The organism is Candidatus Enterovibrio escicola, assembly GCF_002464935.1.
In the GTDB taxonomy this organism is placed as follows: domain Bacteria; phylum Pseudomonadota; class Gammaproteobacteria; order Enterobacterales; family Vibrionaceae; genus Enterovibrio; species Enterovibrio escicola.
On the sequence record NZ_NBYY01000013.1, the window covers coordinates 1 to 57671 of the forward strand.

The 57671-nt window shown below is 38.2% G+C and carries 38 protein-coding genes and 18 pseudogenes (1 of these 56 running past the window's edge); 22 read left to right on the plus strand and 34 right to left on the minus strand.

Annotated features, from left to right (window positions below; all coding sequences use genetic code 11):
• The 3 genes and pseudogenes from BTN49_RS20500 to BTN49_RS20505 all read left to right on the plus strand — a co-directional run.
• On the plus strand, positions 1-158 hold a 158-nt coding region (locus BTN49_RS20500; RefSeq protein ID WP_146678983.1), incomplete at its 5' end, for a zinc ribbon domain-containing protein.
• 1516 nt (positions 159-1674) lie between these two features.
• A pseudogene (locus BTN49_RS22050) lies at positions 1675-2062 on the plus strand (IS982 family transposase); the annotation flags it as partial.
• Between the two features lie 805 nt (positions 2063-2867).
• Entirely contained in the window at positions 2868-2948 is an 81-nt protein-coding gene (locus BTN49_RS20505; protein ID WP_146679198.1) for a hypothetical protein, read from the plus strand.
• Positions 2949-3363: 415 nt separating this feature from the next.
• On the opposite strand, the gene BTN49_RS05360 is transcribed toward BTN49_RS20505, so the two are convergent.
• From BTN49_RS05360 to BTN49_RS15350, 9 genes and pseudogenes are all read right to left on the minus strand, one after another.
• Positions 3364-4290, minus strand: a complete 927-nt coding sequence (locus BTN49_RS05360; RefSeq protein ID WP_097356325.1) for a glycosyltransferase — start codon at positions 4288-4290, stop codon at positions 3364-3366.
• A 2-nt stretch (positions 4291-4292) separates the two neighbouring features.
• Complete coding sequence (locus BTN49_RS05365) at positions 4293-6074, minus strand: ABC transporter ATP-binding protein (RefSeq protein ID WP_097356326.1); 1782 nt, start codon at positions 6072-6074, stop codon at positions 4293-4295.
• Positions 6067-7446: a glycosyltransferase family protein gene (locus BTN49_RS05370; protein ID WP_097356327.1), complete on the minus strand. Its 1380-nt coding sequence runs from the start codon at positions 7444-7446 to the stop codon at positions 6067-6069. The genes BTN49_RS05365 and BTN49_RS05370 overlap by 8 nt, the downstream gene beginning before the upstream one ends.
• A 14-nt stretch (positions 7447-7460) precedes the next feature.
• Entirely contained in the window at positions 7461-8564 is a 1104-nt protein-coding gene (locus tag BTN49_RS05375; RefSeq protein ID WP_097356328.1) for a DegT/DnrJ/EryC1/StrS family aminotransferase, read from the minus strand.
• A gap of 440 nt (positions 8565-9004) precedes the next feature.
• Positions 9005-9920 (minus strand): annotated as a pseudogene (locus BTN49_RS05385) (IS5 family transposase).
• A gap of 139 nt (positions 9921-10059) precedes the next feature.
• Positions 10060-10479, minus strand: coding sequence for a sugar 3,4-ketoisomerase (locus tag BTN49_RS05390; protein ID WP_097356330.1), 420 nt, complete (start codon positions 10477-10479; stop codon positions 10060-10062).
• Positions 10466-11347 (minus strand): glucose-1-phosphate thymidylyltransferase RfbA, encoded by an 882-nt coding sequence (gene rfbA, locus BTN49_RS05395; protein ID WP_097356331.1) that lies wholly within the window; start codon positions 11345-11347, stop codon positions 10466-10468. The genes BTN49_RS05390 and rfbA overlap by 14 nt, the downstream gene beginning before the upstream one ends.
• Before the next feature lie 25 nt (positions 11348-11372).
• Positions 11373-12416, minus strand: coding sequence for a dTDP-glucose 4,6-dehydratase (rfbB, locus tag BTN49_RS05400; RefSeq protein WP_097356332.1), 1044 nt, complete (start codon positions 12414-12416; stop codon positions 11373-11375).
• A gap of 188 nt (positions 12417-12604) precedes the next feature.
• Positions 12605-13532: pseudogene (locus BTN49_RS15350) on the minus strand (IS5 family transposase).
• A 399-nt stretch (positions 13533-13931) separates the two neighbouring features.
• Here BTN49_RS15350 and BTN49_RS22055 point away from each other — a divergent pair.
• Together BTN49_RS22055 and BTN49_RS20510 are read left to right on the plus strand one after the other, a co-directional pair.
• Positions 13932-14757: pseudogene (locus tag BTN49_RS22055) on the plus strand (IS982 family transposase).
• 531 nt (positions 14758-15288) lie between these two features.
• Positions 15289-15441 carry a transposase gene (locus BTN49_RS20510; protein ID WP_097356441.1) on the plus strand — a complete coding sequence of 51 codons (153 nt, stop codon included), beginning with the start codon at positions 15289-15291 and terminating at the stop codon, positions 15439-15441.
• Between the two features lie 30 nt (positions 15442-15471).
• On the opposite strand, the gene BTN49_RS05420 is transcribed toward BTN49_RS20510, so the two are convergent.
• Positions 15472-16536, minus strand: coding sequence for a response regulator (locus tag BTN49_RS05420; RefSeq protein WP_097356334.1), 1065 nt, complete (start codon positions 16534-16536; stop codon positions 15472-15474).
• 741 nt (positions 16537-17277) lie between these two features.
• Between BTN49_RS05420 and BTN49_RS05425 the strand changes: the two genes are divergently transcribed.
• The gene (locus BTN49_RS05425) at positions 17278-18195 is read left to right on the plus strand and encodes an NAD-dependent epimerase/dehydratase family protein (protein WP_097356335.1); all 918 of its coding nucleotides are present in this window, start codon (positions 17278-17280) and stop codon (positions 18193-18195) included.
• Positions 18196-18416: 221 nt separating this feature from the next.
• Here the strand turns inward: BTN49_RS05425 and BTN49_RS22060 are convergent.
• A pseudogene (locus tag BTN49_RS22060) lies at positions 18417-18834 on the minus strand (transposase); the annotation flags it as partial.
• Between the two features lie 45 nt (positions 18835-18879).
• On the opposite strand from BTN49_RS22060, the pseudogene BTN49_RS05435 reads away from it, so the two are divergent.
• The 4 genes and pseudogenes from BTN49_RS05435 to BTN49_RS22065 all read left to right on the plus strand — a co-directional run bounded on the left by BTN49_RS05435 (position 18880) and on the right by BTN49_RS22065 (position 24624).
• A pseudogene (locus tag BTN49_RS05435) lies at positions 18880-20140 on the plus strand (IS256 family transposase).
• A 1154-nt stretch (positions 20141-21294) separates the two neighbouring features.
• On the plus strand, positions 21295-23151 hold the full coding sequence (sppA, locus tag BTN49_RS05440; RefSeq protein WP_097356337.1) for a signal peptide peptidase SppA: 1857 nt from the start codon (positions 21295-21297) through the stop codon (positions 23149-23151).
• An 84-nt stretch (positions 23152-23235) separates the two neighbouring features.
• A pseudogene (gene ansA, locus BTN49_RS19025) lies at positions 23236-23393 on the plus strand (asparaginase); the annotation flags it as partial.
• Between the two features lie 345 nt (positions 23394-23738).
• Positions 23739-24624 (plus strand): annotated as a pseudogene (locus BTN49_RS22065) (IS982 family transposase).
• A gap of 5 nt (positions 24625-24629) precedes the next feature.
• Here BTN49_RS22065 and BTN49_RS17545 read toward each other — a convergent pair.
• Positions 24630-25424: pseudogene (locus BTN49_RS17545) on the minus strand (IS5 family transposase); the annotation flags it as partial.
• A gap of 434 nt (positions 25425-25858) precedes the next feature.
• Positions 25859-27298, minus strand: coding sequence for an exodeoxyribonuclease I (gene sbcB, locus BTN49_RS05465; protein WP_097356339.1), 1440 nt, complete (start codon positions 27296-27298; stop codon positions 25859-25861).
• 182 nt (positions 27299-27480) lie between these two features.
• On the opposite strand from sbcB, the gene BTN49_RS17550 reads away from it, so the two are divergent.
• The 3 genes and pseudogenes from BTN49_RS17550 (at position 27481) to BTN49_RS05480 (ending at position 29531) form a co-directional block, all read left to right on the plus strand.
• On the plus strand, positions 27481-27873 hold the full coding sequence (locus tag BTN49_RS17550; RefSeq protein ID WP_097356340.1) for an Arm DNA-binding domain-containing protein: 393 nt from the start codon (positions 27481-27483) through the stop codon (positions 27871-27873).
• Positions 27874-28337: 464 nt separating this feature from the next.
• Positions 28338-29241 (plus strand): annotated as a pseudogene (locus BTN49_RS05475) (IS5 family transposase).
• An 80-nt stretch (positions 29242-29321) separates the two neighbouring features.
• Positions 29322-29531 carry a hypothetical protein gene (locus tag BTN49_RS05480; protein ID WP_146679150.1) on the plus strand — a complete coding sequence of 70 codons (210 nt, stop codon included), beginning with the start codon at positions 29322-29324 and terminating at the stop codon, positions 29529-29531.
• Positions 29532-29742: 211 nt separating this feature from the next.
• On the opposite strand, the gene BTN49_RS19035 is transcribed toward BTN49_RS05480, so the two are convergent.
• Positions 29743-29889 (minus strand): transposase, encoded by a 147-nt coding sequence (locus BTN49_RS19035; protein ID WP_274538468.1) that lies wholly within the window; start codon positions 29887-29889, stop codon positions 29743-29745.
• Between the two features lie 704 nt (positions 29890-30593).
• On the opposite strand from BTN49_RS19035, the gene BTN49_RS05490 reads away from it, so the two are divergent.
• A complete protein-coding gene (locus tag BTN49_RS05490) occupies positions 30594-31049 on the plus strand; it encodes a transposase (RefSeq protein WP_097356342.1) in 456 nt (151 codons plus the stop codon).
• Positions 31050-31158: 109 nt separating this feature from the next.
• On the opposite strand, the pseudogene tnpA reads toward BTN49_RS05490, so the two are convergent.
• Positions 31159-31434: pseudogene (tnpA, locus tag BTN49_RS05495) on the minus strand (IS200/IS605 family transposase); the annotation flags it as partial.
• Between the two features lie 580 nt (positions 31435-32014).
• Here tnpA and BTN49_RS05505 point away from each other — a divergent pair.
• A pseudogene (locus BTN49_RS05505) lies at positions 32015-32696 on the plus strand (IS1 family transposase).
• 2 nt (positions 32697-32698) lie between these two features.
• Here BTN49_RS05505 and BTN49_RS22070 read toward each other — a convergent pair.
• Positions 32699-33583: pseudogene (locus BTN49_RS22070) on the minus strand (IS982 family transposase).
• Positions 33584-33957: 374 nt separating this feature from the next.
• A complete protein-coding gene (locus tag BTN49_RS05515) occupies positions 33958-34218 on the minus strand; it encodes a hypothetical protein (RefSeq protein WP_146679152.1) in 261 nt (86 codons plus the stop codon).
• 1855 nt (positions 34219-36073) lie between these two features.
• On the opposite strand from BTN49_RS05515, the gene nhaB reads away from it, so the two are divergent.
• From nhaB to BTN49_RS22075, 3 genes and pseudogenes are all read left to right on the plus strand, one after another.
• Positions 36074-37645: a Na(+)/H(+) antiporter NhaB gene (gene nhaB / locus BTN49_RS05525; protein ID WP_097356345.1), complete on the plus strand. Its 1572-nt coding sequence runs from the start codon at positions 36074-36076 to the stop codon at positions 37643-37645.
• 85 nt (positions 37646-37730) lie between these two features.
• The gene (gene dsbB, locus BTN49_RS05530) at positions 37731-38273 is read left to right on the plus strand and encodes a disulfide bond formation protein DsbB (RefSeq protein WP_097356346.1); all 543 of its coding nucleotides are present in this window, start codon (positions 37731-37733) and stop codon (positions 38271-38273) included.
• A 315-nt stretch (positions 38274-38588) separates the two neighbouring features.
• Positions 38589-38715, plus strand: a pseudogene (locus BTN49_RS22075) (IS982 family transposase); the annotation flags it as partial.
• A gap of 105 nt (positions 38716-38820) precedes the next feature.
• Here BTN49_RS22075 and BTN49_RS20520 read toward each other — a convergent pair.
• From BTN49_RS20520 to BTN49_RS05570, 8 genes and pseudogenes are all read right to left on the minus strand, one after another.
• Entirely contained in the window at positions 38821-39099 is a 279-nt protein-coding gene (locus tag BTN49_RS20520; RefSeq protein WP_199399411.1) for a transposase, read from the minus strand.
• Between the two features lie 495 nt (positions 39100-39594).
• A pseudogene (locus BTN49_RS22080) lies at positions 39595-39748 on the minus strand (IS982 family transposase); the annotation flags it as partial.
• 240 nt (positions 39749-39988) lie between these two features.
• Positions 39989-41575, minus strand: coding sequence for a SpoIIE family protein phosphatase (locus BTN49_RS05545; RefSeq protein ID WP_097356347.1), 1587 nt, complete (start codon positions 41573-41575; stop codon positions 39989-39991).
• A 2-nt stretch (positions 41576-41577) separates the two neighbouring features.
• On the minus strand, positions 41578-42285 hold the full coding sequence (locus tag BTN49_RS05550; protein WP_097356348.1) for a P-loop NTPase family protein: 708 nt from the start codon (positions 42283-42285) through the stop codon (positions 41578-41580).
• Entirely contained in the window at positions 42285-44387 is a 2103-nt protein-coding gene (locus BTN49_RS05555; RefSeq protein WP_097356349.1) for a polysaccharide biosynthesis/export family protein, read from the minus strand. Before BTN49_RS05555 ends, BTN49_RS05550 begins: the two co-directional genes overlap by 1 nt.
• Positions 44384-45196: an OmpA family protein gene (locus tag BTN49_RS05560; protein ID WP_097356350.1), complete on the minus strand. Its 813-nt coding sequence runs from the start codon at positions 45194-45196 to the stop codon at positions 44384-44386. The genes BTN49_RS05555 and BTN49_RS05560 overlap by 4 nt, the downstream gene beginning before the upstream one ends.
• A gap of 112 nt (positions 45197-45308) precedes the next feature.
• Entirely contained in the window at positions 45309-45635 is a 327-nt protein-coding gene (locus tag BTN49_RS05565; protein ID WP_097356351.1) for an STAS domain-containing protein, read from the minus strand.
• A gap of 604 nt (positions 45636-46239) precedes the next feature.
• Positions 46240-46512 carry a hypothetical protein gene (locus BTN49_RS05570; protein ID WP_097356352.1) on the minus strand — a complete coding sequence of 91 codons (273 nt, stop codon included), beginning with the start codon at positions 46510-46512 and terminating at the stop codon, positions 46240-46242.
• A 133-nt stretch (positions 46513-46645) separates the two neighbouring features.
• On the opposite strand from BTN49_RS05570, the gene BTN49_RS20525 reads away from it, so the two are divergent.
• Both BTN49_RS20525 and BTN49_RS20530 read left to right on the plus strand, forming a co-directional pair.
• Positions 46646-46804, plus strand: a complete 159-nt coding sequence (locus BTN49_RS20525; RefSeq protein ID WP_097356353.1) for a transposase — start codon at positions 46646-46648, stop codon at positions 46802-46804.
• A gap of 93 nt (positions 46805-46897) precedes the next feature.
• Positions 46898-47095: a transposase gene (locus tag BTN49_RS20530; protein WP_146679153.1), complete on the plus strand. Its 198-nt coding sequence runs from the start codon at positions 46898-46900 to the stop codon at positions 47093-47095.
• Positions 47096-47287: 192 nt separating this feature from the next.
• On the opposite strand, the pseudogene BTN49_RS22085 reads toward BTN49_RS20530, so the two are convergent.
• Positions 47288-48035 (minus strand): annotated as a pseudogene (locus BTN49_RS22085) (transposase).
• Positions 48036-48476: 441 nt separating this feature from the next.
• Between BTN49_RS22085 and BTN49_RS05585 the strand changes: the two are divergent.
• Positions 48477-49892 carry a DEAD/DEAH box helicase gene (locus BTN49_RS05585; RefSeq protein ID WP_097356354.1) on the plus strand — a complete coding sequence of 472 codons (1416 nt, stop codon included), beginning with the start codon at positions 48477-48479 and terminating at the stop codon, positions 49890-49892.
• 104 nt (positions 49893-49996) lie between these two features.
• Here the strand turns inward: BTN49_RS05585 and BTN49_RS20540 are convergent, their stop codons facing one another.
• The 8 genes and pseudogenes from BTN49_RS20540 to BTN49_RS05640 all read right to left on the minus strand — a co-directional run bounded on the left by BTN49_RS20540 (position 49997) and on the right by BTN49_RS05640 (position 55743).
• On the minus strand, positions 49997-50167 hold the full coding sequence (locus BTN49_RS20540; protein ID WP_097356355.1) for an IS1 family transposase: 171 nt from the start codon (positions 50165-50167) through the stop codon (positions 49997-49999).
• A gap of 91 nt (positions 50168-50258) precedes the next feature.
• Positions 50259-50486, minus strand: coding sequence for a tyrosine-type recombinase/integrase (locus tag BTN49_RS05595; protein ID WP_097356356.1), 228 nt, complete (start codon positions 50484-50486; stop codon positions 50259-50261).
• 797 nt (positions 50487-51283) lie between these two features.
• Positions 51284-51655, minus strand: a complete 372-nt coding sequence (locus BTN49_RS05605) for a helix-turn-helix domain-containing protein (RefSeq protein WP_097356358.1) — start codon at positions 51653-51655, stop codon at positions 51284-51286.
• Positions 51656-52893: 1238 nt separating this feature from the next.
• Positions 52894-53352, minus strand: a pseudogene (terL, locus tag BTN49_RS20545) (phage terminase large subunit).
• A 69-nt stretch (positions 53353-53421) separates the two neighbouring features.
• Entirely contained in the window at positions 53422-53928 is a 507-nt protein-coding gene (gene terL / locus BTN49_RS05620) for a phage terminase large subunit (protein WP_097356361.1), read from the minus strand.
• A gap of 294 nt (positions 53929-54222) precedes the next feature.
• Positions 54223-54633 (minus strand): portal protein, encoded by a 411-nt coding sequence (locus BTN49_RS05625; protein ID WP_097356362.1) that lies wholly within the window; start codon positions 54631-54633, stop codon positions 54223-54225.
• 180 nt (positions 54634-54813) lie between these two features.
• Complete coding sequence (locus BTN49_RS05635; protein WP_097356364.1) at positions 54814-55020, minus strand: hypothetical protein; 207 nt, start codon at positions 55018-55020, stop codon at positions 54814-54816.
• 447 nt (positions 55021-55467) lie between these two features.
• On the minus strand, positions 55468-55743 hold the full coding sequence (locus tag BTN49_RS05640; RefSeq protein WP_223823837.1) for a hypothetical protein: 276 nt from the start codon (positions 55741-55743) through the stop codon (positions 55468-55470).
• A 1408-nt stretch (positions 55744-57151) separates the two neighbouring features.
• Between BTN49_RS05640 and BTN49_RS05645 the strand changes: the two are divergent.
• A pseudogene (locus tag BTN49_RS05645) lies at positions 57152-57671 on the plus strand (IS5 family transposase); it runs 375 nt beyond the window's last position.

Consider the following 57671-nt stretch of genomic DNA (forward strand, 5'->3'; position numbering starts at 1 on the left):
ATTGGAAGTGCCCTAACTGTGGCATTCAACATGACCGAGATATTAATGCAGCCTTGAATATTCAGCATCAAGGAATAATTGAAATAAAAGCGGCGGGACACGTCGTTACTGCTTGTGGAAGCTTGCGTAAATCTCGTCACGAACGAGTTGCGGCCTAAGAAACAAGAAGCCTCGCCCGATTAGGGCGAGGAGTAGTCACATATAGTCCAATTGTCTCCAAGTTTTTACGAACTATCAGACATAATAAAACCTGAGCGAAAAAGGCCAATTTTTCGCCCGTCTCTGTTAGAGAGTTCAAGAAATCGCACGACGGAAATTTGAAAACTCAAACCTGATTAAATTGTAAAAACCGCGAAAAGTCCAAAAGATTGTTGGTCTCAAGTGGTTTTTACTTTAATCTTAGCTATGCAGGACTCCAAAAGTTTTACGGGTTGTGAAATTTCCGGTTTGGATTTCTAACCCATCTCTTGTATAGCGATAGCATAAAAAAAGCCTCGACACGTATGGGCTTTTTTTCCCAACATAACCTCCCGCTTAACTCTAGGATGATCTGATCGTAGGAATTGCGGTTAGTTCAGATATTTAGGAAACAATGCCAAAACCTATAGATAAGTGTCTATAATCTTTTAGAACACGCCGAACGTCGCTAAAAGCACGTGTTAGAATATTTTTTGTAGTTTTTTGCTTTTTATTTTTTCTTTACCCGTCATACGAATGATATCTTCAACAGTATGATCTGTATATTGTTCTAACCATGCTTCATGAAATAGATGCATGTCTGCATAGAAAATATTTAAACCGAATGGTAGATCAGTAAAAACAGATCAATTGAATTAGTTTCAAGATGCACTAAGTTATCCGCAGATGCTGTTACGTAGCTTTGTTGCGTTACTACCACATGATCACCTCTATGATTAGTGATCATACAATCAGCTTTAATAATAGCGGTTACTTTTCTTTTAATAAGCTTATAAACGTTCCACTTATAGAAGACAGGTGTAATGTAGTAATTTTGGATTGCTGCGTTCAATGGTGATTTCTTACTCCATTGATATATTTTGGAAGCCAGAAGTAAAATAGCTGTAAACGCAAATTTCAGTTTCTGTTTTAAAAGTTCATCTTTTACTTGTTACCTATGAAAGACCAATTACTCATCTACTTCGCAGATAAGCACCACTTCCTGTACCATCACTGGTGAAGGTATATTTATTATTGAGAGGCAAAGTCCTTTGCCCTATACGATCTACACCCCAAGATACTGGATAGTCTTGAGTTAATTATTCTAAAGATACTTGGTCTAAGCTAACAAGCCCCTCAACCGTAATATAATTAACTTCGGCTTTTTTATTTTATTCTTCAGCATCTTCTGGCGTTAAGGTGGCAATAAATATTTTAAGGCAGAGGAATAAACATGACCTCGTTTATTTTTAGTTCTTGAGGTAGTAGTGCGAGATGTTTGAGCAGTCACATCAGCAATCAATCTGTCTGATACTTTTTGAACTGATTTTCCAGCAGTAATACCAAGGCCTTTTCTTGTCTCTCCATTAGAAGAAAAAACTGACTTCTTGAGATCAACTATGTAACTAACTTTAGCTGCGCATAAGAAATGAACTAAATGCCCAAGTCGCGATTTGATCGTTTGAAATAACCTATTGACTGCACAAGGACTTGGGCATGAATGACTTAGACGTTGTTTTCGTCGATATCAACGCCTTCTGCCAGACTTTCCTCCCTTCATTGGAAAATACTTAATTTCTTCTAGTTTCAAACAAAGAAACAAGCCTTCTAGCCTATTAGTTATCGAAGTGATAACGATAGTGATAGCTTTCCATTAATTGGGGGGGTATCGAGACTTCAAAACCTATTACATCCACTTTGTATGCCGCTATCTCACCAACGAATTTCCTGAATTAGTTAGCTACACGAAAATGCTTAAGCTCATGCAAGGTGTTCTGGTTCAGCTTTGCTCTTACCTCACTCACCGCTAGGAATTGTCTTCGTTGATTTGTCCAAGCTACAGGTTTGTCATAACCTAGTCATTCTCAGACATCAGGTTTTTAAAAACACTCCCATAAATCAAGAAGTACTGTTGTATTTCGATGAGATAAAAATTAATTTGTGGATGTAAGTTTCCATGTTTTTAATGCTGAATATTTATACATTCTACGATCTTTTGGAATATCAATACTAAGAAAGCGCCCAAAATATCTTACTCTTTAGCAAGATAAATTTGACCAAGGTTGAATTTACTTAATTACTTCTCAATGAGTTTCACATTAACGATTTTTAGCAAATCTACAACAGGTTCATCCTTTAAAAATTCAGCACTATTTTTTATAAATTTCTCATTACATGAATAATATGTTAAATTAGAATTCAGTTTCTTCTGGCAGTGTTTACATTCATAAATAAAAGATTAGATTATCTTACCAGAATTGAGTATAGCTTCATCTTCTTCGAGAATTGTATTGTACACATGGTCAACAGCACTGTTACTTATATTAAATATTTGCTGCGTTTTATTTTCTAAAACTTAAAAAGTCACATCACTTAAGTAACCTGTACCAATATGTCTTCCTAGGTATGATATGTCATTTACAAATGTATTGCGATCTGTGGAACGATTGCACCAAAATAACAACTTAACTCAAGAACAATTAACTAAAAATATTGGTTTATATGATCGTAAAATTAGTAGTCTTGAAACTATGGTTTAATGAACCCAGCTTAGACACCTTGTGTCGTATTGCTAATGCTTTTGAACTACACCCTCGAAAACTTTACGATTAACTTTTCTTTGATACAAACAGATGAACCCTATTTTTCCTAGTATACGGGATATGGAGCACATCGAGAAATACTAAGGGATTAAAGATATTTTCCAAGATAATGGAGGAAAGCTATTACAAGTTCTATTAGTTACTGGACTTAAAGATTTACCGAGATGATAGGGTAATGATACCATCTATATTCATCGAAACAAATATGAATTAAAGTCTCTAAACAGCGATTTAGTAATCTGATTTATTACAAACCATCATATGAACTCTAAGGTCACTAATAAATATTAATAGGTAGATTGGATTTGCGCTTTTTATAAAAAAATTTAATTACAAGAAATTTGGCTGTTGAAACCTAAAAATTTAGAGTTATATTACGACAAATTGGCACGTTGATGGTGGAAAAGGATATAAATAACCAAAAAATCTCATCTAAATATGTTAGTAAACATGGAAAGCTAATTTACAAGCAGACAAGAAATGAGAATCTGGAATTATTAGATATATTGAGATATATCTAAATTCTTACTTGTCATTAATTTCATTAAATACTTCCCACCTTACTAGACGATGGATAATGTATTCAATAGGTTTCCATATTTGATACTATCATAATAATTTTAATTAATCTGAGAACCCATTTTCTGCTAGAGAAAAATGTTGGGAAGAGTTTGAGAAATTTCAGGAACGCATCTTTATATTTTTTTTCTTTCAAAGATTTAACTAAAAAATCATAATCAGCTGTTCTTGCAAATCTTATTGTTGCTTCTTTGAATCCATATTTTAGGTATATAAATTCAGATACGTCCCTTCTTTCATTCAGAAATAAAACTGTTTCCATTGTACTCGACTCATGTTTTCTATACTTAACTAGAGGTTCATTAATATAAATGACCTCTCCTAGCATAGCGGCCTCCACTACTAACAAGTAGTCATTCACATAAGGAAATTTTTCATTATATCTGAGTTTTTCTAGTACTTTTCGACGGAAACAAAGTGTTGGTGTAGGGACTAAGGCCTCCGATATGATTCGGTCTATTTTACAACTTGGTTTAAGTAATAAATTGAAATGATTTAATATCTTCTTGTTGCTATTATTGCTAAACCATTCCATATTTGAATAACAAAATACTGAATTAGGATTATTTAGTAAATGTTCCACTTGCTTAGATACTTTGTTATGTATCATCAAATCATCACCCGCAAATGGAATAATAAAATCTATATCAGAGTCCATCAGAACTCTCTGAATTAATTTATTAAAATTTCCTGCTATACCAATATTTTTTGTTTCTATAAAACTAAAAATATTTCTCTTACCTGAATATGATTCAAGGAAATCTAATAAAACATTTCTAGTTTCATCCTGAGAAAAATCATCTGATATATATATGTCGATATTTCTATAATCCTGTTTTAAAACTGAATTAAGACATTCAATAATAAAACAGTCATGATTATATGTAGCAATTGCAACTGCAACTTTAGGTCTTTGTTTATTATCAGTCATAACTAAAATTTTGACAACATAACCATCTTGGAAAAATTAACATCCTTTGAGCAAAGCTCTTCAAACGTTCCAGTTGAAACTATTGTGCCATTCTTGAAGAATAATAATCTATCTGAATATTTTAAGGTTGATAAACGATGAGCTACTATAATAATAGTTCTTGATCCTTTCAGAGACAAAATTACATTTGATATATCACTTTCGGTGGTTGCATCTAGTGAAGATGTTGCTTCATCAAGAATAATAATTCTACGATCAAAGTATAAAGCTCTTGCTATTGCTACACGTTGTTTTTGACCACCAGACAAGTTTTTTCCATTTTCTCCAAGTTGATAATCAAGCCCATGTTTATCTACCAGTTCATCTAGACCAGATTTCTTTACCGCCTTAATAACTCTTGATTTTATAATTTCATTATTAGAAACACCAAATGCAATATTATTAATCAGTGATGAATTAAGGATAAAGGGTGCTTGGCTTACATAACTTACACTATTCCTGATATTCATGAAATCCATTGACGTATATTCTTTATCATCTATATAAATGGTACCCTTATCTTTCATAATTAATCCAGAAAGAACATCCACAAAGGTTGTCTTTCCAGCACCTGATTTCCCTACAATACCTATAAATTCACCAGAGTTAATTTCAATATTAACATTGTTAATACCACCTTCCACTTTTTTTTTGTATTGAAACCCTACACATTCGAAGCGAATACTACGCTTAAATTCTAATGTTTTATAATGCTTATCGGTCATATTACCTACAAGTTCAAATTCACTAAGTATAGTTTCCACTGAGTTGGTTGAGGATTTTATCTGTGAATAACAATATAAAACGCGATTTATCATTGGAGAAATTCTAATGGCGATAGCAGCAAGCATTGCAATACTAGCAATACCATCTGCTGGGTTATTGGAGTTAATAATCACATAGGAAATAAACACAACAACCCCAAGCATAAGTATTGCTTCAGATAAATAAATTGGGATATATTGTACCAACATATTATTTTTATCTAACTCGCTAACATCCATATTTAATTTATTATATCGTTCTAAGAATATATTTTCTTTACCTAGAATTTTTGTATCTTTCACTCCAGAAATAGCCATAGTCAAAACTTTTAGGTTCTCTTGATTAACAGTTACATAACGAACATTTATAGCGTTTGTAATTTTTCGAATAACTTTCATTTGTACTACGATAAGAGAAATAACTAGGATTCCAGTAAAAATAGAAATTGTAGGAAATTTCAGCAATAAAACACTAATTAGAGCAAAACAAACAGCAGAGTTTGATATTAGCATAATTATCTGAATTAGATAAGAATTAACAGCTCGACTTACGACACTGGTAAGGTTATTAATTATTGATGTAGAATCTTTCTTAAGATGAAATGTCATAGGCGCACATATATAGTGACGCATGAGGTCGTGGCATATATTAGTTCGCCAATCACGAATTAAATTAAACTGGAAACTTTGCTGTATAAGCATGTATATATTTTTTAGAATAAATGAGAAGCCCACACAGGATGAAATGAACACAAGAAATGACTTCGTAGAGGTAAAACCTAGGAAGTTATAGACCTGTGACATAATACCTCCGGCCTTAACAATAGTAGGATCCATTGCTACAGTAATTAGTGGATATAATAACGCAACACCAATAACCTCTAATGAGGCTGCAATAATAGATGAGAGGAGAACCAATAAAATTCTAAATTTATATTTCTTGCCATGCTTTTCGATAAATTTAAAGAATAATTTAAACACTCTGTTTTTCCATCACTTTTTTAATTGTTTTATAGTCAATACTAATACCCATAGATAGAGCAATTTTATACATGATTGCATGCATTGATCTCGGAGTAATTCTTGCTGTTCCTATAATCATTTTAATATAGAAGGAATAGTAAGGTGAGAGAAAGTCATCACGTGTTAAATATATTTCATCTTTCTGTTCAGTGTTCTCACTATTAAGAAGTTTTATATTAGTGTATTGCTCAATCTCAGCAAATCTATGCTTCCATCTACCATTTTCATTAATACACCTCTGACAAGATAAAATAAGCTCATTACGATAAATCTTATCTTTAAGTAGTTTTCTTGCTAGTGTATGGGCCTCTCCACATGATTTATACATTGGTATATCTACATATTTTTTTAGAAAACACTTTAGACCCTTATTGTAATTGGATAATAAACATCCATTAGAGGCCATAATATCCATTACTCGCCATGGAAAAGCATTAACTGCTTGTGAATGAGAAACATTTAAGCATAGTCTACTACTATTATAAATATCTTGATTATGCTTCAAAGAATATTTCTGTTCTTGGATATAAGATAAAGCCAAACCAGGATAATATGCTGCAGTCCTAATCCAGCTATCAGTACCATACAGGTCTAATCCAAACTCTGTCATTAGATTTAATGTAGTAATACGGTTCTGACAACTGCTTATGGAAGCAATATCTTGCGTATTCAAAATATTTGATATTCTTTCTAGTCCTATTCCTTTTAAATATCCTCTTGGTTCAATATAGAAATTTTCAGATAAGAATTTAATTGCTTCTCTAGCCTTCCTAGAACCATTAGTCACCAATGTTTCATATAGTTTACTTGTTCCAATAAAGTTACTGCCTATAAAACTTATATTCGTTATTTTTGGTATTTTTTCAGCTATTACTGAAGTTCCTGATTTAATACAAAATATATTCTTTCTATTAACACCTATATTCACTAAATTTGGTGTATCATCTTCAGATAAACCAAAGTAAAGATATCTATTAGGATCTTTTATTAATCGATCCTTATCATTATAATATTCAAATGAATCAGCTTGCCATATTATTATGGGGCAATCGAATTCACTCTCTAGGAATGAAAGTTTAGAGTTATTGAAACTGATAATTAATTCTGGATTGAAAGATTTTATTCTTTGCTTAAGTCGAACAACATCAATGATTTTAGATTCAACATTATTCCCATTCCAAGGTTTACATAAAAACTCAGCTGTATTACAAACCAGAACCTCATTGCTATGTTTGTTTAGATCTGAAATCAATCCTTCATAATAACTTGTAAGTTTGAACTCATCCTCAATATATAGATGAGAGGAAAAACAAAGTAGTATTTTAGACATAAAAGCGAGTCCAATTAGATCGTGTAATTATTTATAGAACTTATGATAATATCTACTTCTTCATCATTTAAGCTTGGGTTGATTGGCAAACTTAAGACTTCCTGATGTATTTTATCTGTAATAGGAAGTCGTATATTTCTATATTCTTCATAAGCCTGTTGTTTGTGTGGTGGAATTGGGTAATGAATTAAAGATGAAATACCAGTATTTGTTAAATATTCCTGAAAATGTTGTCTATTCTTACATCTTACTACGAATAAGTGCCAAACATGGTTTTCATCTGAACATTTTTCAGGTAACCTCACAAGAGGGTTTTTAATCTTATCTAGATATTTTTTTGCTATTAGTTTTCTTATCGCGGTATCTTTATCAAGATAGTTCAACTTAACCCTGAGCATAGCAGCTTGAATTTCATCTAACCTACTATTAACCCCTTTATAAATATTTTCATATTTCTTATAAGAACCATAATTTCCAAGAGATCTGACAATATCAGCAAGCTGTTTATCATTCGTAGTCACAGCTCCAGCATCACCTAATGCACCTAAATTCTTACTAGGATAAAAGCTGAAACCAGAGGCATGACCAAAATTACCGGCCTTAACACCATTTATAGACGCACCATGAGATTGTGCACTATCTTCTAAAATTAATAAATTGTATTTCTTCGCCAAAAGTGTAATTTCATTCATGGGACTAATTCTCCCATATAAGTGTACAGGAAGGATCACCTTTGTTTTTGTCGTAATTGATTTTTCAATCGTTTGTATATCTAGATTATAAGTACTGTCATTGGGCTCTACTAAAACTGGGGTAAGATCATTGTCTGTGATAGCAAATACGGAAGCAATATAAGTATTTGCTGACAGAATCACTTCATCGCCTGCTTTTATTTTCCCCATTTCCTTCCATGCACGTAAGACGATACTCAAGGCATCAAGGCCATTTGCCACACCCACCGCATACTTAGTACCACAATAGGATGAAAATTCCACTTCAAAGCTATCTAGTTCACTACCTGCAATATATTGACCAGACTCTATGACTCTGTTGCAAGCCTCTTTCAGTTCTGTTTCGTACTGATTGTTGACCTTTTTTAAATCTAGAAAACTAATCATTATTCATTCTTAATATAATGTACAATTTTGTAGGACTACCAATAATAACCGCATAAGCTGGAACAGCTTTCGTTACTACAGTACCTGACCATATCATACAAGTTTTCCCTAAAACTATTCCAAGAAAAATGGTGGTATTCCACCTATTGATGCACCAAGATACACTTTCGTTATAGGATACCTATCAGGATAGACTGTAGATCTTGGATCTCTATCATTGGTGAATGTCACTGACGATCTAACAAATACATTGTCTTCTAGAAAAATATGATTCCAGATATAAACTCCTGATTTTATGGCGAGATTATTACTAATAATAGCATCCATTTTCATCAGAGTGTATGAACATATATTGCAGTGATCTCCTATTTTGTACCTTTCATAGGTGTTGTTGATTAAATCAGGCCTATAATCTACTGATCCAAATCTTTTTTACAGTCTTAATTTGTCCGCTGGCAAACAGGAATACCGAGTTTTATAACTTTGTTCATTGCTTTCATATTTGCCAGTGTTTTACCAACTTAAGCATTGTAATTACGAAGAGTGAGTTTAGGGCTGAGTGACTGTTTATAGCGAAACAATACTGTCTCTGCTAATGAGCGTTTATGATAATCCCTGTCTTTTTTCTACTCCGACAGGTGGTCTCCTTTTAAAGCCTTTATAGCTTAACTTCTAGGATGTTCTTCCTCCTAGTATCCCGTGTTGCTTAGAAGTGGAATAGTGGGTGTTATTCCTCAGTACGTGGTGACAGGCTCTTGTGTCATAGGCTCCATCAGCACTGATTTGCTGTATCTTTCGTCGTAATGAATTAAGCAATGTAGGTAAAACCTCCTTGTTCCCCACAAAAACTAGGCTAACTTCTGCAGGAATAACCTCATAAGTAGACATATCAATGGCAAGATGAAGTTTGCGCCAGATACGGCGCTTCGCCTTACCGCGTTTACGCGTTTTCTATCCATCTTAGACGTATACCTTTAGGCCTGTGATATCAATAATGACGTGGGCGATAGCTCCTCGACTAGGTAAACGGTACTTAACTTCTACGGTCTTCGAACGCTTACTAATGCAGGTGTATGTAGAGGATTTGAGCGGGATATTCATCAATATAAAAACCTAATTTAGAAAACCTTCTAATCCACGAAGTAGGAGCTTGAGAATACCTTTTACCATCACTGCCGTGTTAATCGCGGTATCCGAAACTATAAATCTACGGCCACGAGGGCTGTGATGTTTTAGACAAGGCAATGCCTTAGTGGTAGTGACGTCTATCTAGACAGTGATTGAGCCTCGGTTTGCTAATGCTTGATTATATTGTTTCCAGTTGCTGATCTTGTGCTTGGCCTTTCCCTTTTCCATCATCACCTCATGCTTAATTCGATGATGATCTGATCGTAGGAACTGTGATTAGTTTAGATATTGGGGGAACAACGCCTCTTTCATAATAACCGAAAATTACCAAACTATTGTGTTTTCGCTTATATCATTAGTTTTTACATCACTTAACGAATGAATCATTCAATTCTACCTCTTTCAAGAAAATCAAATAATCTCGGATATAATCATCTTCATCATAGTATTCACTCGCTAAAACGAGCAAGATACATTCATCTGAAAATTCATGTATTTCCCTCCACATCATGCTCTCAATAAATAGACCTTCCAATGGAGAGCATAACAGTACAGTATCTTTATGTTGACCATCATCAAGAATGAATTTACAACTTCCTTTTAAGCAAATCGCGATTTGTTTTAATTTTTTATGTGCATGGAACCCTCTAGATACACCTTTCTCTGTATTAAATAAGTAATATGCACGTTTTATATCGAATGGAATATTGTTATTACCTTCGATAGTGGCTAGATTTCCTCGTTCATCGCCTAAAGATTCAATTTTAATTATCTTAACTAGTGACATGCCCCCCCCGGAACAATTCTTCGAGATATTTTCCATAGCTGTTCTTTTTATATTTACTCGAAGCTTTTAATAGCAAATCATCACTCATCCAGCCATTATGCCAAGCAATCTCTTCTAAGCAGGCAATCTTAAATCCTTGCCGTCGCTCTATCGTTTCTACAAATGTAGATGCTTCAAGTAAGCTTCCATAAGTACCTGAATCCAACCAAGCGAATCCTCGGCCAAGAAGTTCAACATTAAGTTTCCCCTTTTGAAGATACATCTGATTTAAACAAGTGATTTCTAATTCACCCCTAACAGATGGTGTGACTCTCTTCGCATATTCAACAACATTATTATCGTAGAAGTACAGCCCAGTAACCGCAAAATTAGATTTTGGAGTAACTGGTTTTTCTTCAATTGACACAACTTTGTGATTTTTATCAAATTCTACCACGCCAAAACGCTCTGGATCTTTAACTTGATAACCAAATACAGTTGCACCAGATGGTCGATTAGCAGCACTAATTAATTTAGGTGAAAATCCCTGCCCCCAGAAAATATTGTCGCCTAATACCAAACAAACGCTGTCATCTCCAATGAATTCATCACCAATTAAGAATGCTTGTGCTAACCCATCTGGGTTTGGTTGTATTTTATACTGTAACTCAATTCCAAAATCCATTCCGTTACCCAGAAGTCGCTTAAAGCTTTCGATGTCCTCAGATGTTGTGATGATTAGTATTTCTTTAATACCAGCCAACATTAACGTAGAAATAGGATAGTAAATCATTGGCTTATCGTAGACAGGAAGCAACTGCTTGGATACACCGAGAGTAATTGGATAAAGACGAGAGCCAGATCCCCCTGCAAGAACAATACCTTTCATTATCTTTCTTCTCCTTCACCAAACACTAAAGGTTATAAGAACCATCTAATACGCGGCTCCACCAGATCTTATTGTCTAAATACCATGTGATGGTCTTACTAATACCAGACTCAAACGTTTCTTCCGGTTTCCATCCCAATTCAGAATATATTTTTGTTGCATTTATTGCATACCGAGCATCATGGCCGAGGCGATCTTTTACATAGGTAATGAGATCTATATAGCGTGTGACACCATCAGGCCTATTTGGTGCTAAATCTTCTAAGAGCGTACATATGTACCTTACAACTTCAATATTTGCTTTCTCGCTATATCCTCCGATATTGTACGTTTCACCCCTCCTACCTTCGGTTAGGACTTTATACAGCGCCCGAGCATGGTCTTCCACAAAGAGCCAATCACGAATTTGCAAACCATCACCATACACAGGTAGTGGTTTACCAGCCAAAGCATTCAGAATCATCAAAGGAATCAGTTTCTCTGGGAAATGATACGGACCATAGTTATTAGAGCAGTTTGTCACAATAATCGGTAATCCGTATGTACGTTGCCATGCTCGAACTAAGTGGTCGCTCGATGCCTTAGAGGCTGAATAAGGACTGGATGGTTTGTAAGAGGTCTCTTCATTAAATAAATCCTGAGTACCGTCCAAATCACCATAAACTTCATCTGTTGAGATATGATGAAATAGGAATGAACCTTTTAATTCATCATTTAACTTCATCCAATATGACCGTGTCGCTTCAAGCAATATATAGGTGCCAACAATATTAGTTTCGATAAAGGTAGTTGGTTCATCAATAGAGCGATCTACATGTGATTCAGCAGCTAGGTGCATGACTGCATCAGGTTTGTGCTTAGAGAAAACTCGATCCAGTTCAATACGATTACAAATATCTACTTTCTCAAACGTATATCTTAAGTTTTGAGCAACATCCTTAAGAGAGTCTAGATTCCCCGCATATGTCAATTTATCAACATTTACAACTTCATCATTAGTATTATTGATAATATTTCTAACAACAGCAGATCCAATGAAACCTGCTCCACCTGTAACTACTATTTTCATTGTATTGCCTGCTTGCTGCAAATAATAAGGGTAATATACTTGCCAGTAAAGACTTTCAAATGGTGTTATCCCACCTAATATATTTTGAATATGTATTCAATAAGTTGAATGATTCGTCAGTATGTTTTGAAACCTAATTGGGCGTTGTTGATTAAATCAGGCCTATAACTCACTGATCCCAATATTTATTACAGTCTTAATTTGTCTACTGGCAAACAGACATAATAGAGTCTTATAATTTTATTTAAGGCTTTCACATTTGCCAGAACTTTACCAACTTAAGCATTGTAATCACAAAGAGTGAGTTTAGGGTTGAGCAACTCTGTATAGCGAAATATAGCTATTTCTGCTAATGAGTGTTTGTGATAATCCCTGTCCTTTTTTCACTCCGCCTGTTTGTCATCTTTTAACGCCTTTATAACTTCATTTCTAGGATGGCCTTTCTCCCAGTCCCCTGCATTGCTTCGAGGTTGAATACTGGGCGTTATTCCTTTGTTTTTCAGTCCGTGGTGAGACGCTCTTATGTCATAGGATCCATCAGAAATGACTTGCTGTATCTTTCATCTTAATGGGTTAAGCAATATAGGTAAAACCTCATTATCACTCATAGAAAATAGGCTAACTTCTGCAGCAATAACCTCATGAGTAGATATATCAATGGCAAGATGGAGTTTGAGCCAGATACGCTGCTTCTCCTTACCGTTTTAACGTGTTTTCCATTCACCTTTCACCGTATACCTTTAGGCTTGTGGCATCAATAACGACGTAGGAGACAGCTCCTCGACTCGGTAAACGGTACCTAACTTTTACGGTCTTCGAACACTTACTAATGCAAGTGTATGTAGGGGATCTCGGTGGAACCTTCTTCAACGTAAAAACCGAATTGATAAAGCCTTTTAATCCACGAAGTGGGAGCTTAAAAATATTTTTCACCATCAGTACCATTTCAATCAAGGTATCCGAAGATAGAAATCTTCGGTTACGATGACCGTGATACTTTAGACAATGCCCTGCCTTAATGGCAGCTACGTCTATCCAAAAAGTGACTGAACCTTGGTTTATTAATGCTTGATTATATTGTTTCCAGTTGCTGATCTTGTACTTGGCCTTTGCCATTATCCCCTCCATTTTAACTCCATTATGATCTAATCGCAGGAATTGCGATGAGTTCAGATATTTGGGAAACAACGGCACCCAGTTGCCTACTACTACAAATATCATGTATCCTAACAGGATTTGTAATCCATAAAAGATTCATTTTCTAGACGGAAAGCAACTTATTGATATACGACCACTCCTTTTCTAGGAGTGAGCCCCAAAAAAAAGATTTTATCATCAATTATCTTTTATGTAACAATGGTCACGTTGAGTTGATTTGGTTAACGTAGATTACGTATGAGAAATGAACTAGATGCTAAAGTTGCGATCTAACTATTTAAAAAAGACTATTGACTGCATTAAGGACTTGGGCATGAAAATTCAGACGCTGTTTTCGTCGATGTCTACGACTTCTACCTGACTTTCCTCCCTGCATGGAAAAAACACCTCATTTCTTCAGGTATCAAACAAAGAAATAAGCCTTCTCTCCTCTCCGTTAGAGAAGTGATAACTTTCGATCAATCGGGGTATCGAGACTTCAAAACCTATTCCATCCACTTTGTTTGTCGCTACCTCACCAACGAATTTCCTGAATTAGTTAGCTACACGAAGATGCTCAAGTTCATGCAAGGTGTTCTGGTTCCTTTTTGCTCTTACCTCACTCACCGGCAGGCAAGGTCAATAGGAATTGCCTTTGTTGATTTATCCAAGCTATAGGTTGGTTATAACCACCGCATTCTCAGACATAAGGTTTTTAAAGGTACCGCGAAGCCAGGAAAAGGAACGATGTGGTGGTTCTACGGTTTCAAATTACACCTCATTATCAATGACCAAGGTGGTATTATCTCAGTCAAAGTGACGACGGTTAACGTGGATGATAAAAAACCTGTATTGGAAATGGTTGACGAGCTTTGGGGGTGTTTATACAGAGATAAAGGTTATATCTCTGGTTTATTGGAGCGGGGACTTGCAGACAAGGGAGTGACACTGATAACGGGTATGAAAAAAAATGAAACCCAAAGTGATGAAACTTTGGAAACACCTGATGCTCTGGAAACGATTTATTATTGAAACTGTTTTTAACCAACTAAGAAATATCTCCTAAATCGAGCATTTACGACACCGTAGTTGTATCAGCTTTATGGTCAACTTTCAGGCAGGGCTCATCGCGTTTTCATTCAAACCAAAGAAGCCGAGTATTAAGATGACTCGGCTTGATAAGCAAGCGCTTAGGTTAATTTAGATTTTGGCCAGCAAGTTCTGGTTTACTAAAGAAGAACACGAATGAACGTTTGAACAGACAAGCATTCATCTTGATGTTGGAATGCGGATCCAATTTCATTAGATTAATAAGATAGAGCTTTATATTACCAGAAATAAACCGCTACAAAAATTGATGAGAATATTTTACTTAAGGATGTAGAGGAGTTTTTTGATGATTACCAGTGGGAGCGAGCAAACACCTTAATGTCACTCAATCTGCGATTCACTATGCATTGAAGTGCTTCAGTATTACCTTTAAAAGGTTTGGTTTTACCCTAAAGCTTGTAAAGAAAAACGCCAAGACTTCAGCGAAAAAATAGATAAACATCAAGAAAAAGGTAAACTCATTATTTACTTATATGAAACTTGGTTTGCCAAGAGCATGCCTCAAACGCATGGTTACTCTGAAAAAGGAAGTCAATGCTATGGAGTTGATGATGGGCACTCGACAGGAAGAGTTAACACCATGGTGCTATCATCAATTATACATTTCTAATGCTTAGCTTAAGTAATTAGAAGCGTTAATGCAGAGGTATTTCACGCATGGATCGAACAAGATTTACTTCCAAAAGTTCCAGAGCAAACTATGATTGTGATGGATAATGCAAGTTTTCATAAGCGTAGAGACACACTGGAAGCAATTGAAGCGTGTGTTGTACTTTAGTCTGGCTGGCTCTTCGCTAGATTGTACCTTTCACCTGACGGAGGGCACTAGCCTTTGAATATTCAAGCTAAAATTCGTAAAACCAACCTCACTGAGTGATATTCGAACACGGCCAGCTGAAAGATCTATGTTTTGAAAACAGATACTCGAAGCATTGATACCAAGTAAATAATCATTTCTTACAATGATGGTGTTGCCTAAACCATCTAAAATAGCATTTAGACCCGCTGACAAAACATCAAGCTTGCTATCTGTGGCATTGAGAATGCCAAATAAGGCGCAGATGGGGCTAGCATAGCTGGACTTTTTAATCGCATCTTCAATTTTATGAACAAGTTGAATAAGCCCTCTTCCACTTGGATCTTGAGAGCGGATATATTCATTAAAGAAAGCGCGGATCATCAAAATTGTGGCAGTCCCATTCTTTCCAGCTGATCCACTATCAAGCATGTAAAAAACCATTGGACCCTCCATGAACCATGTATAATCCAGTACAATAGGATCTGAATCTACTGATTGTAATGCGTGGTAGGAAAGTCGCCAATCCCCTTGTTGTGAATTAGTCTTTGGCATCAATCCCATAAGGAGATCTCGAGCACTCCTCTGGTTGTCTAAGAGGTCGTCTAAATGCCACCTAAGTTCATCCGTAAGCGGTTGTTCAACACGTTGAGACACTTTAAACCACTGTTGGGAGAAGTCAGTATCATTATGTAAACAATTATCTGATACTTCTAGTACTGAAAGGATGGCAGACTTCACCTCTAAGATATCATCAATAGGTTTGATTAGAAAATCTTTTACTCCGTATCGTATAGTTTGTGCGATATCTGACATACACGCTGTTCCAGAAATAACAATAACTGGAAGCATCGGATATTTTAGGCTAACTTCTTCAACAAATTCCAAACCTGTTATCACTGGCATAGATAAATCGCTGAGCAGTAAATCTGGCATTCTTTCTTCCAAGGACTTCAGTCCATCTAGACCAGTTTTCGCATCTCTAACAATACACCCCTCAAGACGAAGAAAACCTGCAATAATCTGGCTAAATATGGGATCACTTTCAACAATGAGAACCTTTTTACCTTCTAACATAGTTTTGTTCTCCTAGGTATAATGATTGAGTTCTCATACTTTTCGTTATTGCCCATTTCGCGGATATTTCATCGTAAATTCATCTCAAAAGCGAGATTCTTTACGCTGAATCCTGCCGGAGTTCATTGGGAACTACATTAATGTATCTCAATACAAAGACTTTAAGACTCTAGCCTTGAATTTATTCTTATATGATGCATATCATCGCTTACTATCCGTAAATCTATCCATTTCTAGGCAAATTTCCATAACAACATGCGAAATTATAATTCGAACTACTTTCCATTAGGAATAAATATGGGCAAGATACACATCTGCACTTAGTACTTCTGCAAGTTCTTTATATAAACTAAACGATATAGCATACCATTATTGAAATCTTGGCTGATCGTGGAGTGAGTACAACCAAGTGTTCTAATGATTTAGTTAAATGAATCACCCTCATCCAATCGGTTTTGTAGTCAATAAGTTGAATGGTTCATCGGTATTACCTGTAACCCAGTTTTGGAGAGAGTATTACTGGTAAGCTTTACTTCAGTGATCAAATGATGAACACTCATGTGGATACCCTAGACCAGACCCGTCAATACAATGGATGGTCTAGCACCAAATGAATCAGAAAGATTATTTTGGAAGAACTCTAAAACTGTGTCCAATGTTACTCGAGCGCATACAGAGTATCTATGGAAAAAAACGGGTAAACTTTGAGGATAACTAGTGTTCCATGGATTTTGATAAATTATGAAAATTTTAGTAACAGGAGCTAATGGTTTCATCGGTCGACAAGTAGTGAATCAAAGCAATGAACTGATCCCTGCGCTACGTACTAAACATAAAGGACTCTTTGCAGATGCAGTCTACTATGATGAACTTGGAACCCTGACCGATTGGTCTCATCTTCTTACTGGAATTGATGTTATAATTCATTTAGCTGGAGTTACTCATAATTCTCCTATCACCTTTGAAGAACTACAGAAAGTTAATATCAGAGCCACTATACATTTAGCCAAGGAAGCAGCTATTGCAGGAGTAAGGCGTTTTGTTTTTGTGAGTTCTATTGGTGTGAATGGAAATTCCAGCCTAGATATATCATTTACGCCAGATAGCATACCAAAGCCACATAACATATACTCTGAATTAAAATTAGCAACAGAAAAGGAATTAAGTGATACGTGTGTGGCTCTTGCGTTAGAGCTAGTAATTGTTAGACCTCCCCTTGTTTATGGTCCAAAGGCTCTAGGAAATTTTGCTTTATTGACTAAGTGGATTAAATATGTTGGTGTGCTCCCGTTTGGAAATGTGCATAATAAAAAAGATTTTATTTCAGTATTTAATTTAGCTGATTTTCTTCTTGTATGTGCACGTAGCTCACTTGCTTCAGGAAAAGTATTCCTACCTAGTGATTGTGATACTGTATCTATACGTGAATTTTCCAATGAAATTGCTTATGCTATGAGAAAAAGAATCATTAATTTTTCGTTAAATCCTCGTTTACTTTCTTGTCTTTTAATCGCGGTGGGGAAGAAAAGCTTGTCTGATCAACTTTTACAGAGTTTGTCGTTAGATCATCCACATGTATTAAGTGGTTTGGATTGGATTCCGCCATATACGTTACGAGTTTCATTAAGAATGACGTTTGATACCCCTACCTTTACATAACATAATAACTTCTCGAGCTAGGTTATGTATTCAATAGGTTTATTGTGAGGAGTTGTTGATTAAAGCAGGCCAGTGACGCACTGATCCCAAGATTTTTTACAGTCTTAATTTGTCTGCTGGCGAATAAATATATCGAGTTTTATAACTTTGTTAATTGCCTCCACATTTACAGTTCTTCACCAACTTGAGCATTGTAATTAACCTTAGATCTGCATAAGCGCTTACTTATCAAGATAAGTCATCTTGATGCTCGGTTTCTTTAGTTGACATGAAGACGTGATAATCCCCACCAGCAAATTAACCATAAAGCTGATACAGCTACGGTACTGAGAATGCTCAATTTGGGAGATATTTTTAGTTGGTTAAAAACGGTTTCAATAATAAACCGTTTCCGGAGCATCAGGCGGTCCTAAAGTTTCATTACTTAGGGTTTCATATTTTTTTGACACCAGTTATCAGTGTCACTCCCTTGTCTGCTAGTTCCCACTCCAATGGACCAGAGATATAATCTTTGTCTCCATATAAACACCCCCAAAGTTCGTTAGCCGTTTTCGGCACAGGCTTCTTATCATCCACGTTAGCCGTCGTCACTTTGACTGAGATAATGCCACCTTGGTCATTGATAATGAGGTGTAACCTGTTGATTGATCTCGTTAGATCAACAACCCACAAGGAATACACCACATGGATAATAATCATAACGTTATCGAGCTTCATAAACTAGAAAACTTGCTTAATGAACTGCTGAAACAAGGCGCGCCGCAGTTGTTGACTTAAGTTATAGAATCCGAGGTTCAATCCTTGCTCGATAATTTTACATGACTTCAAGCTAATGGAAGGCAGGGAGTGGTTCGTAATGGCCATTTGCCTTAGCGGCACCTACAAACTGGATTCGGCGACATTACCGTCAAAGTCTCAAAGGTTTGAGATAGAACAGGGAGCGGAATCAAGTTCAATAGCACATTAGTTACGCTCTATCTCAAGCGAACCAAAAACAGAGAAGAGCTTATCCCTCGGCTCTATCTGAGGGGGATCTCTACGGGCGATATACAGCCGCCTTGAAATCACTCTTAGGTAATCAAACCAAGGAGTTGTCCGCAAGCAGTGTTTCTCGACTCACGCAGCAGTGGGAAGCAGAATACGACCAGCTGTGTAAGCGAGACTTAAATAAACGGCGGTATGTCTACATTTTGGCCGATGTTATTTACTGCAAAGTCTGGATGGATGATAAGCTTTGCCCGCTTGTTGTCATCGGCGTGGATGACGTCAGCTGCAAGGAAATGCTAGTCGTTGTCGATGGGTACAGGGAATCAGAGGTCAGTTGGCTTGAAGTTCTGGCATCGCTAACGTACCAAGGTATCAGTTTTGCTTCTGAACTCGCCGTTAATGATGGTGCTTTCGGTTTTTGGAATGCAGTAACAAAGCATCGGCCAACGACGCGTCATCAGTGCTGCTGGGTACATAAAATGGGCAATGTATTAAATAAAGTCCCAAAGTATGTTCAACCAAGAATGAAAAAAAGGCTTCACGCTATCTAGATAGCGGAGACACAACAAAAGGCACAAAAAGCCTTCGGCCAGTTCTAAACACGATATGGTGCTAAATATCTCAAAGCAGCGGAGTGCCTGACCAAAGATAAACTAGGTATGCTGGTATTTTACGATTTCCACGCCGAGTATTGGATACATATTCGAACGACAAACTCTATTGAATCAATGTTTGCAACGGTGAGGCTAGGAACAAACAAAACCAAGAATTGTGGAAGCCGAAAAACGACATTGGCAATGGCCTGCAAACTGATGCGAACCGATGAGGTTAACTGGCGGAGTCTGTGAGGTTTTAAATTACTTGCGGATCTCATCAAAGTGTGAAATTCAGAGATGGCATTCGTGAAATAAACGTAAATCATCAGGATACTAATCTGGAAGCTGTACACCTGATTTGACCATAGCTCTGAAGCAGAAGGGTTGTATGTTTGATTCTATATTGTTAGAGCTGGTAGTATTGGTAGGCTTTACCTCAGTGATAAAATAATGAAAATACATGGGGATGCCCTACAAATAAAAATAATTTACACCGTGCAGTTTCTAACACATTTCAAGAGATTATTTATCTTCTAAATCAAACGCATGTTTTCCTTAAAAAAGGAGATGTGAGATCCTAGAAGATTACATCATGTATGCTAACCACTTCCTAGATAGGACAGAGCTCAAAACCATCGGAGGAGTGATGAATTACCGATTAACAAAAGACGGACAAAAATTTATTCAGTCGAGATATCAAATTAGTTTTACAGACTAGATTTAAGGCGCTAGGTAAAAATCAAGCACATCATGTTTTCATGATGACCTTTGTACTACCTTTATTTTACAGATAGCAGGAATCAGGAGTCGTTTTTTTTTGAGTAAAACTGAGTTTAGATTAGGCTAAAGTTTACCTGCTTATGGATTTGTTGTTCATAGGAACTATGTTCTGTTAAACTATGACAATACTGGTTTTCTTGCTCAATGTCCGTTCTTCCGATTTAAATTCGGCACTGTGCTGGTTTCAGTTTATTCATGATCCACTTCAAGTGGTTATTTTAGTGCTTAATGAAATGTGAACTTTCAGTAGTACAGATCATGGTACACCGTCTAGCATATAGAATATACCGTTCGACTTTTTGGGGTTCTTGTACACAGCAAGTGGTGATTGTGCGGTGTTACTTTCTAACAATCATTTCTGATCTCAGACTGAATGGGTGTATGTGATGATAAAATCAGGTACAGCATACCTGTAACGATCAAGCTAAGTCTTCCTTTTGTATACGTTTAACATAAAAAGCAACAAGCTTTTTAGACCCGTTGCTTCTTTTTATAATCTCGTGAACATGAATTTGACTCGTACACGGTTTCAGGTTGTGTAAAACTAAATCCTAGTTGTTGGAGTGAGTTTACGTTGTGTTCACATTACCCATCCATTTGCGATTTTTACTCTTGAATAAACCGAGAAGGTTAGATCTTTAAATATTGATTTGCATTATTACAACACAAATCAATGCTAGGTAATCCAAACAGGATTAGTTACGATTATGGTTAATAGCAGTCGCTGGAAATACTAATGAAAAAACTTTTTAAGATTCTAGGCAGCGTATTGAAGACGTGTTGGAAAATTTTGAGTTTCACTCGTCAGCTACTATTAAATTTGCTTTTTATCGGAGTTATCGTTGCTATTCACTTCGCTCTAACTGCGAAGGATACCCCCGTATCTGGATCAAAAGAACAACTAAAACGCGTACTTTTTATGGATCTATCAGGTTCTATTGTTGAAAAACGCCGTCATCTAGATCCCTTTGATCTAGTTACTAAAAACTTAATGAATCGTTCTGTTGGTATGGAAACCGTGTTATTTGATGTTGTTGAGAAAATCAGGGCAGCGGCTCAGGACGATAATATCAATGGTATGGTATTAAGCCTTTCTGATATGTCAGAAGTTAGTCTGACCAAATTGCGTTACATGGCAAAAGCCATTAATGAATTCAAGAAAACTAGCAAGCCTGTTATCGCGATCGGGGATCACTACAACCAAAGTCAGTACTATTTATCTAGCTACGCCGATGAAATATTCATGGCGCCAGACGGAGCTGTGTTGTTACGTGGTTACGGTACCTACAACCTTTATTTCAAAAAGTTACTTAAGAATTTGGATATCACCACCCACGTTTTTCGAGTAGGCATCTATAAGTCCTTTGTTGAACCTTATACTCGTACTGAAATGTCCCAAGAAGCCCGTGAAGCTAATGCTGTATGGTTAAACCAACTTTGGAGTGCGTTCGTTGGTGATGTTGCAAATAATCGTGGCATTGCCGCTGAAACACTCTCTCAGGATTCGGAAGTCCTACTAGATATGCTAAAAGTAGCGAAAGGGGATTTCGCCAAGTTATCGCAAAATCTCGGTCTTGTCGATGAATTATTAACTAGACAACAAATACGTACCAAGCTTGCTGACATGTTCGGCAGCGATGGTGAAGATAGTTTTAATTATGTCAGTATTTATGACTACAATATAACGGAGCTTAAACCACCTAAAGCAGATCAAATTGCAGTCGTTGTGGCCAGTGGTGTCATAATTAACGGTTATGAAACAGAAGGGACTGTTGGTGGTGACACTACGGCTGCTTTGTTACGCGAATCCCGTTTGGACGATGCTATTAAAACCGTTATACTTCGTGTTGATAGTACTGGCGGAAGTGCTTTCGCTTCAGAAGTTATCCGCAACGAAGTGGAAGCCCTAAAAGAAGCTGGTAAGCCAGTGGTGGTATCCATGTCTGGTGTTGCTGCATCAGGTGGCTATTGGATTGCCACTAGTGCGACCCAAATTTTGGCTCAACCCATCACTATTACGGGTTCTATTGGTATCTTTGGCATCCTTACTACCTTTGAAGATGCACTCGCAAAATATGGTGTTTATAGCGATGGTGTTGGTACAACGATGCTTTCAGGAGTTGGTGTGACCCGTGCACTTCCTGAGGAAGTCAGTAAAAGTATGCAAATGGGTATAGAAAATGGTTACCAACGCTTCATTGAGCTGGTGGCGCGCCAACGTAATTTGTCCATTGATAATATGGATCATGTCGCGCAAGGTCGTATATGGACAGGGTATGATGCGATGAAACTAGGTTTGGTTGATCAAATGGGTGATTTTGATGATGCGGTTGTGGTTGCGGCCAAACTTGCTAACATTGATGACTATTCACTGAACTGGATAGAAGAACCACTCCAACCAGCACAGCAGTTTATTTATGATATGATCAGTCAAGCAATTGTGACTATCGGCGTTAATATGAAGTTTGAAATTTTGTCAGTAGTCAAACAGTTTTTTGATTCAACCTTTGTCGAGATAAATAACTTTAATAACCTAAATGATCCTAATGGACGCTACACAATGTGTCCAAATTGCAGTTATTATGAAAACTAGAAACTTCTCAGAAATCTGTTGGTTTTTTATGGAAAGGATACGTATCCTACGACCTAAACTTTGGTATAAATTTAATTTGTGAAAATGGAAAGAAAACACATTATATCGCCTATACTGGAGGTGCAATTGGGATGTTGAGGTCAGAACAAAATTACATTTCTGTTTCTGGTTTTATGCAACGACACCTTAAACAAGGATTGGAATTCCATCGTCTAGAAATGCCAGAATTTACGATTAGTGAGGGTGTTGTTGATTAAAGCAATTCGTTATAGACCGTGATTTAATCAACAACACGGTTTTAAACCTCAAATAATATTTGGTTGGAAGAGTGAACAGGGCTGGGTATACCCCTAGCTATACCCTTTCATAAGCAAAGTGTATTAAATGGTTATGATCTGATGTTTAAAGCGACACTGCGTGCTAAGCGAAAAGCCACCGATGGATACTATTCATATTTTTATCCAGTAAAACATATGTGGTGAACTCTCTCATTAAGTTAACCTGAGCTGCGCATAAGAAATGAACTAAATGCCAAAGTCGTGATCTGAGCGTTTGAAAAAAAATATCGACTGTATAAGGACTTGGGTATGAATAACTTAGACGCTGTTTTCGTTGATGTCGCTGACTTCTGCCAGATTTTCCTCCTTGCATGGGAAAGACACCTCATTTATTCCGGTGTCACACAAAGAAACAAGCCTTGTCGCCTCTTAGTTAGCTAAGTGACGACGATAGTTAGAGCTTTCCCTCAATAGGGATGTGGACACTTCAAAACCTATTACATCCACTTTGTGTGCTGCTACCTCACCAATGAATTTCCTGAATTAGTCAGCTACACGCGACTGCTCAAGTTCATGTAAGGAGTTTTGGTTCCTCTTTGTTCTTACCTCACTCACCGTCAGGCAATGCCAACATGGATTGCCTTCGTTGATTCGTCTAAGCTACAGGTTTGTCACAACCTATACATTCTCAGATATCATATTTTTGAAGGTACCGCGAAGCGAGAAAAAGGAATGATGGGGTGGTTCTACGCTTTCAAATTATACCTTATTATCAATGACTAATGTGGTATTATCTCAGTAAAAGTGACGAGGGATAACGTGGCTGATAGAAATTTTGTATCGGAAAGGGTTGACGAGCTTTGGGGGTGTATATATGGAGATAAAGGTTATATCTCTGGTTCATTGGAGAGGGAACTCACAGACAAGGGAGTGACACTGATAACGGGTATGAAAAAGGACATGAAACTCAAAGTAATGAAACTTTAGAACCGCCTGATGCTCCGGAAACGATTTATTATTGAAACCGTTGTTGACCAACTAAAAAATATATCCCAAATCTAGAATTCTCGGCACAGTAGTTGTATCAGCTTTAATGGGAAATTTGCTGGCTGGGCTTATCGCGTATTCATTTCAACCAAAGAAGCCGAGCATCAAGATGACTAGGTTTGATAAGAAAGATCTTATGAAGATCTGAGGTTAATTATGAAGAGTAAGTTTAGTACTGAGCAACTGTTTATAGCGAAATATTGCTATATCTACTAATGAGCATTGTGAGACTCCTGTTCTTTTACTACTCCGCCAGTTTGTCTTCTTTTAACGCTTTTATAGCTTCATTTCTAGGATGCCATTCCTCCTAGTACCCCGCGTTGCTTCGAGGTGGAATACTGGGCGTTATTCCTTTGTTTTTTAGTACGTGCTGACATGCTCTTGTGTCATAGTCTCCATCAGCACCGATTTGCTATATCTTGCGTTGTAATGGGTTAATCAATGTAAGTAAAACCTCATTATCTCTCACAGAAACTAGGCTCACTTTTACAGCAATAACCTCATGAGTAGACAGATTAATGGCAAAATTAAGTTTGCGCCTAGAGACGCTACTTTTCTTTACCGTGTTTTCCGTTTACCTTAGCCGTATACCTTTAGGTCTGTGGCATCAATAACAACGTGGTCGACAGATCTTCGATTCTGACAACGGTACTTAACTTCTACGGTTTTAGAGTGCTTACTAATACAAGTGTATGTAGGGGATTTCAGTGGGACATTCATTAACGTAAGAACCGAATTGAGAAATCCTTCTAATCAACCAAGTGGAAGCTTGAAAATACCTTTCACCATCAGTGCCGTTTCAATCGCGGTATCCGAAAAGATAAACCCTCGGCCACGATGTCCGTGATGCTTTAGACAAGGCCATGCCTTAATGGCAGCGTCATCTATCTAAAAAGTGACTGAGCCACGGTTTACTAATGCTTGATTATATTGTTTCCAGTTGTTGATTTTGTGGTGGTTTTCCCTTTCCCATCATCACCTCCCGCTTAACTCTATGATGAACTAATCGTAGGAATAATGATTAGTTCAGATATTTGGGAAACAATACCATTAACAGATGAACGCAAATGTTTTGATCTGTTAATATCTTGTATTTGCTTGCTCGCTTACGATTATTCACCGATATTTCTTGAGAAGTAGCAGGGCAATAAGCCCCCTTATTAAGGTACCTTTTCAGTTCTCTGTAAAGTAATAAACGATAGTATTTGATTGTCTTTTGCAATATCTGAGATTGAAATTTCCCGTTCCAAAATGACTGTGATTTGGTATCTTCTGCCCATGGTCTGTTACTGATAATTCATAGTAGTATTCTCTATTTTTTTGAGAACATAGCATCCAACTAAGTTGGATTCCTCGTCTATGATAGACCGTAGATGTTGCAGTTATTCTCTAAATTTATGGGAAACAAGTGACTCTACGTATAGATAAACAGATTCTAAAATCTGGTTCTTCTTCCTATCGTTCCGATATAGGTATGTGAGTTCTTCAAGTTTCTTCCTATAACTAGGAAGATGAGTTTCAAAATAATACATACGATGAATTTGCCATTGTTTTTGTTCTGAATTTGTTAGAGTGGAGGGGAAATTACGTGCACGGTAGCGGAACAACAGGGGTTCGATTCGTTCGTCTGCTGCTTTAATATCCAATGCCGATAAACCTTCAGGTTTGGTTTGACGAATAATATCCATGGTTAAGCGATCTGACGGTGAGAAAAATCCTGAGTAGAGTGCGAAATCCACATCTCGTGAAGTTTTATACTCAGGTTTATCTATATAAAGTGCCGTACATTTTTCACTAATATTTACCTTTTCTTTCAATTTGTTAAGATTTTTTAGGCATTGTTGACGGTCGATACCAAGTCTTCCTGCATTTTCAGGATGGAGGTTTCTAGCTTCTGCTAATACTGGACATTTGTTGATATAAATAAGATTAAGAGGAATGGGCAACTCGTTAGGTGTGAGGTCAGTATGCCGAGTATATAAACGTTTTCTCAGCGATTTTATATCAAGTTCAAATAATGGCGAAAGATCTTGACCAAGATCAACGGCAATCACAGCATTTTTGTTTATAGGATGCCAAGCGACAGGCACAATCCAACTAGTATTTCCACGATCTGTGCCGAATATGCTAGAGACATGCACCAAGGGTTTCATTGATACCACGTCAATGAGTGGTATCAGTTTGTTTTTGTGACGATGCGTATAGAGGTAATTGAATAGACGTGGCTGTGCTTTCCTGAGTTTTTTTGCCAATTCAATTGTTGCGAACACATCAGCCATTGCATCATGGGCGTGGCTGTGTTCAATGTCGTTGGCAACGGAAAGGTGTTCTAGTTTAAAACTGATAAAGCCTTGGGCATTGTTAGGCCAGATAATTCCTTCGGGACGCAGCGCATAACATGCACGCATTGCATCTAGCAAATCCCACCGTGAATTACCGTTTTGCCAGCTCCACGTATAGGGATCAAAGAAATTACGATACAGAGTATAACGGGTCACTTCATCATCAAATTGGATATTATTATAACCTATAGCACAGGTGCGAGGAACTGACAATTGTTCATGGATCTTTGCGATGAATTCTGGTTCAGACAACCCTTTACTTACTGCGGTTTGCGGTGTGATGCCCGTGATCAGACAAGCTTCTGGTTGTGGTAAGTAATCATTCGGTGGCTGACAGTAAATCAACAACGGTTTACCAATTATGCTGAAGTATTGATCGGTTCTAACGCCCGCAAACTGGCAAGGTCTGTCTAAAGGAGGGCTAATACCGAAGGTTTCATAATCGAAAAAGTAGAATGTAGGTTGTTCGATGTTTTTCATGATTGTGGCTTAATGTCCAAGGATTGTTTTTTTAACCATTAAAATCAGTCGATTATAAGTTATTTTTGTGCTAGATTTTTAGTTATAGTTAACTGTTGTTAGACGTTTTATATGTTTACTTGCGTCTAAATATGTGTCCATTTTCAGCAAGTGCTGCGTCTTGGTTTTACAAGGAAGTTGAATTGAGCATAACAAATAAGCAACTAAAAGCCATCGTGAAGCAGACCAATTACGCTGGTCCAGCAGAGTTAAATTATGGAGATGGGCTGATTGCAAAGATATCCCAAAACACCAACATTACCTTTCAATATCGATGCCGTTTCAATGGTAAAAACAAACGAATACATATAGGCAAGTATCCGATAATAACTCTTAAGAAAGCAAGGCATATCCATAAAAAGATGCTTTTTTTGAAAAACAAAGTGCGGAACCCTAAAACAGCAAATGCTGCATTCTCCACAATCTATTCATGTTTAAATTTCTGTAAATCTAAATTCATTATCAATGGCTCTGAACTAGAAAAGATTAGACAGCAAGATATTGGTTTACCTTTTGTGTCGGGGATCTCGTATTAGCACTGCTTGAACTTGCCAACGTGTGAATAGCGATTGAACGAAGTGAAAGCCGATATGTCTACTAAACACCTTCATCATTATGACAATGATGTGGGGGTAATCTGTTGTCTGAATTCAGGCCCGCAAGGCGAGATCATTTTGATATGGCGAATGATATTCGAACTGTCCCTCTTGAGCTTAGCAAGAGGGGTAACATGATTTGCAGACCTATTTCCAAAAGCATAAAATCCAGACTTGAACGGTTAATGAATATTTATGATGATTATCTGTTTCCTAGTTTGTCACTTTAAAAGCCATTATCATTTCAGTTGTGAACCGATATATATGACGTTTACGAGATTCGATGACGCTTCATCACTGGCGAACACATGATTTTAGATGCAGCATAGGCGTTGTTTCCAAAATATCTAAATTAATCGCAATTTCTACGATCAGACCATCATGGAGTTAAGCGGGAGGTGATGATGGGAAAAGGCAAGCACAAAATCAGCAACTGGAAACAATATAATTAAGCATTAGTAAACCGTGGCTCAGTCACTTTTTAGATAGATGACGCTGCCATTAAGGCATGGCATTGTCTAAAGCATCACGGACATCGTGGCCGAGGGTTTATCTTTTCGGATACCGCGATTGAAACGGCATGATGGTAAAAGGTATTTTCAAGCTCCCACTTGGTGGATTAGAAGGATTTCTCAATTCGGTTCTTACGTTAATGAATGTCCCGCTGAAATCCCCTACATAGACTTGCATTAGTAAGCGCTCTAAAACCGTAGAAGTTAAGTACCATTGTCAGAATCGAAGAGCTGTCGACCACGTTGTTATTGATGCCACAGACCTAAAGGTATACGGCTAAGGTGAATGGAAAACGTGTAAACACGGTAAGGAGAAGCGGTGTCTCTGGCGCAAACTTCATCTCGCAGTTGATATGTTTACGCATGAGGTTATCGCCGCCGAAGTTAGCTTAGTGTCGGTGAGTGACAATGAGGTTTTACCTAAATTGCTTAACCCATTACGACGAAGGATAGAGCAAGTCAGTGTGACGGAGCTTATGACACAAGAGCATGTCACCACGTGCTAAAGAATAAAGGAATAAAACCCACTATTCCACCTCGAAGCAACGTGGGTTACTAGGAAGAAGGACATCCTAGAAATGAAGCGGTAAAGGCATTGACAGATGACAAACTGGCGGAGTGAAAAAAGGACAGGAGTTATCACAAAAGGTCATTAGTAGAGACAGCAATGTTTCACTATAAGCAGTTGCTCAGTTCTAAACGCACCCTTCGTGATTACAATGCTCAAGTTGGTGAGGCTTTGGTAAATGTGCAGGTAATGAACAAAGTCATAAGACTCGGTATACCTGTTCGCTAGCAAATAAATTAAGACTGTAAAGAAGATCTGGATCAGTGCGTTATAGGCCTGATTTAATCAACAACGCCTACAGCATATCAATGATCTGTTTAGAGCTTAGGACAATGCCGCACGTAACAGAAAAGATGCTGTGCCATGAATTGATTGGTGTGTTGTCGGTTTATAACAAACCTTATTGGCTTAAGGCACAGAAAGAATCATACGATCAGTTTGATGATGCGTTGTTTGCGCAAGTGCAGACAGAATTAGAGTATGAAAAGACACAGGCTCGTGTGTATTTTGTTTTATGAATTAGTTCAGATAGTTGAGAAACAACGCCTAATAAACTAGTTTAAGGAGGAAGAGAAAGAAACAGGGAGAAAGTGTGATTACTCACTGCCCTTGATCTGGCGATGCTTCTTATTTCGCTAGCCGCAACTTGATAGTGTCAAGATTTACCAATGTTGCCGTAAACCCGTGCCCGATGAGGGCGCGGATATAAGGCGTAAAGTTTGAAGAACTTTAATCTGGTGTTGATTGATTTTCCACATAAGCCCTTAATGTTTCGATTGTAGCACCGCTAACAGCACAGGCAAAGTAAGAGTATGACCACAAAGAAGAGATTTCTCTTTGTCTTTTTTTACCTAGGGATTTCCTCCCAGAAACTATATGTGGTGGGGCTTAAGGCATGTCCCTTTCTGTGATACACTTAGCATGATTTAACAGATAAAAGGCATGAATAAATTTTAAGGATATCAAATCGAAGCTGCTTCGCTTTAAACGTATTTTCACTACGAATTAGGCCATATTCGTATCTAGTCATCCCCGCTATGATACCGCTTATTAGCTTTTTCAGAAATCGCGAAGATGCTGAAGTGTGGAAGATCAGCAAATGGCTTTACCAATTACCTTAATGCTAGGTTTGTGGTCAAGGGTAACATAAAGTTAACTTTAATTGTAAGGGGGAAAGCTTATCCGCAATGTGGAAAGCGTTATGTACGGGAGAGTATGGTCAAAATAGGCTTCCACCTGTTTCCTAGAGTGACCTATCAGCAAGTTGTCTTAACATTGCCTGAGTAACTTCGTATTCCTTTCCATAGTAACTCCAATTAGAAGCATTTGTATTCTGGGTTTATGGTCTTGGCGGAGCCTGCTTATCAGAGTTGATTCAAGCGCACTTTAAGACCGATGCGTGTGAAATCGACGTCATTGTTTTCATCCATACTCATAGTCGTAATGGCAACTATAATTTTTATTTACATGTAATACTGACTGAAAGTGCATTCTTTCCTTCAAACTAGGATTGGAAAGGGTTTTAGCATTTATCGTTATCTCAACTGCGATTACTTTAGCAAAAATACTTACTTAAGTTAATGGAGATTGAGTTTCCGGCGCGTCAATATATGATAAGAACCTTATGGGATAATTATCCTGATGGTTTCTATGCCCATCTTGGCAATGGTCGTAAAAATAAAGTCCCAAGAAAAAGCTACCGAGGGTTAATACGATACTTAACCAACTATTTGTCATCTCTGCCGATAGGCTTATCTAGAATAGTTGGGTATGACGATCATCAAGTCAGGTATTACTATCAATCACATCAAGCGCAGTTAAAAACGTATGAGACAGTGGATGCTCAGGTATTTGTTGGCAGGCAGGTTCAGCAAATTCTTCCTAAAGAATTTCAACGAGTGGAATATTATGTCCTTCAAGCGACAACGAGCTTGAAGAAGTGGTATGAAGTAATAGCTAGGGTAGCAGGAGACTTCGTGGATTCAATGATGAGCTACACCAAACGTATCAGCTATTGTAGAGCTAGCAGGTCATAATCCCTGAAAATGTGTGTTTTGTGGGAGAGGGATGGAGTTGGTTCGGTTTTCCCACTAAAAGCATGGTGTATTTTTCGATTTATTTGCTTCCTATGTGATTAATTGATATGGTTTTTGTTCTAAGATGCGTGTTTTTCATCCTCAACATACGAGAAGACACTGCTTTTAGGTTATTTACCATTATACTGATAGATAGCTGTGGAGGATATGCTATCAACAAGTGAACATGATCTTGTTCACCATCTATTTCTAGAAATTTAAACTTAAGTTTCACACAAGCAGACTCAAACTCCTCTCGCAATTGCTCTATCATCACACCCGTGAGTATTCTGCATCTGTACTTCGTCGTAAAGTCCAAATGGACAACTAGCTTGCTAACACTGTGTAGTTACCTAAGGTAACCTTGCTAGTAATTCCTTATTAGGCACACTCACTTTACAATATCCATGTAAGATTGTTAACTTATGTACATAATACAGATGAACATTTAAATGTTAAGAGCAACTAAGTACGTATTTATCCAGCACCTAGTTAAGCTGAGTTTTTAATCGCTTAGTTGGGTGCTGTGCGTTTTGCGTATAAACGAAGTTTTGGATCTAAAGTCGCACCTGTATCGCAAGCATGGTATCACCTTAAATCAGAAGAAAAACATAAAACCACTGCTTGAAGCAATACATTCAATTGCTTTACAGCAATCTGTAATCAATCTTCACCAAAGGCTTTTATGATTTTTTAGGGATTTATATACTTTACTCCAACTAAAACTTTATAAAATATTTATTTTCTTTAATTTTGTAAAACGTAATCGTTAATTTTCCGCTTGTTATAGATTCATATTTTTCAAGTTTACCTTTTACCTTTTACCCTTTATCTATTTTCCAAAATAGATGTTTAGGTTATATTTTTTGGTATGTATGCAATAGGTTCTTTTCGTGTGAAATGTCTGTTTCTGTAGGGTGATCATTATAATTACGGTTGACGTTAAATGTCGTTTTTGCCCGCGAACAAAAACGGTTAAAAAACATGGTATCGGCCTTGGTGGACACCAAGGCTATCGTTGCCGAACCTTTCCGCTTGAATATACATATAGGGCTTATCAGACGGGGATAAAAGAGCAATTTGTTGAACTTGCTATGAATAATTTGGGTATTAGTGACTCATAGAGAATGCTACACATCAGCATTAATGCGTTTATTCGAGCTTAAAAAACTTACACCACACTGTGTAACCACATTTCCTCTTGATGTACAGGAAGTGGTGCTTATCTGCGAAGTAGATAAGCAATGGTCTTTCGTAGATAAGAAAAATACGCGTGTTAGCTTTGGTATACTTGGGAGCCTCGATTGAGAAAAATCATTGCTCCCGCATTCTGGTGTAGTGGAAGAAAGATATTCAATTTGTTTTTCAATCGGTTATCCATGTTCAATGTTTCATCTTGGTGCACGGACGGTTTCAATGCGTACGATATCCTTCCCGAGAATAAACACATTGTTGGCAAACTCTTATACAAAACGCATTGAGAGGGCAAATTTAACCATCAGTACGCGCTTAAAACGATTCAAACGGAAAACGATTGGATACTCAAAATCAACGGAAATGCACGACAAAGTAATCGGTACATTCATTGAACGGGAGTATTACTTTTAACCTCAGATCTGCATAAGGACTTTCTTATCAAATCTAGTCATCTTTTATGCTAGGCTTCTTTGGTTGAAATGAATACGCGATAAGTCTCGCTAGCAAGTTGGCCATAAAAGTGACAGACTTACGGTGTTAAGAATTTTTGATTTAGGATATGTTTTTTAGTTAGTTAAAAACGACGGTTTTAATAATAAATCGTTTCCGTAGCATCAGACGGTTCCAAAGTTTCATCACTTTGGGTTTCATGTTTTTTATACCCGCTATCAGTGTTACTCACTTGTCTGCAAGTCCCTGTTCCAATGGACCAGAGATATAACCTTTATCTCCGTATAAACACCCCCAAAGAACGTCAACCATTTCCGATACAGGCTTTCTATCATCCACGTTAATCGTCGTCATTTTGATCGAGATAATAGCCACCTTGATCATTGACAATAAGGTATAATTTAAAACTGTAAAACCACTTCATCGTGCCTTTTCCACGCTTCGCGGTACTTTAAAAAACTGATGTCTGAAAATGTAGTGTTTATGACAAACTTGTAGCGTGGACGAATCAACGAAGGCAATCCATGTCGGCCTTGCCTGACGGTGAGTAAGTTAAGAACAAAGCGGAACCAAAACATATTGCATGAGCTTGAATATTCGCGTGTAGCTGACTAAGTTAGGAAATTCGTTGGTGAGGTAGCGACAAACAAAATGGATGTAATAGGTTTTGAATTCTCGATACCCAGATTGATGGAAAGCTATCACTATCGTCATCACTTAGCTAACTGAGAGGTGACCAGGATTATTTTTTGTTTGATACCGGAAGAAATGAGATATTTTTCCCATGCATGGAGGAAAGTTTAGGAGAAGTCGTCGACATCAATGAAAATAACGTCTAAGTTATTCATACTCAAGCTTCTTATGCAATCGATAATTTTTTCAAACGATCAGATCTCCGACTTTGGCATTTAGTTTATTTCTTATGCGTAGCTCAGGTTATCTAGAGATTTAGCACCAGAAGGGTGTGCCTTACTTTGCGTAATTTAATCTGAAAAATGTGTTATCAGATCGGCACGAAACTTTTCCTAAAGTGCAAAAAAATCTTTACCAAAAGTGTATCGAACGCTGTAGTTTAAGAAAAAACTTGGAATTAAACAGCCACTGTAATCGGTTAAAAAGTGCTGGAGCGCTTCTTCACCATATATTTTGGCTAAATAATCAATGAAATACGCACCGTAGAGATAATCACTACCACGGGGTAAACGGTTCTTGATCACCCCACTTAATTTAGGTCAGCTAATTGACCTCTCGCCACTTCCATACGCATTTGCATAGCAAGGTGACTATCGTGTAAGCGACCAGGGTCTTGTTTATTTTGACCTTCTATATAAACCACCAACCATTTCACTAACATGGATTGAATCATAACATGCGGGAATAATAGTGTTTGGTGGCCAAAAATACCATGTTCTTCGGTTACCGCACGGTCATTGAACTCCATATGAATAATGTGTGTGTATTCATGGCGTATCAGCGTCTGCAACCCTTCATCGTTCCCTTCCGAGACATTTATATTGCTAGGAACATGTAACATTAGAAGAATTTGAGCAGAAGGTAGCGACGTTGTCTAACTATTGTAATAGTCGTAATCACGCTCCCAGCGTGAGGTGAGTTTTATCCGCTGGCCTCCGTGAGAACTGACTGGTGAGATCTTAATTCACTTTTTCTGCAAGGTCTAAAGAATGTGCAGCGTATTACACCAATTCACCACGAAAGAACACGATAAAATATTGCGATTGTTGCATCATCCATTACTGATCATCTTGGTTCAAAGAAACTGACTTCTCAGTTAATACTGTAGGTGTATACATACGCAAATACATCATTAAACCCATAACGGATAAAAGTATAAATTTCTCTGACATTTTTTTCTAAAAAAACGAATTTTATATTTTAAATTGCCAAGTGTTGTTTCCAAAATATCTGAACTAATCTCCATGTTTAAGATCAGATTATAACTCCCAGTTTAACTTTATGATGATCTGATCTTAAATATGGAGATTAGTTCAGATATTTTGGAAAAAATAGCAAACATATCCATAAAATAATGCTTGAGCTTCAAAGATGAAAGACATAACCAAAAAAGCGCATTAACAGGTGAAACTTCTCTATCATGCTTAATGATTCGCTGAATTTTTGGTTTGAGAATAAGGTCATTCATGTTAAGGAAGCACCTCGAGTGTTATACCAGTCCTTCGCAAATAACTACTTATATCCCACGTTTTCTGATGTTGATGTCGAAAGAGTTATAGCAAGAGAATGGATACAGTGGTTTAATGTGATTACAGACAAACAAAAGCAACTAATCTAGCATTTTTAAAAATCCTAGTGTGTTTTATTTTTGTACATCGAAGTTCTTGATAGAGGGTTTTTACCTAAAAAAGATTAGGCAGCAGGATGTTAGTATTTCTTGAATAGCTGGTGATTGTGTATTAGGTTTTCCAAACCTTGGTAGAGTGCTGATTGCGATTAAATATCTCAAAGTAGGTACCTCGGTCAAATATCTTCATCTTATGACCATGATGTGAATCCTGCATTCAAGTTTTAAGTGAGACACTTTCCCAGCAAACTGCTAATACCTTTTCTTTCGAAAAAGAACGGCGGGTTGATTTTTTCTTCAAAACTTGAAGATGCAGGTTTCAGAGAGTTTTACTGATATCCTGATCGAGGTATCCAATTTGTAGGTGTAATTAACTCGATCAAAAAGGGATAACCTCGTGCATTGCGTCAGTCAACCTCCTTCATGGAGAGCAGCAGTGCGCCTATTTCGTCGTTAAATCCTCGTGAAATAGATTGATTATCTCTATGAAAATTTGCCTCGCATTGAAGGCACTGATGACTTTGTCAATCTAGCGTCTACAAGTTGATTGGGTATACATAAAAAGATTCGGTTGGTAACCATTTTATCAATTTCCATTGACCTGCTAAATAAAAAACATCATCTCCCCATTATTTGATACCGTCAATGTTGATCCCTATCACTGTATCGTTGGAGACAGTTACGTATAATAAAATTATGAAATACTACAAATGATTTCATCTATACAGTATATTAAATCGCGTTTCTTCTGGAAATAATCCCACCACTTTAATCAATCTAACACAAGGGTTATTGACTGTTTAAAGAATCGCTGCATTTTAACAAAAAGCTTTATTTGCACAGTGAGTTTCTAGGGTGATTTGCCTCAAATAATAGAAGTTAAATTTATAATTTTTCTCTTATTTTTAAGAAAAAGTGCACAAGCATAAAAATGCTTTAGACTCAGCAACAGTTCACCTATACTTTATTATAAAACCCCAAGAATCCTCGTCTGTTTCATAAAAATAGAGTCATAAACATGACCATTACGTTACGGAATGCATTTATCAAGAACTTTCTCGGTAAAGCACCCAACTGGTACAAATCTGCGATTATCTTATTTTTGATTATTAATCCAATTTTGTTTGCAAATGACCCATTTATAGCAGGTTGGTTACTTGTTATAGAGTTTATCTTTACGTTAGCCATGGCTCTAAAGTGCTATCCTCTTCAACCTGGTGGTCTTCTGGCGATTGAGGCGGTTGCTATCGGGATGACCGACGCAGGTACTGTTAAAAATGAACTTGTTGCAAACTTCGAAGTACTGCTACTACTTATTTTCATGGTAGCGGGCATTTACTTTATGAAACAGTTACTCCTGTTTATTTTTACCAAAATACTACTGGGTATTCGCTCAAAAGAATTGCTTGCGCTTGCGTTTTGTTCCATGTCAGCATTTCTCTCAGCCTTTCTAGATGCACTCACCGTCATCGCAGTTGTAATCAGTGTAGCGGTCGGGTTTTACTCAATTTATCACCGCGTAGCCTCTTGCAACACCATAAGCGACGACAACATGTTAGATGACAACCTCCACGATGAACTTAATCGCGATGATCTAGAACAATACCGTTCTTTTCTTCGAAGCTTGATGATGCACGCAGGGGTGGGTACTGCACTGGGTGGCGTAATAACCATGGTGGGTGAACCGCAAAACCTAATTATTGCAAAAACAGTGAACTGGGAATTTGCCGAATTCTTTATTCGGATGTTGCCCGTTGGCCTGCCTGTTCTTATCTGCAGCTTAGCCACTTGTGTTCTCGTTGAAAAATTTTGTTTGTTTGATTACGGGAGCAAATTGCCGGAAACCGTCCGCCAGATCCTTTTTGAGTTCAACACTTCAGAGTGTGCGAAACGTACTAATTACGATGTTGCTAAACTGATCGTTCAAGCACTGATTGCTATATGGCTTATTTTAGCACTTGCTCTACACCTTGCGGCAGTAGGTCTGATTGGTTTGACAGTCATTATCCTTGTTACTTCGTTTACGGGTGTCGTTGATGAGCACAAAATTGGTAAAGCATTTCAAGAGGCCTTACCATTTACAGCATTACTTGTTGTTTTCTTCGCTATAGTTGCAGTAATTATTGACCAACAACTGTTTACCCCTGTGATCAACGCTGCTCTGAAATTGGGAGGTGGTTCACAGTTAACCATGTTTTATATTGCCAACGGTTTACTCTCCATGGTTTCTGATAACGTATTTGTCGGCTCGATTTACATTCATGAGGTGAAGGATGCATTGACAGATGGTTTAATTTCACTAGAGCAGTTTGAACTGCTTGCAGTCGCAATCAACACTGGCACTAACCTACCATCGGTTGCAACACCTAACGGTCAAGCGGCATTCTTGTTCTTACTTACGTCAACGCTTGCACCATTATTGCGATTATCTTATGGAAAAATGGTTTATATGGCGCTGCCATATACCATAGTGATGGGTTTAATTGGGTTGGTGAGCATTGAGTTTTTACTTATACCAATGAACGATGTGTTCTATAATATGGGTTGGCTCACCTTGGTTGATGTAGTCATCCTAGATACAATAACCTGAAGATATTAGTTTTTATTTAGAAATACTATGAATCACGAAATGCTACAAGTGTAACACTTTGTCTTTTAAAATGGTTTTGTTATAGATGTTGTCCTTCTTAAACAAAAAGAAAACATCGAGAATACGAGGTGCATGGTTCCTCCTCACATTATCGGCAGTAGGATTTGAGATTTGTGCTCTATACTTTCAGTATGTGATGAGTCTGGCACCTTGTGTTCTGTGTATTTATGAACGTGTAGCTATGCTAGGCATCGTTTCGTTCGGGCTTGTCGGTTTTCTAGCACTAGGTAATGAGCCATTACGATGGTTGAGCTTAATTGGATGGGGCGTATCTTCAGGTTGGGGACTCAAATTAGCTATCGAGCATGTTAGTTATCAATTCCATGATTCAAATGACCTGTTCGGCGTAACCTGCGATATCTTTGTCTACTTTCCGTCTTGGGCACCATTTAATAAATGGATACCTTGGATGCTCGAGGCAAGTGGGGAGTGCAGTAAAGTAGTGTGGAAATTCCTTAACCTATCGATGCCAGAATGGCTGGTTATTATTTTTTCAGTAATGCTGCTAGCGTTAGCTATCGTTGTATTATCACAGTTCTTTGGTAAACATGAACGAAAGTTGTTTTAAAAGATATAAATGATTTAAATCATACAGAACATTAAGTAATCGTATGAATAAAGTTTCCTCCATGTAGGCAATGAGTCATTGCAAATAATCCGATATCTCTTTATTGTAACTCCTATTTCTATTCCGTCATCCATGCTTATATTGGCTCTTCAAATTTCTGTCTTAATACCTGCATCATTCTTTGTTTTATGGAATGCAGCCACTGCTCCACAATATTGTTTAAATAACCTAAGTTGCGCATAAAAAATGAACTAAATATCCAAGTCACGATCTGATTCGTTTAAAAAAACTATTGACTGCATAAGGACTCAGGCATTGAATAACTTAGACACTGTTTTCGTCAAAATCGCCGATTTCTGCCAGAATTTTCTCTCTGCATGGGGACAAATACCTAATTTATTCCGGTATCAAACAAAGAAATAAGCCTTCTCGCCTCTCAGTTAGAGTAGCGAAGTTATGATGATAGTGATATAGCTAGATCAAAATAAAGTGGCATAATCCACATGCTGATAAAACAGCACGTCAATGGAGCAGCGCTCTTTCCTTCTTAACTAGACTTTACCTCTGCCAACTTATGTTCTATTGGGTTAAGATCTGGACTGTAAGGATGAAGTGACTCTAAAGTACAACCACGAGCTTCAATTGCTTCCCGCGCGTCGATACGGTTATGAAAACTTGCATTATACATAACGATCACAGCTTGTTCTGGAACTTTTGGAAGTAAATCTTGTTTGATCCATACGTGAAATACCTCCGAATTGACGCTTCTAATTACTAATTTAATCATTGGAAAAGTATGATTGATGATAGCACTAATGGTGTTAATTTTTCCTTTCGACTGTCAATCATGAACTCGATAGCAGCGACTTACTTTTTCAGAGTAAAGATGCGTTCGAGGCATACTCTGGGTAAACCCATTTTCATTTAAGTAGATGAGGGGTCTACCTTCTTCTTGATGTTTTTCTATTCTTTCTCTGAAGTTTTGGCATTTTTATTACAAGCTTTAGGGTAAAATAGAGTTTTTTAATGTGATATTGAGGCGCTTTAATGCATAGTTAATTGTAGGTTGAGTAACATTCAGATGTTGTGCTTGCGACCACTGGTCATCATCAAGAAACTCCTCTACATCCTTAAGATCCTTAAGTGAAATATTCTCATCAATTTTTGTATCGGGTTTATTTCAGGTAATACAAGGCTATTTTATTAGCCCAACGGAATAAGATTCTCATTCCAACATCAAAATTAACGCTTGTTTGTTCAAACATTAATTCGTATTCTTCCTTGTAAGCCAGTCGTGCACTGTGCCACATAATAATTATTTAGCTATTACTATCGTCATAACTTCGCTAACTGAGAGGCGAGAAGGCTTATTTCTTTGTTTGATACCGGAATAAATTAGGTATTTGTCCCCATGCAGAGAGAAAATTCTGGCAGAAATCGGCGATTTTGACGAAAACAGTGTCTAAGTTATTCAATGCCTGAGTCCTTATGCAGTCAATAGTTTTTTTAAACGATCAGATCGTGACTTTGCATTTAGTTTATTTCTTATACATAGCTCAGACTTAGTTAACTATTGATAATCCATGGAAACATTTCTTGTCTCTTTGGAGAAAAGAGCATGCCACTTTCGCTAGTTGGCTTTTTCTATGTTAGACCCTCAGTGTTGTAGCTATTATCTGAAATAGAGGGAATTTTGGTACAAATAAGATTTAATATCACTTAGTGGTTTCTGGTTGTAATAATACTAGCGTTGCATCGTCACGGTTATTGTTACTGTAATGATCAAATATGTGCATCACGCTTTCAGCGGCTTCGTTCAGCGGTATAGATAAGGTGTTGTATAGTGTGTTAGTTACGTGTGTTTCCAGTTGCTTTCTTGCTTTTTTGTTTTCAGCTGCTTCAAACAAACCGTCAGTATAAAGGACGAGCCGCTCATTGTAATCAAGATATGAGGTTAAACTCTTGTAAGTTGCACCTGACACCACACCAGGAAGAATACCGCCTACGTCCAACTTTTGAATACCACTGGGGGAGATCTTAAATGGTGCGGGGTGTCCGGCCGTCGCTATTTCACATTTTCCGCCTGCAGACAATGTGATTGAACAGCAGGTAAGGATTACTTGCGATAGTAAACCGTCTTCTAATGCACTGTCAGATAATTGCCTCAATAAGGTGGGGCAGGGATCTCTTTTATTGCTGTCAATGTGATACATCAGTCCTCTCAAATAGCCGACGAAGGCATACGAGAAAAACTTAGCAGTAACATCATGACCCATTACATCGACAATATTAAGCATAATGTAATTGTCACTGTTGTTTCTATCTTGGTTATTATTATAACTGTTGATATGGGTACTATAATCGTGGTGGAGTACAAGATCTCCTCCGCCTATGCCCGTATTGCGGCTAATAACAGTCATTTCCCAACCGTGCGCTTTTCGTGGCAAGGAAGGCATGAGCGAGTCGCTGATTCGTTTATTTACTCTGTTCGTCAATTGGTTATGAATTTGATTAGAACGCTTTAATATGCGTCTACTGGTTTGCAGGAGTGTAAATTTACTCACGGGTTTTATCATGTAGTCATCAATGCCTAAACTTAGAGCATTATTACGTGTTTCTGAATTGTCGTCATCGGTAAGAAAAATAAAGGGTATCAGCAACATATAGCTATGCCTGTGTAGTGCTTTTTTTAAGCTCAAACCATCCATATGTGGCATGCGAATGTCTGAAATAACTAGGTCAACGTCTTTCTGCAATAATATACATAATGCAGTTTCACCATTTTCGGCTTCAATCACGTGATATTCTTCAGAAAGGTAAGCGCTATAGAGTCTTAGTTGGCAAAGATCATCATCGACAATTAAAATACAGGGTTTGGTTGTTGTTTCTTTTAGGTACCATTTGAGCGAAAGGCGATGGAATCTACTTTCCTTTTGAATCTTGTATTCCATGTCGTCGCTTAAACTGTGGATGAGGGCAAGACCTCGTCCGCCTTCATTTTGATTGAAGAAATCTAGCGATCGAACTCGGTCTGGTAGAGTTGGATTCCAGCGTTGTCCGTCATCATTGAGATGCAACTGCCAACATCCATCGTTGTACTCTATGTTTACTTGGATAAATGTAGGTCGTGGACAGGCGTGATTCACCAAGTTTGAAGCAGCCTCGGCGAAACAGAGTAGGATCTTGTTGGAAAGGTGGGTAGTTATACTCCGATTCCCTAAAATTTTTTCAATCTCTTTGCGAGTGTGAGTGACCTCTTTTAAAGAGGCGGGTTTACACTCGAGGTTGACTATAGACGTCATAGTTAAATTTCCAATGACAGAAGATGACTCTCAATAATAAATTTTTTTAGCTTTGCTGCCAGTTTCGGGAAACGTTTCTTCAAACATTCTATTTCTCTCAATATTTCTACTTTCAAGGATGGATTGTTTTTGTCGTTGATAATACAGCCTAGTAAGTGTGCGCCTGAACTGTCGAGCTTTTTAATCGATTCTGACACCATAGCTTCAGTGGTATGCCCCGCCATAACCACTAGGATTGTACCATCAACCGCAGCAGCTACTCGTTCTGGTGGGATATTATTGGCGTTTAATCTGGAGATGGGTGATGTGTCGAAAAGGATCAAGTCATATTCTTTGCTCCATTCTACGATATAGCTTTCTAGTACGCTTGGGCGACGAAGTTCCATAAGGGTTTCACGCTTGGAAGGGGCAATTATACCTGTAAAAACAACATTTTCACCGCTGATTCCGACCAGTTCTGGACTTGGAAATAAACGGTTTTCATTGACTGAAATACTCATACCTTGACTTTCAAGGCAAGGGTGGTAGAGATTAAGATCGACCACCAAGGTAGATTGGCCAGCAAGTAGAGCGCGTTGTGCTATGGCGATGGTTAAGGAGGTCACACCTTCACCAGAATCTGTTGCTACAAATACCAATGTTTTGTAGTTATTACGGATGATTTGGAAATAAATTCGCTCTATTTCTAGGTTCAATGGAGGGATATTCATCATAACACGCCTATCAATGCTGCAATACCTGCAAGCTGGAAGATATCGGTAATACTTTGTCGGATCTTCTGCGCGGTACTCTCTTCTTTGCTTGGGATGTAGATGGTATCACCCGATCGTAGTACGGGGAGATCTTGGAGCTGCGCAGTGCGGCTAAATTCTGAAAGATTAAATATACGTGCTTGCTTGTTGCAGCAGGATATGTTGATGACCGTAATTTTCTCGATATATGCATTATCGTTTGGACCTCCAGCCTCCGCGAGCAAGTCCAGAATGGTCATATGGTCATCAAAGGTATATCGACCAGGTCGGTTTATCGCACCGAGTACACGAATAGTTTCCTCTTTAGGTCGATCTAGCCAATTTCGATTCTTTTCAGGGATATAAATAGTATCTCCTATTTGCACGTCAGGTAAAATGCTAGAATCACCGGTTTCAAAAAATAACGCTAAGTTTAGTTTGCTGACACGTGCATGTTTACCATCTAAATGGGTAATACGGATATTGTGTAAATCAGCATTTTCCGTAGGGCCATTAGCGGCGGAAAGAATATCGAGAAAGTGCATTTTTTCAGTGAAACGGTAGCGACCAGGGACACCAACTTGGCCAAATACATAAATGGAACTGTTAGAACTTTGGTGAATCCATCCTGATTTATTGCCAGAAGGGTCATCGGGTAAATTATTCACACGTATGATAGATCCTGCACGAACTAAAGGCAGCTCGGAATCTGGACGACCTTCCTTAATAAAGTTGTCTAGGTTAAATGTATAGGCTTTTGATTGATTGATGCTGATTGGTGTGACGATTTCAATCTTACTGGTATCAGCCTGGCTACTTGGTCCACCTACATGTGCGAGTAAATCTAACAATGACATTTCGTCAGACCACTCGATTCGTCCTGGCCTTATGACTTCTCCTATTACACGTACGGCACGTTCTGGTGTGACTTTTAACCACGATTTTTCATTCATATCTAGCTTTTCAGGAATGAATATTGCATCACCCGCTTCGATTTTGGGTAGACTACCTACCATTTTTCCTTCGGTGAACAGGGTCAAGTCAAATCGTACTGTGCTGCCATCTGGTTTGATCACCCGAATTTGGCGACTTTCAGCAAATCTGGTAGGGCCACCAGCATTAGCAAGAATGTCGATGAATGTCGCCCCATTTTTACCTTCATACGCTCCTGGTTTTGCCACTTCACCCATAATATATACTGTATTTGAGCCGGTTTTTATTTCTTCTTCTTGCTTCGGTACGAAGATGGTAGAACCTTCAACAATATTGGGTAAAAGAGATTCATCTCCACTGTCTAGGTATTGCTTGAGATTGAGAATTTGGGGTTTATTTTGGGAAATTACACGAATTTGTGATATGGCAGCGTACCTAGTGACACCACCAGCCCGCATAAGCCAATCTACGAGATTATTGTCTTTTTTTGCGGTGAAACTTCCTGGACGTATGACTTCTCCAAATACCTTTATGGCTTTTTTATCTTCAGCGGCATCACCTGAATCAGCAAGTTTTGCTGGGTCAAAATCCTGCTCAACATTACCAATTTTAGGAGATGCTGGAACAAAAAGGGTATCCAATGATACTAACTGAGGAAGAAAACTAGCATCACCCGTATCGAGAAATTTTTTATAGTTGAAGGTAATTATTTCACCGTCTCTATGAAGCTGAAATCGGTTGAGTTGTGCTCCTAGACGTAAGCCTCCAGCTGCATACAGTGCCATTTGAATGGATGCATTCTTTCGTAAGGTAAATTCACCAGGATCTTTAACGTACCCTTGAATGGTGATAAGTAACTGGCGCTTACTGACGAACACTTGCAAAGAAGATAAATCCCGGAAAATGGAACTTAGGGTTCGTTTCACAGTTTCAGATAACTGGGTTTCAGTCATGTTAGATGCTTGTACTATACCTACTTCAGGTAGTGTAAGTCTCCCTTGACGGTCAACTTGGAATTCTTTATTTAAAGTCAGTTCACCTGGTAACATAATGGCGATCTGATCACCAACTTGTATACGGTATTCCTCGGACCCTGCATCGAATACGTAGAGTAGCATTAGGATAAAAAGGATGAATGATCGGGTCATTGCTTGCCTTTTTTTACGATTTTATCGTGCGTGTCGGTTTTTATTAATTCAATAGATACACGTCGATTGGTTAGTCTAATATGAGGATAACTACCTTCCAATAATGGATCGCTGGAGCCAACTGCGGTTACGGATAAACGCGAAGGGGTGATGCCAAAAATTTGTAAATAGCGTTTCACTTGATTTGCACGTGCCAGTGAGAGCTCTTGGTTGAACTTTATACTACCGATAATATCAGCATGGCCTGTTATATGCAGATTGTACTGGGTCAAGTCATGCAGCAATGTTGCAGCTTCCGCCAGTCGGTTCATATATTTGGGGTTAACGGCGTATGAGTTGAACGCGAATTGGTTGTCTGTGTTTAACAATCCATAAATTTTCACTGCCAAGTCAGCTGTTGATTGGTAGTCAACAACCTCCAGTGAAATACAAACGCTGCTGCCTTGGATTGCATCAAGTTGTTTTTCGAGTCGCTCAAGTGTTGTACGTTGAATGATGAGGTCGTTGGCTGCATCAAGGTTTAATCCACCTTGTAGTTCACGAACGATGCGATCTTGCATACGTTTTGCGAGGATAACCATGGCTGGAAAACAGCGTTCTGCGCCTTCCAACACCAGAATATCTAGATGATGGGCAGCTAATTTCCACTCAAAACGTAAGCCATGTTTAGGTTCTAATGGTTCACTCGGCATCACTGGTGAAAGGGAAGAGTATTGATACTCAGCCATACCACCTTCCCCATGATCTGGAAAGAAAGAACAACCTGAAATGAGGATAGCATAGAGTATGAGAGTTAGTATGTTTTTCATGCTTTTCCTCTTTCTGTATAATCGGACTTATAGAGTAAGTGTGACTAATCTTCTTACGAGGAGTTTATTATTTAGTTGTAACTTAAGGATACTTAGTCAACTTAGTGTCTAACTAGCTGTCTCTTGATGCCACTTCAACGGGAATTGCACTATTAATACGTAGCAGCTGAATGATCTCCATGGGTTGACCGTGCACTTGAACCAACGAAAGCGTATAATCCTTTGCTTTCAAGCGTTTAAATAAAAAGACTATGGCACCAATGCCAGAGCTATCTAGGAAATTTACATTGCTTAGATTAAGGGTAACGTCGGTGATATGTTCCTCATTCACCACTGCGTCAAGTTCAGGTTGTATTTCACTGCAGCCATGTGCATCCATGTCACCATGGATTACAAGCATGAGTGTGTTATCAGGCTGTTGAATATGTTCAATTTGCATGAGTTCAACTCTCCTCTATATTGACGGATATAAGCAAGCAAAAATCATACCATTCGTGTTTTATTTATTAAATATCAATTAGTTAATATATCTTTAGAGTTTGTTATGTGTGTGACTTTGCAGTCTGACAATGATTTTGGGAAATGGAGACTGTTATAGCTAGTACTACACCCGATTTCATGCACGATGGAGTACGTCTTTAACTAAACGATTTGCTTTGATTCTAAGCTGGGTTTTGGGATATCAAGTACCTTGAGTCTGATTATTTCATACATAGGGTATTGAGTGCCTACGCTTCGGGGAAATATTACGAATATTTTATTTTCAAATGGTTATTTCCATATATCAGGTGAAATATACAGGTGTTATATCTTCAGATGCGATCAAATACTCTAAAAAAATATCGTTAGGAGAACGATACCAAAAACTCACTCTACCACGTGTTCCGAGTATATGTTATATTTTGGTAAGATCTTCATTACTGACTTCATTAAAATTAGTTCCTTTGGGTGAAGATCTTCTTATCAGAACATTGGTATGTTTATCCAGCTTCCGATCACTTGACTGATAATATCTTGCAAAATAGAAATAAGCCTCTGTAATTTCAGCAACCTCCTTTATAACAGGTGAATGTTATCCCGTTGTTTGACGTGAGGTTTTTGAAGTCATGAGAGGTGGAATTCACAATATCAATAAACGTCTTCACCACTGTATCCGCCTGCTTAGTGGGCATCTTTCTGATGTAACAGAGTTCATTGACTTTATCCATCACAGTAAGTAGAAAAGATTTGAGCCAAGTCTCGAGGACAGTGTCAATATCGAAATGATAAAACTCGGTCTTTTCGTTTGTAATATCAAACCATTTCTTAATGCCCATATTATTTTTTCACCTAGGAATTTCCTTCCAGCAACTATATGTGATGGGGCTTAAGGCATTGCATTGTCTAAAGCATCATGGTCATTGTAGCCGTGGGTTTATATTTTAGGATACTGCGATTAAAACGGCATTGATGATGAAAGGTATTTTTAAGCTCCTACTTCATGGATTAAAAGGCTTTCTCAATTCGGTTTTTACATTGATGAATGTCCCGCCGAAATCCCCTATATACATCTGCATTAGTAAGCGTTCTAAGACCGTAAAAATTAAATACCGTTTAACGAGTCGATGAACTATCACCCACGTCGTTATTGATGCCACAGGCCTAAAAGTATACGGTGAAGGTTAATGGAAGACGCGTAAACAGGGTAAGGATAAGTGGCGTATCTGGAGTAAACTTCATCTTGCCGTTGATGTGTCTACTCATGAGGTTATTGCTGCAGAAGTTAGCCTAGTTTTTGTGGGTGATAATGAGATTTTACCTATAGTTCTTAACTCATTAAGACGAAAGATACATCAAGTCAATGCTGATGGAGTCTATGACATAAGAGCGTGTCACCACACACTGAAAAGAAAGGAATAACGGCCAGTATTCTACCTCGAAGCAACGCGGAGTACTGGGAGGAATGGCATCCTAGAAATGAAGTTTTGAAGGTGTTGAAAGAGGACAAACAGGTGGAGTAGAAAAGGACAGGATATATCACAAACATGCATAAGCAGAGATAGCAATGTTTAGCTATAAACAGTTGCTCAGATCTAAACTCACTCTTCATAATTAACCTGAGATCTGCATAAGCGCTTGCTTATCAAATCTAGTCATCCTGATGTTCGGCTTCTGTGGTTGAAATGAATACGCTATGAGCCCACCAGCAAGTTGACTATAAAGCTGGTACAATTACGGTGCCGAAAATGCTCGATTTGGGATATGTTTTTTAGTTGGTTAAGAACGGTTTCAATAATAAATCGTTTCTAGAGCATCAGGTGGTCCTAAAATCTCATCACTTTTGGTTTCATATTATTTTTCATACCCGTGATCAGTTTAACTCCCTTGTCTATAAGTTTCCGCTCCAATGAACCAGAGATATAACCTTTATCTCAGTAGTAAATACCGCATCGTTCCTTTACTGCGCTTCGCGGTACCTTTAAAAATCTGATGTCTAAGAATGCGTAGGTTGTGATAAACCTGTAGCTTGGACGAATCAACGAAGGAAATCCCTGTCTGCTTTACCTGACGGTCAGTGAGATAATAAAAAAGCGGAATCAGAACACCTTGTATGAGCTGGAGCATTTTCGTGTAGCTGACTAATTCAGGAAATTCGTTGGTGAGGTAGCGGCAAACAAACTGGATGTAATAGGTTTTGAAGTTTCGAGAGCAATATTGATGGAAAGCTATCACTATTGTTAATCACTTCGCTAACTGAGAGGCAAAAAGGGTTGTTTCTTTATTTGACACCGGAAGAAATTCGGTATTTTTTCCATGCAGTGAGGAAAGCCTAGCAGAAGTCGTCGACATTGACAAAAATAGCATTTCAGTTATTCATGCCAAACTCCTTATGCAATTTATAGTTTTTTTCAAACGATCAGATCACGACTTGGGCATTTAGTTCATTTCTTATGCGTAGTTCAGGTTAATTATAATGCTCAAGTTAGAGAAGCGCTGGAAAATGTGAAAGTAATGAAGAAAGTTATAAGACTCGGTATGCATATTTGCCAGCAAACAAACTAGGACTGTAAAAAATATTGAGCTCAGTGCGTTATAGGTCTGATTTAATCAACAACGCCAGTTGATTGGGTATAGTGTCAGATCTTCCACTTGTGCTTATTATAGGATAAACTTACTAAGAGATAGCTAAGTTGTTTAAAGTATTAGGCCTCGAAAGCTGGTGAGATTTCATAAGTCTTCCATGTGTTCATGTTTATATTCCTGCCTGAGATACCAAATTTTATAAGAGAGAATTGAATTTATGGGTTTTACCGCGTTAGGTCTGTCAGCTCCAATCCTCAGAGCAATTCAAGAACAAGGTTATGTTACACCGTTACCTATCCAGCTACAGGCTATTCCTGCTGTTCTTGAAGGACATGATGTTATGGCTGTAGCCCAAACTGGAACGGGGAAAACTGCTGGTTTTACGCTGCCTATTTTAGAATGTCTGAGAGCTGGTTCACTTGTAAAGAACAACCATATTCGTGTTCTAATCCTAGCACCAACGCGTGAACTTGCTGCGCAAATCAATGAAAATGTTATTAAGTACAGTCGATATTTGCGTGTGAGCACATTCGTTGTTTTTGGTGGTGTGAAAATTAATCCACAAAAAATGCGACTACGCCAAGGCAGTGATATCTTGGTGGCGACTCCAGGTCGTTTGATAGATCTTTACAACCAAAACGCCGTGAAGTTCTCTCAGTTGGAAGTATTGGTACTTGATGAAGCTGATCGTATGTTAGATATGGGCTTCATTCTCGATATTCGTAGGATACTTAATATGTTACCTAAACAACGTCAGAACTTGCTGTTTTCTGCAACCTTCTCGGATGAGATTCGAGAGTTGGCTAAAGGCTTGGTGAACGAACCTGTTGAGATTTCAGTAACACCAGTGAATTCGACAGCTACAACCGTAGAACAATGTATTTATCCGGTTGATAAGGGTAAAAAAGCGTTCATGTTGGTAAGGTTAATCAAAGATGGTAACTGGCGGAAAGTGCTTGTATTCAGTCGTACCAAACATGGTGCAAATAAGCTTGCACACTACCTAAACGACCAAGGCATTGCCGCTGCTTCCATCCATGGTAATAAAAGCCAAGGTGCACGTACTAGAGCATTGGCTGATTTTAAGTCTGGTCAAGTGCGTGTTCTAGTAGCTACTGACATCGCAGCTCGTGGCATTGATATTCCACAGTTACCACAAGTTGTTAATTTCGATTTGCCAAGTGTATCTGAGGATTATGTTCACCGTATCGGCCGTACTGGTCGTGCGGGTGAATCTGGTAAAGCTATATCATTGGTGTGTGCTGACGAAGCCATCTACCTCTTTAGTATTGAACGTTTGATTAAACAAGTACTACCACGTATTGAGTTGGTGAATTTCACACTAAGTGCTCAGTTACCTGAATTAAAGCTGGATACAACTCCGATTAAGGCTAGAAGACCAACGAAATCTAAACTAGGTTCTTCAGATAAAACTCGTTCTTGTGAAAACGCACACAAACACAAGTCTATAGGTATAAACCAACGTAATTTAGGGTCCAAAAGAAAAAAAAGTATAGCAAGTGGTTCACGTCAAGGTGGTAATCACTTAGGTGCTGAGGGTCAAAATATTAGCGGGTCTGGCAAAGCAGTACAAAGACATAGAGTACGAACGGTGAACAAAAGTATAGTGTAGGAAAACTAACTTTCAGTGCTGATAATAGGTATTCAGCGGGTACTGATGCTTGAAAACGAGCGGTGCTTTTGTGCGGTGTAGTGTCTGATCCTTTTCTTTACGTACTATCTAAAAAGGTGTTGTGTATAGAGTTTGCTAATAATGTGTGTATCCTCAGGAAAGATATCGTACACACGGAAACAGTCCGTGTACAAAAATACAACATTGAATATGGATAACTGATTGGAAGATAAATTGAATATTTTTCTTTCATGATAACCAAATGCGTGAGCAATAACATTCCAAAATTCTTAATAATATTAAGAAAATCAATTAGATAGGATAAACATGTAACATGTCAAAAAAAACGTGTAACAGCCCAATATTTTAACATTTAGCTGTAGCTAAATAACCCTCCAGTAAAGTTACGGCGTCTGCTAAATGATTGATATTCAGATGAGCGTAACGTTTAACCATGGTAGGCGTTGAGTGACTCAGCCAGAGCATCATTTTTAACTCGGGTGTGTTATTCATAGCTAGACGTGTTACACATGTATGACGCATTACGTGTGGTATAAATTCAGGGTCATCTTTGTAGCCTAGAGCCATTCGCATCTGCTTCCAGTTTCTGTAGTTCCCCAGTTCTACATCCGGTATCTATCGCAACGATGACAAAATCCGTGATTAAGGCTCTCTTATTCACTTAGAACCAGTGAACAATTATGTGCTCTTCCTCTAAAGCAAAAAACCGTGTGCGCTCCTTATCTATTTTACACCAAGGAAACACTGGGATATACGGACAGTGTTCTGGCGATACACAGTGTTTAAGAACGACAGGGAGTTTGCTAAGACTCTTATTAATCGTACTTCTAGCACACCCTAAAATATCCAGTTGATAATCTGCGTAGGTGCATAATTTTACAGCGGTTATTTATGAGGGTGCTATATGCCAACCAAAAAAGTCTAATATTTCCCCGCTCGCTTCCTGCTCGACTTCCGGTCCTTCTGTATGTCCGGATTCCATGTGCGCATACACGCTCGTTGATAATCTGCTCCCAGCGTACCTGCTTTTTCTGAACTCGTAGACGCTCTCACAGCAGCTTTGACGGGAGACTCAAGTGAGACAGCTAGCAAACGCAACGATTTTTTAACAGCATCCCCGTGGGTCTTGCTACTTACTTGTTTGCGCTTCCCTTCTACTTTAATGCCTGCTTGGTAGGATGTACCTCGCATACGTACACGAATGTTATAAATCTTCTCTTGTTGTTCTAATGTGTTCACTTTTACCTCATCTATATTTATTTATCTCTTGTTTAGTCATTCATTTTTACAGGCTCTTTTGTCGTGAGGAACACATGTCATACTACAATATGATAGGTAAAAAGACCATCAATCCTTACATGCACTTGGAACTAGGAGAGCCCCTTTAGAGTAAAAGCCTCTTGGAAAACAGGACGTATTGTGTCTGCTAAATCCTCCCCTTTTTTAGTTAATTCTAGATACTTAGAGATATAATCATTGTGACCATAAACAACTTGGCATAAACCATAACCGTCTTCTACGTCATTTGTCAGTCGTTTACAGTGTCTACTCGCCGACGAGGGTATAATGGCGAGAAGATCCTTAATATATTTTGGGTTAACTGTATGCTGTGGATTGTTTACGACTTCAACGAAGATAATCATTTGCAGGATGTGCATTTCATGATTGACTTCTTTGCGGAAGGCTTCTATTTGTTTACGAAAACGTACACCCGAGACACCGAAAGGTGTAACTTGCTTCATTTCAGTAACCTCATAATATTTATTTTGAGTTTATAGCGGTGCATAGTGAATATTACAAATACCACAACAAACTGGTTACTACAGACTGTAGATGGTGAAAAAGCATTGTGCATAAAATGGCCTTAACTGTTGTGTTGTGAGCAGAACCACAAAAAATTAGTAGTGTTTTAACGCTAAAAACTTAAAGAGACCCCAGCAGTAAAATTTTAATCTACTCATCAGCCACTACTGCTCACCTTCGACTCTCTGAGTGCAAGCAGTGGTTTCTTTTACATACTAAATTGTTAAAGAGCGGGGAGCGCGTTGTGTGCTTCGCGTCTCTAATTAGTCATAAGCAGTCTCTAAACAACCCCTAACTAAAGGTGCATGATTCAACCTCATCGCGTAGCTAGCATACGTAGCTCTGTTGTTTATTTTATAGGTACGCCGTTTTTGATAACACCACGCTGTTTATTTAAAAAGCTTTAGTCATTAATTCTTAATTATGTAGTGAGACAAGTCATCCTGTTTACACTGTGCAGTGTGGCATATCAGTTAGCAAGCTTTTATTTGCTTTATTTTAGTATTCACTCTTATTCCGTAGGTATCTTGTTGTTTCATATATATAAAAATATATTTAAGGAGCCACAGCAAACTATAATTGACACCCTAATAGAAAAATACGAAGAGGGAGATCGCCCCAAAAAGTTGTTTATTCTAGGCACCTTGGGTTTTGCTCTGTGTGTCTCTGCAGGTATTTATGGAGGTAATACTGGAAGAAAAAAGCAGACTCATATAGGCACGCGTGAGAGCGAAAAAATCTGGGCAAACAGGCGTGACAAAATTGGGAATCTTAATCCCAGCAGTTGCTACATGTATTTCCTATTAAATACCTTTAACATCAATATGTTATGCAGTTATTTGGCAGGTTGCGTGTGGTTCTCATGTGGAAACGTGTAACTAAGAACGTAAATGAGAGTACGCCTTCTCCATGAGAATTTTTTTAGAATCAAAAGCTTATGGAATCCTCTGGTGAGCCGGCTACCCCACGGGGAGAATCCTGCGACCGTTATCTGTAAAAAGACCTCACAGATTTTTTTGAAGTAAAATGTTTGGGACTCACAGTGACGTGAAGTTGCTCCTCAACTGAGTCAGTTTCTACTTAGATTCTGGTAACTGCCTGCATACGCAATGAAATCATCCAACTCTTTATCTAAAAGCTCTGTGCGAGCTGCATCTTCTATCGCATGTTCATCTATTTAGCGCGTCCAGTAATTCACGGCTATTGCTAGACAATTCAGCCTGTCGTCATGTTTCAAAGCTCCTTTATCCATCGTTACACTCGCCATTTGGTAAAAGAGAGAGTAAGATAATTCCGCAGCTATATTCTGCGCGTCTCTTTCGATAAGCTTGTAGTCAACCAATAACTTATGCTGCATCATGACGGGTTTTAGCGTATTAATAATACGGCGTTCTTTCTGGACGTGGTGCCTTACCTCTTCGATAGAGCAAGGGTAAATACGGTTAACGAAAGGTCGTAATAATTATCCGAACATACCGTCATCGAAATTAGACTCGTAGACAATCTTATTTGCCTTATGCGTCTTCGCTGCCTCTGTGATTTTCGTTAAGTTCTGCAGGGCGTAGCCTTCCGGCAGACCCTCAGATTCCACTAGGAAGATATAACCATTAAGGAAGTAGGTAACATTATAAGCCATTCTATCCTTACCGCGTCCTGAAGGGTCTATACTCAGTAAGCGTACTGTGATCGCGCTCACAGACTCGTCCTAGAACAAGGGGTGATAGTAGTGGTCACTAGCCAAGCCTAGCACCTGTAGCTCTGTGATGCGTTTAACAGGGTCATTGCACCAATCGTAGGACGTAGGGGCTTTCTCTCGCGCAATGTTTGACACGATTAAATCGCAAAGTTTCAGCGGGTAGTTATCTGCATCACTGAGAGCTGTGTCAAGCATGAACTGCAAGGCAAAACCACCTTTGCCGTAAGACCTACGTCGCTCCTTTAAATCCGCATCTGTGAAACGAGAGGGGTCTATGCTATACCCAATCAGGGCTGCTCCTTCTGCTCTACTTTTTATTAAGGGAGAAAACCGTGACTTGCTGTCAAAGACATAGGCATCTCGTTGTTTTGCTGTGGGATATAAGGCAGGCAAAATTCGCACTTCATAACCACGCTCCGCGATGATGTTATACACTGATATTTCAGTCTGTTGCGTCCCTAGATAGATGATACGAGAACCTTTAAGTGGCTTCAAAATAGCATCCAACTCCTTCACGATTTCCAAGAGCTTATCCCGTGCATATTAGGTGGCTGAGTTATTTAGCACCTCGATATGATCCGCAATTATAAAATCTGCACGGGAGCCTGTTAGTTGCCCGTAATACCTACGGCCTTAACCGATGGCGACTAGTCGGCGAGTGCTAACGCAAGCGCAACGTCCTCTGGCAAACGTTCCCTTTCTATCTCTTCACAGACAATAATCCGTAAGAGTCTTCCCGTGCTGTTCCGTTGTACAACATACTTATCCAAGCGATATAAACGTGAGTAGTCTTTGCCGACGAAAAGTAAGCTATTGCCGATAATGAGCAGCTGCTTCATACCCCTCGAAGAGGGCTGCTAGCAACCCCCACTGTTCAATAGACCGCCAAACTAGCTTTTCAGTTTGTGCTAGTGTTATGTCGAGTTGACCTTTGCCCTCAGTATTAACACCAAAGTTGTGTGAGTGTTTTGGATCAATCGTGATGCGCATGAAGGTTCGGTTGGGAGGGAAGAATACTAACAGTAGCTTGGCAGCCAATTGCTTAATAGCTCGAACACCAAAACCGTCGTGAGGAAACTTGAAGTTTGTTGTGTTGTTTTCTACTGCCTTCGGCAGTAATGAGGGAATTGTCAAGTTTGCGCATAGACGATCGCGTGACAAGTAGGGTTTCCACTCAGCACTTAATCTTAAAAATAGATTGGCTATATTGTCTATTTTTATCCCTTATTGTTAAGTCCAGATGATGTGTTCGCCTTGTTAATCTTAAGGTCTGGCTGAAAAGAACCCGCCCCACGACATTGTACCGCTAGTATTTGTTGCTTGTTCTTCTTAGAGACTCCCGAAAGTTCTACATCAGTGACAGGTACTGTAAGTACTAGGAAGACGGGTTGGGGTATTGGCTTATGGCCTCCGCACATTGGCAAACTCCTCATCATCAGCGAGTGTTTCCTCACGATCTTCTTCATTAACCTTAATCATTTCCAACTGTGCTATGATTTCTGGTAAGCTAAGCTTGAAGCTGATTTTGCGTTCACTATCTCGCATACCAATAGTAATGTTATTATTTCGTGTAAGTGCTGTGATTAACATGTCCAGTGTCGTGTGCATGTGCTATCTCCTCTCGTTGTATTGTTAGATTCCCATTTTATCCTCCTTCAAGACACCGAAGTCATGTGTGAGTGGATCGAATGTAACAACGCCCTCGCAATATTCCCCGTACCTTAAAACTCTGGATATCATACCACTTTGGTAGATAAATTCTTTTTCGTGCCCAGCTTTAGTGAAGTACCAGATAAGTTGCTTTAAGCGCGAAGCTGTTGCTGCCTTTGCATGTTTAACTTCGGTATCCCCTCAGCGCTTTCCAGATTTGATAGTGTGCACACACGCTTCCCAAGCGAAAGGCTCTTCTTCGAGAAGGGCTGTCGCGGTTACCTATACCGATGCACCCGCTATAACCCTCTGTTGTGTCTCCTGAGAGACACTGCTTAAAAAAACATTTTTTCACCGTTACGCTCAGCTTGAAAGTGGGATAAAATCTGTTTCTGGATTGAAATCCTACACCGGCATTTGATGTAAGTCTTTATCTTCATTTATAATAATTTTTCGCCAGTCTGGATAAGACTCAGGGTCTGTCTCTGAAATGCCTAGGACATCGTCAGCTTCTATCCCTTCTATTAACAAACTCTCATAATTGTCGATTATGTACTTGCGGGCGACTCCCAATGCAAGAGGACGTATGATTTTGCTTCTATTCGCTTTGTATGATGGAAAAATATCTTTTCGCCAATTCGTCATGCCCGTCAAGCATGCTATAAGTTTTGTTGCCTTAATTTGCTCCTTTTATACAAAGACCTCATGCACTACGTGCGGTTTACCTCGTTTTGGCGCTGTGTGATAGGCGGTGAGAGCTTCTGCGAACTTATCGATGCTTTTGCCTATTAAAAGTGAGCCATAAGCTGTATTTGATTCCTTTCCCTTGCTGGCTTCTGTAGTCAGTTCATTCATGAGTTGTGTGTAGTGTTCTTCGCGTTGCGTGTACTCACTGTCGATTTATCGGATATAAAGTTTGCGAGGAGCTGTCATGTTTAGTTTCAAGTCTTCGGGAGTTGGACGGATGAAACTTATAGTTGTTTCAGATGTGCGAATGCCTACGAGAGTCATTGTATAGATTCCTTTTTGTTATTTTTTGGATTTAAATCATTGGAAGTGGAGCTGGGAGTGAGACTTACAGTGACTTGCAGTTCTATTTATTATCTTCTCCTTTTCTTCTGTTTTTCCCCTTATCTTCCTTCACCTTCGTTTACTTATCTATAAATAAATATCTTGATTTCTAACACACGTTCTCCAGAAATATGAAGCACTAAAAGTATTAATAACGATAAATGAGAGCGTTCTCCCTGAGACTACCTTGTAAGTGTTTCTATCCCTTAATAAGAACTTCCTGCTATAAAAACGTGTGCTTTATCAACAATTGAGAGTGTAATATGTAATATAACATTGCAGTCAGTACTGCATGCCAACACACAAAAAAACCAAGATTGGCAACTAGGGCTAATATATTACTACTTTAATTTTAATAACTTATAAATGAATTGCCTATCTTCTCTAAAATGCACTCCCCACTAAGATAAGTTGAGTCTTCAGAATAAGTTTCTTCAATCGAAGCTTCCAAGTATATTTGAGCCTGCACTGGTTATTTTAGTTACCTATTAAAAACCAGTGTTTATCTCCTTTGCAGAGAAGCACCACTTCATGTACATGAAAAGGGAATGTGATTACATAGTGTGGTGTATGTTTTTTAGGATCTAACTGCATTAATATTGATGTATAATCCTCGAGATGAGTCGAGGATACCCACATTATTCATAGCAAGTTAAACTTGCTGTTTTTTATCCTCGCTTGAAAAGCCGTGTATGTATATTCAAGCTGAAAGGTTTAGAAACATGATTGGTAACAAGAGCATTATTTTTAACCGTTCTTGTCTGCAGATAAAAACGACATTCAATGTCAATTGAAACCATAATGATCACCATTTAAAAGTATGGCATGTTAGATAAATAAAAATCTATTGAAGACATGACCAAGATGACCGTACATCAATACAACTTTTCCTATACAACATTAATGTGACTCATTTTGAATGAAAAATTTCCGTATGTAATAGGTATTGTTTCCCAAATATCTGAACTAATCTCAATACCTTCAATCAGATTATCATGGAGTTAAGCGGGAGGTGATGATGGGAAAAACCAAGCACAAGATCAGCAACTGTAAACAATATAATCAAGCATTAATAAACCGAATCTCAGTCACTTCTGGGATAAATTCCGCCGCCATTAAGGCCGTGTATTGTCTAAAGCATCATGGTCATAGTGGCCGTGGGTTTATTATTTTCGGATACTACGATCGAAACGGTATTGATGGTGAAAGGTATTTTCAAACTCCTACTTCGTGGATTAGAAGGCTTCCTAAATTTGGTTCTTACGTTGATGGATTTCCCGCTGAGATCCCCTACATATACTTGCATTAGTAAGCGTTCGAAGAACGTAGAAGTTAAGTACCTTTTTCCGAGTCGAAGGAGCTGTCGCCCACGTCGTTATTGATGCGACAGGCCTAAAGGTCTACGGAGAAGGTGAATGGAAAACACGTAAATACGGTAAGGAGAAGCGACATATTTGGCGCAAATTCTATCTTGCCGTTGATGTGTTTACTCATGAGGTTATTGCTGCAGCGGTTAGCCTAGTTTTTGTGAATGATAA

What these genes read in the sequence shown, in the direction of transcription:
- BTN49_RS05360 (WP_097356325.1), bottom strand. Translation starts at nt 4,290, where the DNA reads ATGACTGATAATAAACAAAGACCTAAAGTTGCAGTTGCAATTGCTACA.
- BTN49_RS05370 (WP_097356327.1), bottom strand. Translation starts at nt 7,446, where the DNA reads ATGTCTAAAATACTACTTTGTTTTTCCTCTCATCTATATATTGAGGAT.
- BTN49_RS05375 (WP_097356328.1), bottom strand. Translation starts at nt 8,564, where the DNA reads ATGATTAGTTTTCTAGATTTAAAAAAGGTCAACAATCAGTACGAAACA.
- BTN49_RS05390 (WP_097356330.1), bottom strand. Translation starts at nt 10,479, where the DNA reads ATGTCACTAGTTAAGATAATTAAAATTGAATCTTTAGGCGATGAACGA.
- rfbA (WP_097356331.1), bottom strand. Translation starts at nt 11,347, where the DNA reads ATGAAAGGTATTGTTCTTGCAGGGGGATCTGGCTCTCGTCTTTATCCA.
- rfbB (WP_097356332.1), bottom strand. Translation starts at nt 12,416, where the DNA reads ATGAAAATAGTAGTTACAGGTGGAGCAGGTTTCATTGGATCTGCTGTT.
- BTN49_RS05420 (WP_097356334.1), bottom strand. Translation starts at nt 16,536, where the DNA reads ATGTTAGAAGGTAAAAAGGTTCTCATTGTTGAAAGTGATCCCATATTT.
- BTN49_RS05425 (WP_097356335.1), top strand. Translation starts at nt 17,278, where the DNA reads ATGAAAATTTTAGTAACAGGAGCTAATGGTTTCATCGGTCGACAAGTA.
- sppA (WP_097356337.1), top strand. Translation starts at nt 21,295, where the DNA reads ATGAAAAAACTTTTTAAGATTCTAGGCAGCGTATTGAAGACGTGTTGG.
- sbcB (WP_097356339.1), bottom strand. Translation starts at nt 27,298, where the DNA reads ATGAAAAACATCGAACAACCTACATTCTACTTTTTCGATTATGAAACC.
- BTN49_RS05480 (WP_146679150.1), top strand. Translation starts at nt 29,322, where the DNA reads ATGATCTGTTTAGAGCTTAGGACAATGCCGCACGTAACAGAAAAGATG.
- BTN49_RS05490 (WP_097356342.1), top strand. Translation starts at nt 30,594, where the DNA reads ATGGAGATTGAGTTTCCGGCGCGTCAATATATGATAAGAACCTTATGG.
- nhaB (WP_097356345.1), top strand. Translation starts at nt 36,074, where the DNA reads ATGACCATTACGTTACGGAATGCATTTATCAAGAACTTTCTCGGTAAA.
- dsbB (WP_097356346.1), top strand. Translation starts at nt 37,731, where the DNA reads ATGTTGTCCTTCTTAAACAAAAAGAAAACATCGAGAATACGAGGTGCA.
- BTN49_RS05545 (WP_097356347.1), bottom strand. Translation starts at nt 41,575, where the DNA reads ATGACGTCTATAGTCAACCTCGAGTGTAAACCCGCCTCTTTAAAAGAG.
- BTN49_RS05550 (WP_097356348.1), bottom strand. Translation starts at nt 42,285, where the DNA reads ATGAATATCCCTCCATTGAACCTAGAAATAGAGCGAATTTATTTCCAA.
- BTN49_RS05555 (WP_097356349.1), bottom strand. Translation starts at nt 44,387, where the DNA reads ATGACCCGATCATTCATCCTTTTTATCCTAATGCTACTCTACGTATTC.
- BTN49_RS05560 (WP_097356350.1), bottom strand. Translation starts at nt 45,196, where the DNA reads ATGAAAAACATACTAACTCTCATACTCTATGCTATCCTCATTTCAGGT.
- BTN49_RS05565 (WP_097356351.1), bottom strand. Translation starts at nt 45,635, where the DNA reads ATGCAAATTGAACATATTCAACAGCCTGATAACACACTCATGCTTGTA.
- BTN49_RS05570 (WP_097356352.1), bottom strand. Translation starts at nt 46,512, where the DNA reads ATGGGCATTAAGAAATGGTTTGATATTACAAACGAAAAGACCGAGTTT.
- BTN49_RS20525 (WP_097356353.1), top strand. Translation starts at nt 46,646, where the DNA reads ATGATGAAAGGTATTTTTAAGCTCCTACTTCATGGATTAAAAGGCTTT.
- BTN49_RS05585 (WP_097356354.1), top strand. Translation starts at nt 48,477, where the DNA reads ATGGGTTTTACCGCGTTAGGTCTGTCAGCTCCAATCCTCAGAGCAATT.
- BTN49_RS05595 (WP_097356356.1), bottom strand. Translation starts at nt 50,486, where the DNA reads ATGCGAATGGCTCTAGGCTACAAAGATGACCCTGAATTTATACCACAC.
- BTN49_RS05605 (WP_097356358.1), bottom strand. Translation starts at nt 51,655, where the DNA reads ATGAAGCAAGTTACACCTTTCGGTGTCTCGGGTGTACGTTTTCGTAAA.
- BTN49_RS05635 (WP_097356364.1), bottom strand. Translation starts at nt 55,020, where the DNA reads ATGCACACGACACTGGACATGTTAATCACAGCACTTACACGAAATAAT.